Origin of the sequence: Streptomyces sp. NBC_01320 (assembly GCF_035974375.1) — a bacterium.
Classification (GTDB): domain Bacteria; phylum Actinomycetota; class Actinomycetes; order Streptomycetales; family Streptomycetaceae; genus Streptomyces; species Streptomyces yanii.
This window is the reverse complement of the sequence record NZ_CP108390.1, coordinates 11,844,960-11,901,800: the sequence shown is the minus strand read 5'-3', so window position 1 is coordinate 11,901,800 and position 56,841 is coordinate 11,844,960. Positions and strand designations below refer to the sequence as shown.

Here is a 56,841-nt window from a genome sequence, read left to right as displayed (position 1 = left end):
AGCGCAAAGGCGACGGCATCCAAGAAGAGCGCCGCCAAGGCCTCCTCCGCCAAAGCCCCGTCCGCCAAGGCCTCCTCCGCCAAAGCTTCTTCCGCGAAGGCACCCAAGACAGACACCAAGCCGACCCTCGTCAACCTGATCCGCGGCCACCTGGAGCAGCAGAGCGAGCCGCGGTCCGCCACCGAGGTCTCCGCCGCGCTCACGCAGGCCCACCCTGACCGCGGCGTCAAGACCACCGTTGTGCGTACCACCCTCGAAGGGCTGGTCGCCAAGAGCCAGGCTCAGCGCACCAAGCAGGGCTCGTCCGTCTTCTACACCGCGACGGCCGCCTCGGAGCCTGCTGCGGCCGAGCCTCAGCAGGAGGCAGTGGCCGGCTGACAACCCGAAGCAGCGCACATCTCCTGCGCTCGTCGCGGATACCGTGCACGCCCGGGACTGAAAGCCCGCAGCAGCGGTGTGCGGGCAAGAAGAGAGGGGCAGTGGCCAAGATGTGGCGAGTGCCCCTTCAAGTTGAAGAGAGTCTATTACGGTCCGCGCTGGGAAGCATTTTCCCTAGTCAAGGCTGCCCAACCTGCTGGCGCCGCGTCAACGACAGGCCGCTGGACGCAAGCCGGAAGCCGTCTCGCCGTGGACGGGCGGGTCGGGGCGCGGGACTCCGATGCGCCACCCAGGGCGCCGGGGGCTCGGCGGTGTCCGCGGCGCCCTTGAGCCAGCCCTTGAAGCCGCCGCTCTTACCACCGCTGGGGTTTCCGGTGTGGGCAGTGCCGTCGGTTCCGCCAACGCTTGCGCGAGTTCCGTCGAAGACCACACGCCGAACCACTGCTCGGCGCCGTACGCCTCGAATCGCTCCAGCTCGGTGAACCCGAGCTTCGCCGCGAGGCGCATCGAGCGGGCGTTGGCGGTCTGGGTGTAGAGCACCACCGGCTCACCGGGAAGCGCGTCGGCGAACCAGTCGAGTGCCGCTGCGCACGCCTCGGTGGCGTACCCGCGTCCCCACGCCTCCGGCAGGAACAGGTAGCCGAGTTCGGTCTCCCCGGCCTCCCGGCGGTTACCTGGACGCTCGGGGTCTTGCGGGTCGAGCTGGATTGTGCCGATCGTCGCTCCGTCGAGCTCGACCACGAAGAAGCCAGGGCGCCGCCCAGGTACCTCGGGCACCGTGCGTTCGAGCTCGGCATGCGGTCGAGGGCCACCGAGGTAAGTGCCCACCTCTGGCGAGGCGTTCAGCTCGATGACCGTCACGCGGTCCCGGGCCTCGGACTCGCGGAGTACGAGCCGCTCGGTCTTGATCGGGGCAGGTGGCCAGGCGAGGGCTCTGTGGTCGGCTCTGTGGTCGGTCATGCCAGCCAACCTAACCAGCAGGCTCAGAAGCGATCAACACTCGCCGAACACATCCGTCTCCTCCGAGCAATAGTCAAGACTTGTGGACGAGTTCTATGACTCGGATCGTTCTTGGCTGCGTGATACTAGAGGCTGGTGTGCGCCGACTCAGGCGTTGAGTGGTACGACGCAAATGGGATCAGATCCACCCAGGTAGAGCATGTACCCCGCGTACTCCATATCCAGGTCCATCCTCTCCGGCGGCACGACGTAGAGTCCTGCGGTGGGTTCGGGAGCCCAGCCGAGCTTGCGGGGAGGGCGGTACTCCTCGTAGTGCCCCACGTAGAGCCGGGTCGGCGGGATCGAAACGGTGCAGTCGTCTCCAATACGGAGGGTGGATCCAGATGGTTCCAGACGATATGGGCTCCATTCCTCACGGGAATAGGCATGAGGTAGTGCGACTTGCCCGTTCCATCGGAAATTGGAGGAATCGTCGACCGCCCTCCACGGCCATTCCAGCGTGATGTAACGATCCACTCTGGCCACCCGAGCCACTGCTGACTGGCAGGAGACGATCACTTCGTCGCCGATCCGAGGAACCATGTGTGATCACCCTTGTTCCGGTGGTGGATAGGGGAAGGATGGCCGCCCTCCCGCTTACGCAGCCCGCTCCTGCTGCTCGACCAGGATCCCATTCTCGAACCTCGCGCCAGCCCGGACCAGGGCCACCAGGTGGGCGCCGGTGATCGCGCGCCATCGGACCTGGGCGGATTCAACGAGCTTGAACACCATGGCGAGCGCTGCGGCCGGGCTGCCGGCGCCGCGGGTGACCTTGGTGCGGAGCTTGACGGTGGAGAACGTCGACTCGATCGGGTTCGTGGTGCGTAGGTGGATCCAGTGCTCGGCAGGGAAGTCGTAGAACGCCAGCAACTCCTCCCGATCGTCGGTGATCTTCGCGGCAGCCTTGGGCCACTTGGTGCCGTAGGTCTTCTCGAATGCTTTGATGGCCTTCTCGGCGTGGGTGCGGTCCTCGGCGTTGTATATCTCCTGCATGGCCTTCGTTGCGCCCGGCTGTGCGGACTTCGGCAGGGCGTTCGTGACATTTCTGGCTTTGTGAACCCAGCAGCGTTGATGGCGCGTGGCGGGGAATACCTCGGCCAGGGCCTTCCACAAGCCCATGGCACCGTCGCCGACGACCAGCTCCGGGTCGCGCATGCCGCGTCGGCGGCAGTCACGCAGTAGGTCGGCCCAGGACTCGGTGGACTCCCGCAGGCCCTCGGCCAGCGCGATCAGCTCCTTGGTGCCGTCTACGCGGACGCCAAGCAGGACCAGGACGCAGGAGTGCGCCTGCCCGAGCCGGACCTTGGGGTGCACGCCGTCGGCCCATACGTAGACGAAGTCGCGGTCGGAGAGGTCCCGATCCTGGAAGGCTGCGTGGTCCTCGCCCCACATGAAGAAGACCCGGTCGGTGCCCCGGGTGATCGTCACCGACAAGCTCCGCTCCTACGGCGCCGCCCACCGCCACGAGATGCCGTCGGTCGAACACCGCTCGCACAAGGGCCTGAACAACCGGGCCGAGAACTCCCACCAGCCGACGAGGCAACGCGAGCGCGCGATGAAAGGCTTCCGATCGGTGGGTGCCGCACAACGGTTCCTGGCCGCGTTCAGCGGCATCTCACCCCACTTCCGACCCCGCCGTCACCTCCTCACCGCCCCGAACTACCGCGCCGAGATGATCATCCGCTTCGCGATCCGGGACCAGATCACTGGCGTCGCCAGCCTGCCCGCCGTAGCCTGAGCCGCTGTCACCACCGAAGCCGAAACGCGTCGAACCGGCTCACACCCTCGAGCACTCGCTCAACCTGACAAAGCCCCCGGCGGAGCTTGGCGACCATGTCGGACAGGGCCGGCTCGGCCTTGGTGGTGTACCACGGGGCCCGCTCGCGGCGCTCGGCGACGTCGCGGGGGTGGTGGCCGTGCAGCGCGTACCAGGCCACGGTGATCGTGTAGCAGTACAGACCGAACGGGACGGTGCGCTCGACGGCCGAGCGGGTGCGGTTTTGGGCCTGACCGACGCCGAGCAGGTCGCGGGCCTCGGCGAAGGTGACCTCGATCGACCAGCGTGACGCGTAGCGGGCGATCAGGCCGGCCGCGCGGGTGGTGAGGTCGGTGGTGACCAGCGCCAGGTCGTAGCCGGTGTCGGTGGTGTCGTCGCGCAGGAGGATCACGCGGACGGTGCGGGTGTGGAAGGAGCCGTACCACAGGCAGGTGGTCTCGGCCAGGTGCACGGTGTCGGTCCGCTGATACCGCTTGACCTCGGTCCTGGTGAAGGCGGCGGTGGTGGCCAGGTCCTTGGGTGTGCCAAGGCGTTCGCCCTTGAGGGCGGGTCGGCCGCGGCGCCCGGTGGGCGGCGGGGCCAGGTCGTACAGCACCGCGCTCGCGGGCAGGCGGGTGGTGAACGTGCAGGTCGCGGGCAGGTCGCGGAGCGCCTTGCCGTGGTAGGCGGCGTCCGCGACGACGTGGATGCGCCGCCCGTGGTGGCAGGCGGCCAGCAGGCGGATCATGGACGCGGCGAGGCCGACCTTGGACTGCTCCTGCTTCGGGCGCCACAGCCGGGCCATCACCGGCAGGCACACCGGCCTTGCCAGGAACGGCAGTTGGACCACGATGCCGACCACCACGAAGCAGGTCCCGCGCCCGACCGGCTTCGGACCCCGGGCCGCGCCGTCGTGCTGCCAGGCCGCGCCGAAGACTTTCTTCCCGCGCCGCTTGAACAGCGTGTCGTCCACCGCCACTGTCAACAACCCATCTGCTGGCAGGAGTTGGCGCACAACCAGATGGGAGAGGGAGATGCCCAGCAGGTCGGGGTTCCAGCTCGCGCGGGAGAAGAAGGCGTGGGCACGGTCGTGGGACCAGGCGCGCGTCAATCCCGCGCCCGTCACCATGCCGGTCACCGTGCCCCGGCCGGTCTGCGCGATCAAGCCCGTGACCAGCGCGGCGAAGGTGGTGAAGGTCGGTGTGGTGAAACAGCCCCGCAGGAACGTCAGCACCGCCAGCAGCGAAGCGGGTACGGTCGTGTCCGGAAGCATCGGCGGGTCCCTCTCAGCAGGCGACGCAAGCACCGCCGATGCTTCTCTGCTGTCCCGCCCCGCACCGCCAGATCAGGCCCCCATCACCCACCCGAGCGACCCCAACGACGATCAACGGAAACGTCGAAAGTCGAGTGACTTGCGAACCCAAGGAAAAGCCGGTTGTGGGGTGATCACCCCGGCGTCTAACGTCTACCTTCATCGGCGTGTAGCTCAGCAGTAGAGCACCGGGCTCTGGACCCGGAGGGCGCAGGGGCGGAACCTGCCACGTCGGCTTATGAATGACAACGCTGAGCAGCAGCCTCTCACCGCGGCCCTGTCCTATCCGGAGGGCCAGCTGGCCAAGGCCTTCATGACCGCGTTGACCCATGAGGACACAGGCACCCGGCACCGCGCCGAGGTGCGCGGGCAGCGCTGGCGGCAGGTTCTGGCGGCCATGGCCTCAGGCCGGCTGTCGGTCGGTTCGCGTACGCCCGTGGTCGGGCTCCCGCCCTGGGTAACTCCTGAGGTGATGCGGGGCGGCTTCGCCACAGGGACCGCAAGCGCGGGCGGCCCGCTCCAGACGCACGAGACCGAGGCCGCGCGGAGTTTCGGGGTGCCCGCTGAGCGGCGCACGCTCTTCGCCTACTGCCTCACCGAGCCTGGACTCGCCTGGTTGTGGGACCGGTTGGACAGCGGCAGCTACGAGATCGGTGTGCCCGAGGAGGCCGCGCTGCTCACCATGGCCTGGCTGGTGCGCCATGGTGAGACCAGCGCGGCGCTCGACCTCGTGGCGGAACTGGAGCCGTTCGCCGACCGGCTGCGGTTCCTGCCGCGCCCGGCGGACGGGCCCGCGCCGGACGCCACCGCGGCTGTCCATCGGCACACTGTCTCCGAGGCCGTCGACACCTTGATACGGCGGCGTCCCAACGCGGCCGTCGAGACCCAGCGCGAGGCGCTCGCCGTGTGGCAGCCGTTCGGCGACGAGCTGCTCGTCCACTGGCTGCGGACGGCGCGGGACGGGGAGGTGCTCGCACATGTCCCGGACGCCGACTGGCTGGCGCAGGGCGAGGTTCTGCTCGGCCGCTACCGGCTGCTCGCCGCGGAACACACCCGCTGCACCAAACACCGCGACCCCAAGAAGAACCTGGGCATTCTGCGCGGCGCGCTGGAGGAGGTCGTCGCCGGACGGCCGCTGGAGGCGCGCCGGCTCGGTCTGCTGCGGCACGCGGTGCAGTCCATGGTGCGGCGGCGCGGTCTGCCCGGCTCGGTCATGCACACGGCCTTGCGCCGGCGCCAGGCCAGGCAGGCGGCGCTTCCCTCCCACCACGCCCTGGCCCAGCTGATGCTGCGTCGGCTCGCTGTACTCCCGCAGGAGACGGGCATCACCGACGTCGCCCCGCTCCTGGGCACGGTGACCGAGGAGGAGAGCCGGGAAACCGGCCTGCCCGCCGGAGCCGTTGTACCGGCCGCGATCGGCCAGGTGGTCGAGTCCGCGCTGAGCGCACCGCTCGGCACGCTCGTGGAGCGGGGCGTCGTCCCGTCCTCCGAGGTCCTGGCCGAGCTGGTGCCGCAGTTGGTCGCCGCCACCACCGCACACACGTACGGCGACGAGACGCTGCGAGCTGTGATGGCCGCCAACTACCGGGCGTTCCGCAACCGCCGCTCATTGCTCCTGCTCAATCTGGAACGGCAGGTACGCGTCGAGGAACTGCCCTGGGTACGAGCTGTGTCGGGGCAGCGATCGGCGGTACTGGGCACGTCGGACGGCGAAGGTGCCCTCGCCGTGCTGCGACAGCTGGGCGAGCTGGCCGTGCAGGCCTTCCCGGGTACGCTCCTGCCCAACCCGCTGGTCCGCGAGTTCGGTGTTCTTGAGCGCCAGTGCGACCTTGGGGCCCCGTTCGTGGAGGAGCTGGCTGCTGACATCTTCATGGGCACGTTCAGCCCGAAGTTCCTCAAGGCTGCGCGGGTCGCGGGCGAACTGCTCGCCGGCACGCTGTACGAGCGTTACTACGGCATCGACTACTCGGCCATCCGCAATCTGGCGATCACCGAGATTGGCGAGGCCCTGACCCGTTCGACCAGCGTCCGTACCTCTCCCGGTTTCGGGCGGCTGTGCGCCGAGCGAGCAGGAACGGCGGCGTCCCGGTGCTGGTCGGTCCCGGCGAACGGGACGGTGATCGAGCAGGCGCAGATCCTCACCACGCACAACCTGGCCACGCTGGTCCACCGGGTGGGCATCGCCCCACAACCCGGGTGGGCCGACCTGGCGCGCCGCTGCTTCGTGACCGTGTGCCGGCTGACCGCCCGTGTGCACCGCAACCCGCGGCCGTTGGGCACGATCAAGGACGCTGCGTACGCATGGCGCCAGATGGTATTCCACCTGTCCCTGTGCCCACCGGAGGAGCAGCGGCGGGTCATCGCAGGCCTGAGGGAGGAGACGGCCCGCCACCCGGCCCATGTCGCAACCCGGCTTGCCCCCGCCCTGGTGGGCCTGGCCCTGGTCGCCGAGGGCGGCACCTTCGGCAGTGACGGAACGGCAGACGCCGGACGTGCCCGGCGCTTTGTGGGATGGAGCACCGACGGGCACTGGATGCGGTGAGGCGCCGAACGGGCTCCGCATCTCATGATGCCCCACCGGCACAGCGTACGGGCGTGGCATGGCCGGGGCTGGCCCGTACGAGTACGCAGAGCGGTGTTCGGTGAAGGGACCACAGGGCGTGGTGCTGTCCTCGCGCCAGCGCCTTCGGGCTACCTCAGGGTGACGGGCTGGGCCGTTTCGTGGGCCCAGTTTCCCTCGAAGAGGGTTGCGAGCAGGCTGTCGTGCTCGGCGGGCAGCTGTCCGGCCCGCTTCTTCGTGCGGGCTTTGGCCAGCCACGGGCCGATCTGGACCCTCTCGCCGTCCACGGTGATCGATTCGCGGGCGGCGGGGGCGCGCCCTTCGCGGTGGAGGAAGAGTTCGAGGAGCTGGACGGTCTGTTCGAAGGTGGACAGACCCGTCCGCGGCGATGATGCGACGGTCGTGCAGGTTTGTGTCATCGGTCGCTCGCACCTCGACACTGTGGCCGTTGGGCAGCGTGGCGAGTGCGATGGCGATGATCGGCCGCTCCTTGGCGCTGGCTCTCTTCGAGATAAGGATGCGACAGATGGAAGTGGCCTCCAGGATCCATCGCAAGTTCTCGGCCTTGAAGTACGGGTCGACCAGCAGCCCCTCGCCGGCGGCTGCCAGGCGAGGGGTGAGCACGGTGTAGACGAGTGGATCGTCAGGGCTCAGTGCAACGTCGTTCACGACTGGCTCGGAAACCGTGTGGAGTTGCTCGTCGGCTCCGCTCAGGCGGAGCACGGCACGCCCCTTGTGGGTGAGCTTCAAGCCCTCGGCGTGCGGGATCTTGGTGGCTAATTCGAATTCGGTTGCTGTGACGCGGAGTTGATCGCCGTAGGAGCGGTGGTTCCAGCGGATGGGATCATGCTGGTCGTTGATCTTGTCGTGGTTCCTTGGGGATCGGAGTGTGTGTCGTGTCGATGCAACCGCAGTCCTGGCCTGAGCCGGATCCGCAGGTCGCGGCGGCGATCCGGGCGATGTATCGGGGCAGGCGCGAGGCGCCTCTGGCGGTGCAGGTTCGTGACCGGCTCGGGGAGCTGTTCCCGGACGCGGCCTTTGCTGACGCGTTCGGCCAGGTGGGCAAGCCGGGCTGGTCGCCGGGGCGTCTGGCGCTGGTCACAGTGCTGCAGAAGGCTACGAACCTGACGGATCGGCAGGCTGCTGACGAGGTTCGCGAGAACCTCGCCTGGAAGTACGCACTCGGCCTGGATCTGGAGGATCCGGGCTTCGACCACAGCGTGCTGTCAGAGTTCCGCTCCCGTGTTGTCGCCCACGGCCTGGAGGAACGTGTGCTGGACCTGTTGCTGGAGCGCCTGCAGACCCTGGATCTGGTGCAGGCGGGCGGCAGCCAGCGCACCGACTCCACACACATCGTTGCCGCGGTGCGGGATCTGAACCGGCTCGAGCTGGTCGGCGAGAGCGTCCGCGCTGCCCTGAACGCGCTGGCCGCCGCATGCCCCGAATGGGTCGATCAGGTGCTGGTGGTGGAGGACTGGAGCCACCGCTACGCGGACCGGATCGACAACTGGCGACTGCCGAGTTCCAAGACCAAGCAGTACGAACTCGCGCTCGCCTACGCCGCCGACGGCTTCACGCTGCTGCAGGCCCTCTACGCGCCCGCCTCGCCGGGGTGGCTGCGCGAGCTGCCCGCGGTGCAGACCCTACGGTGCGTGCTGGTGCAGAACTACACCCGCACCACCGACCGGGCCGGCAGGCTGCGGATCCGGCAGCGCGAGCGGACCGACGACGGCGGCGACGGCCTGCCGCCCGCCCCGATACGCCTGGCCTCTCCCTACGACACCGACACGCGTTGGTCCGCCAAGCGTGACCTGTTCTGGAACGGCTACAAGCTGCACGTCTCGGAGACCTGCCACCCGCAGGCCGACGGCGACCGGCCGACCCGCCCGAACCTGATCACCAACGTCACGACCACCCGTTCCACCCTGCCGGACAGCAAAGCCCTGGACCCGATCCACCAGGCCTTTCGCCGCCGCCACCTGCTGCCCGCCCGGCACTACCTCGACTCCGGCTACCCCAGCGCCGACCTGATCGTCTCGTCCGCCAAGGACTACGGCATCGCCTTGGTCACCCCGGTCCTGCTCGACACCTCCCGCCAGGCCAAGGCCCAACAAGGCTTCGCCGCACACGACTTCACCATCGACTGGGATCGCAAGCGAGCCGTCTGTCCGGCCGGAAAGATCAGCGCCACCTGGAACAACGTCGCCCAGGAAGGCGTGGCCAAGACCGTCGTCGCCTTCGCCGCCCTGGACTGCATCCCCTGTCCGACCAAGGAGCAGTGCACCAGCTCACGAAAGGGCCGCCGGCTCAGCCTCTACCCCCGTGAGCTCACCGAGGCCATCCGCACCGCCCGCGCCCAGCAACAGAACGGAACCTGGCAACGTGACTATGCGCTCCGCGCCGGGGTCGAGGGTGCCATCCGCCAGGCCACCCACACCACCGGCCTACGCCGAGCCCGCTACCGCGGCCTTGCCAAGACCCACCTCGACCACACCACCAGCGCCACCGCCCTCAACCTCATCCGACTCAACGCCTGGTGGAACGGCCACCCCCTCGACCGCGGCAGCCACAGCCACCTCGCCAGACTCCAACTCCGCCTCGCTGCATGACAGTTGGGATTAGCCACCAAGATCGTGCGGGTGCCGAATATTACGTCCTCGCAGGTCAACCGGCATGAGCGTACTCATGGATGACGCCGCCGAGTCGATCACGTCGATGGACTTCGAGGTGGTCGACTCGGTCCGGCTCGGTGATCGGTTCGGGGACTGGCCGAAGCGGCGCCGCACTGTGCAGGGTGCGGTGAGGCCGATGCCCGTTATAGAAAGACTCGAACTCGCGGAGCGCGTGCAGCAGGTGGGACTGGTTCCAGATCAAGGTACGGTCGAGGAGTTCGCGCCTGCAGGTCTGCACCCAACGTTCCATGACCGAGTTCATCCGGGGAATGCGGATGCCGGTAGTGACGACCTCAATGCCCTCGGCGGCGAAGACGGCGTCGAACGCGCGGGTGTACTTGCTGTCGCGGTCCCTGATCAGGTGCGTGACCGTGGCGCCGGCATCCTGAAGGTCCATCACCATATTCCTCGCGACCTGGATGACCCAGGCCGCGGTGGGGTGGGTGGTCACGCCGAGGATGCGGACACGACGGTTGGCGTGCTCGATGACGGCGAAGACGTACACGCTCGCGCCGTTCAGGGTGGTGGCAGTGAAGAAGTCGCAAGCCAGGATCGCGTGTGCCTGGCTACGCAGAAACATGGCCCAGGTCTGGCGGTCGCGTTCGGGCGCGGGCCCGATCCCGTGCGCCCGCAGAATCTCCACACGGTGGAGGGTGCGACCTTGATGCCGAGGACGGTGAGTTCGCCGTGGATGCGCCGGTAGCCCCAGCCTGCGTTCTCGTGGGCCAGGCGCAGGACGAGAGCCTGGATGGCGCGGCGGGTCGGCGGTCTGCCGGGCCGCTTGCGGCGGGAGGCGTCGGCATGGCGGCGGCGCATGAGATCGCGGTGCCACCTCAGGATCGTGTCCGGCGAGACGATCAGGTGCAGCTGCCGCAGCTTGGGTCTGGGAAGCCGGTGCAGGAGCGCGGCAAGAAAGGCACGGTCCGCTGCGTTGACGCGCGGCCTGTCGATCTGCCGCTGCAGGACGGCCAACTGGTGGCGCAGCGTCAATATCTCGATGTCCTTGTCAACATCGCTCATCGGAAGCAGCCGCATGAAGGCGAACACGCTCGACACGGCGAGGTAGGGCAGTCGCAGCAGCACGATCCAGCAGCCTGACACGCCCATGCGGCGAACGTTTGCCACTCACGAGAACACGCAGTTCAACGGCTATGGATGGGGATTTCGGCACCCGCACCACGTCGAACACCTACCCGACGGCACCGAACACCGCACCGGCATCTGGATCACCAACCAGAAAGCCCGCCGCGACCGGCTCGATACCGGCCAGCTCCGCGCGCTCGCCGAGCTGGGAATCGACTGGGCTCGGTAGCCAGCAGCCCTTCCCAGGGGCGGAGCGCCATCCCGCCTCCCGGGGCCTGCGGGTGCCCTGTAGCCTCCGTGGGTGAGCAGCGCAGGTGAGGTGCCCGAGTGGCAGGCGGTGTTGGAAAGTACCGAGTGGGCGTCACTCGAAACCCCTGCAGGACCTGCGACAGGCGGATCCCTGCCGTCCGCCCTGGCCGGTCTTGTGAACCCTGACCCAGCCGTCCGGGCTGCGGCACTCGACAGGGCGCTGCCCAGCCACCAGAACACCATCTACGAGGCCACCGTGCCCGTCGCACGGTACGTCGCGGCGATCCTGTCGCACCCCGCCACCTCGACGAACGAAGTCCACTCAGCCACTGGGCAGGCCCCACACCTGCCGATGCGCGCTGAGCTGCTGAAATGGCTCGGTTCCACCGCGTACGACGCCGACGACGAAACCGTCGCGATCGGCCAAGGCATGTGGGACGGCACGTTCCTGGCCGGGTACCCGGCCATGCGCGGGTTCCGGGACCTGCGCCCGCAGCTCTTCCGCGCCATCTGCCCGCTCCTGGACGACGAAAACGAAACGGTACGACACGCAGCCCTCGTCGCCGCCATACCCCTGGCCGAACACCCCGAGCTCGTCCCTCACCACGACCTGCTCGCCCACCACGCCCACCGCCTGCTGAACACCAGCACCCACCGGTACCAGCGTGACCGCGCCCTGGACGCCCTCCAGGCCTGGGGCCACGACACCAGCACCCTGGAAACACCAGACGACACCGCGGCACGAACCCGCTACGCCCGCCTCGCCGCCCAACGCCTCCAGCCCCTCGAATGGGGCGGATACAGCGACGAACCGCCTTTCTGACACCACCAGGAGCCAACAGCCAGCCTGATCCCAAGGTGATGCCCGCGCCTGCGTGGAGAAGGCTCTATCGGATGGTGGCGACTGCTGTCAGTCGTATGCCGATACCGGTCAGCCGAGTGCAGAAGGACTGGGATACCTGAGACCAGGGCGGCAATTCGTGCCGCCCTGGTGCTCGTGGGAAGGGGCCGCCGAGGCCGGCGCAGGCGATCCCCGGATGCCCCGCGGCCCTCTAGCGACAGCGTCCCGCCGCCGACCGCATGCGGGGGAGCGCCAGCGTCACGGCACCGCGCCCACCCGGCGATGCGGCTGAGGTGACTGCCTCACCAGGTGTGAGCGACATCGACCACCAAACGGTTGGAGAGCTGGGACACCCGGAACGGCAGCCGGGCCCGCACACCAAGGCCCACTTGCGTGACCCCTTCGAAGCTGGCCCCGAACTTCGCCTCGCGGAAGGTGCGGTAGCCGGTCAGGTCGACGCCCGGAAGCACTCGGCTGCCCCGGCCTGGGTAGGTCGCCGAGTGAGTCTCCGGGTCGTAGGCGGGGGCGGACACCCTGATCTCGATGATCGCCCCGCCGGAGATCGGAATGCGCATGCCGGAAGGGTCCTGATAGAAGGCGCCGACGTAGTGCACGGTGTACCCGATCGGCTCGATGCCCGCCGTGGGTACGTCGAAGACCATGCGGTCGTAGCAGTCGTGCTCGCCGGTCCTAATGTCGGTCAGCGATCCGACGCTGGTGTCCGCCGCAGTCTTCGGAAGGCTGCCCCAGCCGGTCGGGCACGCGACAGCCGTCGTGGTCGCGCCCGCCGTCGCGGGCGCGGCCACTCCCACGCCCACACCGGCCATCGTCAGGGCGGCCAGCATCGCCCCGTATCGTCTCGTGCGCATCGTTCCCCCTTGTGCTGCGGCTCTTGGTTTCCTGCCATATACGACATGCCGGTCACGGGATTGGTTGTACGGGTCGCCCCGAAAGTGGAGATCCACCAGCCCACCAACCTCTCCGGCGCGGACGGCGCCGCCAACGGCCGACTGCGCCGAGAGGGTTGCCCAGCGAAGGTCGTCGTCGGGGACGACAGTCAGCCGTGCAGGACTGATGACCGCGGCGGCCGCGACAGTGGCCGGGGCATCCTTCGGGTGCAGGGATACGGGTATGGAGCGTGCCCCACTGCCGTCGGTGCGGCGGACCTTGACCGACAGGACGAGATGGTCATGGAGCAGCGGCTGGCCGTCGCGGGATTCGTAGTGCCGGAACCGGGCGGCGATCACCCCGGGTTCGGCGCGCTCGGGGGTGCTGTCCCTTCCACGGCGCACGATCAGCAGTCCCGTCTCAATCTGGTCGACGACCTCGTCGATCACGCGAGTATGCGCGGCCTCAATGACCTTCCTGACCACGTCGCTGGCCAGGGCCCAGAGGATCTGAACGCTGCCGGGCGCACGGAACACCAGATCGGCCCCGGACCACTTCTGGATCAGGTAACCAAGGCGGGTGGCGCGCTCGGCTTTCGCGGGGGTGTCTCCGGCAGCACGTCTGTCCTCGATGATCTGCTCGGAGACGGGGTGCCGCCCCTTGCCAAACAGGTTCGCCGTCTGCCGGTGGGTCACCCTCGATCCCGCGGTCAAGCCGACCGCAGGCAGGGCCTTGCCCATCCACACCCGGGTGGGACCCCGGCCTCTTCCTGCGCCTGGTCCAGGTTCTTCCCCCGGGGCCGGCGACCGTCCCCCACCGCGACCTGGCGCAGGTAATACCGGTACGCGGAGCCCGTGCTCACTTGCTGGAACGTCATCATGGCCCCAGCCCAGCACCCTAAAAGCGCTGGTCAAGGGCTTGTTGAGAGGGCTCCCGCCGGGCGGGAGGAAAACGTCGACAGGATGTGACTGCGTCCCGCCTGGCGGGCGGCTAGTGTCTGCACTTCCCACCCCGGCTGCGGACCGGCAGATGGCCGGTGCGTGGCAAGTGTGGCGTCTTCGGGGGTGTCAGCCGAGGCGGCCGACGTGGATGACGGCGATGGTGACAGTGGCTTCGGTGATCTCGTACAGGACGCGATAGCGGCCGACCTGCATGCGGCGCAGGTCCGGCGATCCGTACTCGGCGGTGCCCGCCGGCCGCGGGTGCTCGGCGAGCATGTCGACCGCGTCCATCAGCTGACGCAGCCCGTCCGGGTCGTTCTTGAGGAACCGGGCAGCCGCGTCGATGGCGGCCTCGTCCCAGGTGATCGCGTACGTCAACCGCGCTCCAGCCCGAGGCGGGCGCGCACCTCGTCATGCGGAACGTCCGCCGTCTGGCCGGCTGCCTGCCGAGCGCGGTACTGCGCCAGGGCCAGGGCGTCTTCCAGGTCGGCGAGCTCCTGGGGGTTGATCAGAACAGCCGCCGGCTGACCGTGATCGGTGATCGTGATGCGCTCACGGGCGTGGGACGCACGGCGAACCAGCGCCCCGAACCGGGCGCGCGCTTCAGTGATCGGCAGAGTGTCACTCATGTACAGAACTGTACACTTCACACCTCTTCTGAAGTGGGCAGCGTTGAGATCCGCACCCGCTAGCCCGGCTCTCTTTCTTGCTCCTCATCTGCGGCAGGCAAGCCGTGGGCGCATCAGGCGGGTTCTTTGCGGTCGGCAGGCAACATCACCGGTCACCGCGACCGGCAGAGCTCCAGTTGCAAGAGGCCGGAGCCTGTACGGGGAATGATCCCGGCTGGTTGACCGTTCATCTGCCTGTGGGTACGGAGGGGACGGTGTCCCCGGGCCTCACCTATTGCCCATGGGGAAGTTCGTTCGGCTGAAGCCCCATGGAGCCCTTCGCCGAGAGGCGACCACCCTTCGTACCGCGCACGGCTGCCCCGACTGGCCTCCCCGGACCAGCCGGGGCAGTCCTGTCTGCAGCCCGCAGGCACGGAGGTGTGCGGGGTCGTGAAGTGGTGCTCCGTATCTGCTCGGGCCAGATTGCACTCCTCCGACGGAGGGGATTCGCCGCGAGTGGGCGGCGCGCCGCCGCATTCGAAAATCGAACACACGTACCATTCATGTGTGCCCACGTACGACTTTCCCGAGGACCTGCGCGACGCCCAGCTCGCGCTGCACCAGACCCGCGCCGCATACGAGCAGTACGCCGCCGGCCTGCCCTGGTCGGCCGAACCGATGCCCGGCTGGGAGAGCGAGAAGCAGCCGTACACCAGCTTCCGCTCCGGCAAGGCCGACAGCCCCGGCTACACGGACGAGCAGGCCGCGGAAGTGCGCCGGTTCCAGGCGGAGCTGCTCCGGCTGAGCACCGAAGTGGCCACGCATCCGTACTGGACAACGCTCGACAGCGGTGTGGTGGCGGCGCGGACGGCCCTCAAGCACGCACACGAAACAGCGGACGAGGCGGCGTAGCCGTGTCCGATCCCGGGTCGATATCCCGCCTCGACAAGCTCCTGGCTCTTCAGGAGTGGCTGGACTGGCAACTGCGCCAGACCCGGGGCCGGATCCGGGAGCTCGAGGCCCAGGAACGACAGGAGCAGCGGCAAGAGAAGCAGCGGGCACGGGAGCAGCGCGAGCAGGGGAAGCCGCGGGCTGAGGAGCTGCGCAGCAAGGAGCGGCGTCCGCGTACCCCGGACTGGGGCATCGACGACATCGGGATCGGCACCTCGCGGTCCGAGGTCCACCGGGGTGACTGTTTCGCCGCCGGAAAACAGTTGCGAGCCATCAGCCGGGAGCAGGCCGCCGCCGCTCTCGCCGACGGCGCACCGGCCTGCGAGGTATGCCGGCCCGACACGGTGCTCGGCGCGCTGTGACCGGTGTCTGGTCGCAGCATGAAGGCGTGGAACTCCCGATCAGCGTGGCGCTGACCCGTGCCGTGCCGGTGCTGCCGCAGGGGCCGGGGGCTGGTTCTGACGGCGGGTGGGTCTGTCAGGGAGATCGGCGGTGACCTTGCAGAGCACGGACGCGTACCAGCGGTGCCCGGCCCACGGGACCCTCACGGACTGCACGACCGCCTGGCCCCGCTCCACCAGCCGCGCCATCCGCTTCCCGGAATGATGCAGCCCACCTCTCCAACCTTCGGCAGGCGTAGCCGCCGGTTGTCCAGTGCCGCAGGAGGGCGTTCGGTGACCGTGGTTGCCCTCCACGGTGCCTGCGACGACGGCCCCGTGGTGGCTGTGCTGGAAACACGGGGCAGCGTGGTGCTCTCGGGCTCCGTCAAACACCGGAAAGACGACGGCGGCCTCTGCACCAAGCAGGCAAGGTTGCAACAAGTGACTGTGAAGCTGGCACGACCCGTAGGCGACCGCGTTGTGGTCGACGCGCACACCGGCCAACCGGTCCCCTACAAGACACCGCACGGACCCTCACCGAGCTGGAGTTGAGCAGCGCAAGTCCTTGCCCCGGTCCACGCGCACCATCTCCGGCAGCCCGCCGAACGGGCCGTACGGCTCCTCGCGCAGGACCGCCGAGCAAACATCCCTCACACTCCCCCACCCCTAGATAAAGGGTCTGCGCTCGCACGATGAGCGCATGGTCGAGCAGCTCGCATCCCGCGCGCTCACCAGCGGCAAGCGCAAGGTCCACGTCCGGCGCGACGAAGACGGCCAGATCGTCGGGTCCGCCAGCGGCGAGGGCGACGGCGAGGACCAGGACGACGACACGCAGGCCGCCGCCGAAGCGGCGCTGCTCCACTTCTCCTCTCCCCGGGACGCGGCGACCATCGCGGCCTTCCTGCGGACGCGGGTGTACCGGCCGGAGTCGCTGGTGTGGCTGGAGGGCTACCAGGCCCTGCTCCGGTGGCGAAAGGAGAACGAGATCACCGGCCTCTACGCCGTGCCCTACGACGTCGAGGTCGAGGTCGGCGTCACCAAGGACTCCCCCCTCGGGCGGTGGGTGCACCAGCAGCGCAAGGCGCTGCGGGCGGGTGAGCTGGAGGAGCGGCGCAAGACCCTGCTGGACGCCCCGGAGGCCGGGATGGTGTGGGAGCCCGGCGAGGAGGCGTGGGAGACCAAGCTGTCCGCGCTGCGGTCGTACCGGCGGGCCACCGGGCACCTCGCCCCACGTCAGGACGCGGTGTGGGGCGAGGGCGAGGCGATGGTGCCCATCGGGCAGCACATGGCCAACCTCCGCCGGAAGGGCGGCCTGGGCAAGGACCCGGAGCGGGCGGCGAAGCGCGCGCAGCAGCTGACCGCGATCGACCCGGACTGGAACTGCCCATGGCCGCTGAACTGGCAGAGGCACTACCGCGTACTCGCCGACCTCATCGACGCCGACGGTTACCTGCCCGACATCGCGCCGGGCGTCGTCTTCGAGGGCGATGACGTGGGCACGTGGCGGTGGCGCCAGCAGGAACCGAGCACCTGGGCGCAGCTGTCGCCCGAGCAGCAGGAACGGCTGACCGCGCTGGGCATCAAGGCCGCTGAAGCTCCGTCTCCAGCCCCGGCAGTCGCTCGTGCGACGAAGGGCCCGAGCAAGGCGCAGCAGGCGTTCCAGCGGGGCCTTGCGGCCCTCACGCAATGGGTGGAACGGGAAGGCGACCGGCCGGTGCCAAGGGGCCACAGCGAGCCGATCGCAGTCGACGGCGAGACGGAGCCGGTGATCGTAAAGCTGGGCGTGTGGACATCGAACACCCGCGCGAGGCGGGACAGGCTCACGGCGGAGCAGCTGGATTCGCTGCGGAAGCTCGGCATCGATTAGGTGTAAAGCCGGTCTTCGGGGCGGCTGCCAGCGGATGCCCCGAAGACACAGCTCTGCTGCAGATCAGAGGAGTTTCGCAGATCAGTAAAGCCCGATCGCGTCCACGATGATGGCGGGACCGGCGATATGGGAGTGCACGTCCTCAGTGGGGAGATCCAGGTTGAAGTGGCTGACCAGCTCTCGCACGTGATCGTCTACGTCGAGCATCATGAAGCGCCGCATCATGTGCTCCCAGTCGTGGAGGAGCCACTGTTCGGCGCTGAGGTAACCGTCACTGCCCCCTGGAATCAACCTGCTGACGCTTCCCAGGACGCGGAGTTCTCCTTCGATACGGTTCGCTGAAGCCTCGCCCAGGAAGTGGTCCGGCGGCACATTGATGTAGACCTTCTGCGGCAGGTTCGACCCGGTCAGCTCCAGGAGGGTTGGAATGGGGAGGAGCTCGTTCCGGAGGTACACCTGCTGCAACTGCTCGGCGAACGGCAAATCCTCAACCTTGAGATTGCGGAGGCTTTCCAGGTCTGCCTCTACGGTGTCCATCAGCCGACGAAGGATGAAGAACATCTTCCCTGCCAGGCTGGCCGCGGTGATCCTCGTCGTTCCCTCGATCTGGACCAGATCGTCCCTGACGAGGGGGGTTTCGCCGTCCGGGTCGACTTTGACCGAGCCGGCGTCGCTGATCAGCGCGTCGATCAGCTTGCTGAAGGTGGCCTTCTGCTTGGGGGCGAGGCTGTAGGTGGATTGGAACTCAACGTCGGTCCCCCTAGAGCCTTCCAGCGCGAACCCGCCCATGCCAGCCTTACCGCCGCCGGTCTGCCTCCGAATGGATTTCTCGACGATCTCGGCTTGTCGAGGAATCTCGATTTCGTAGTACTCCGCCTGCGACAGCAGGGTCTCAGTGTCGAGGTAGATCGGTGACCGTAGTGCCATGCACAGAAGTATCTCAGTGCCCTCTGACACTCCGGCCCGTGCGCGCTCCAGTGCGTCCAGCGGAGCTCTGCGTGCGGAGAGCCGACGGTTCGCGCGCGCCGACACTGAGGGAACGGTCTCCCGGTGAGGGCACCACCACAGCCGAGCAGGCGGCACCGGAGTGCCTGGTGAACTTGAGCATGATCGCCAGGTGGATCGAGGAGTGCTCCGTGGAGACCGTGCCCTGCTTCCTACCTGAAGACCACATCTGAGCAAGTGGCCTTGATCGTGAACAGGGCCTGGGGACGCCGGGGCGGGTGGATGCTTTGCCGGTGACAAACATTGATGAGGTACGCCGTGCCCTGAAGGAGTCCAGGTTCGATGTTCTGCTGGGGCTGGAGGAGTCGAGCTGGCTGGACGTCAAGAAGGGGATCTACCACCTGGACAATCCGGAGCACGAACAGGAACTCCTCAAGGACGTGGCCGGCTTCGCCAACACTTCCACCGGTGGACTGCTGGTGGTCGGCTTCAAGACCGAGCAGCCCCACGATGTCGAGATCGTTTCCGAGCTCAATCCCGTCCCACGGAAGCTCGTCGACCTCGACCGGCACCGCAAGCTGATCGACGGAAAACTGATACCCACGGTGCGAGGTCTAAGCGTCAACTGGATCGACTGCGGTGAAGAAAAGGGCGTACTGGTCATCGACATCCCAGCCCAGCCGCCCACTTCCCAGCCTCTCGTAGTGCCGGGACCGACCAAGGGCGCACCACCCGATTCGGTCGCCGTACCGATGCGGCGCGGAGACCGCACCACATGGCTCCCCCGAGCCCAGATCCAGGCGCTGCTCGCCACAGGGTGGGCGGTGACCGGTGCACCTGCTGAACCAGCAGCCCCGCACACGGCGGACCGTGCGAAGAGCGGCCGCGTCTTCGACGCGATTCCTCCCGATGCCCGATGGATCAAGGTACTGGCCGAAGGAGCCCCGCTGCATCGGGTGCCCACCTGGCTGGCGGACGCCGTCTACGACGCGTACGACACGCTCACCGGCGACGTCGTGGACTTCATCGACCCCGAGGCGGCTGAAGAGCACCAGGCCCTGGTAGAAGCGCTGGGTGATCTCCACGCTGAGTTCATCGGGACCTTCCCGCCTGGCGGAGTGAGCGGCTACAAGTACACGGAAGTCCCAGTCGAGTGGAAGGGCACAGACCCCACCCGCTACTACAAGGCGCTTGAGGACTTGTCGACGGCGAGGCAGAGGTTCCTGGACCTGTACAGACAGTTGAGCAACACACTGAACAGGAAAGGGCTGCTGTCCTGACCGGCCCCGGGCAGAGCGACAACCAACTGACGGCAGTGGCCATCGACCATGACCAACGCATGTGTGTGGCCTGGGAGACGGACAACGGCCCCTGGCAGGGCCCGGTCGCTTTCGGCGAAGCGTCCTTCATCGCAGGTTCGCCAGTCGGAGTGGCCAGGCAGAACCCCAACCAGCTGACAGCTCTCGCCGTTGGAGAAGACGGACGCATGCGCGTCGCATGGGAAACCAACAACGGGCCCTGGCAAGGACCGGTTGCGTTCGGAGAGGACGCCCTGGCCCCGGTGTCAGGCGTAGCGGTTAAACCACAGAACGACAACCAATTGACGGCCCTTGCAGTGGGAGCCGACGGACGCATGTACGTCGCATGGGAAACCGATAACGGCCCGTGGCAGGGGCCCGTAGGCTTCGGAGACCAGGGTCTGTTTCCTTCCTACGCGGGAATCGCTGCGGAAAAGCAGAACGACAACCAGTTCACAGCCGTGGCTATCGGACACGACGGACGCATGCATGTGGCCTGGGAGACGGGCAACGGCCCCTGGCAGGGGCCCGTCGCTTTCGGAGACGCCGCTTTTGAACCCGGCTCCGGCATAGGACTGGCCAGGCAAAACGACGGCCAACTCACCGCGATGGCCATCGGCAGCGACGGCCATCTGCACGTGGCCTGGGAGACGGACAACGGCCCCTGGCAGGGGCCAGTAGCCATCTGAGTCCGGCGCTGACCGCGTGCGGGCGGGTAGGGTCGAGTGCGGCGGCCGACGGGAGTTTCCCCGCCGACCGCCGTACGCGCTGTCTGTGCGTGCCAACATCGCAGGTGAGCGGGCACCTCTGGTCGACGCCATCCCCGAACCGGAGCTTCCCGCGCCGCGGGTGGTCGGCGTCGACGAGTACGCCACCCGCAAGGGCCGCCGCCCGTGAACCGATCCTCACGCCCGTACCGGGCCCACCGCATCCGGAACAGGGGATGACGGTCCCCGCAACCGTGCTCACGCCGGTCGCACCCCTGCTGCGCTCCTCCGCCAGGGTGAACCCGCAGGCCAAATCGTTCTTCCTGCGCCCGGCAGCCCGTATGTCTAGTAGGGCTTTGTTAGGTACCCCAAGTGATCTTCGTTGGATAGATTGTGATCTTCTTTCAGTTGTGACTCCTGAGGAGATGGAAGAGGTCCGTCCGCGTCTGGAGGCGTTCGCGGCCGAGATGCTGGGCTCGTTGGCGCGTCGGGACCAGCGGGCCAAGGGTGAGTTGTACCTGCGTGGGCTGATGCTGGACGGCAAGCGCAAGTCGATGCAGCCGATGGCCGAGCGCCTGGGCGTGGACCACCAGCAGCTCCAGCAGTTCGTGTCCTCCTCCACCTGGGACTACTCCAAGGTCCGTGAGCGGCTGGCCCGTTGGGCTGCGGCGCACATCTCGCCCGAGGCGTACGCGATTGACGATGTCGGCTTCCCCAAGGACGGCTACGACTCGCCGGGGGTGGCGCGGATGTACTGCGGCGCGCTGGGCAAGCGGGGCAACTGCCAGATCGGGGTCAGTGTGAACCTGGTCAGCGACCGCGCCTCCTCGGCCGTCGACTGGCGTCTATTCCTGCCCGAGGGCTGGGACGACACCAAACATACCAAGGACGCGCTGCTGGCTTCGGCGATCCGCCGGCGCCGCGCCAAGGCCGGCATCCCCGAGACTGCTCGCCACCGGGAGAAGTGGCGCCTGGCCCTGGACATGCTCGACGAGGTCCGCGGGGACTGGGCGTTGCCGGGCCTGCCGGTCGTCGCCGATGCCGGATACGGCGACGCCACGGGCTTTCGGGAGGGCCTGACCGAACGAGGCCTGACCTACGCGGTCGCGGTCAAGGCCACCACGACCGCGCACCCGGGCGACGCCACGCCCGAGCGTCCGCCGTACTCCGGGCAGGGCCGCCCTCCCGTGTCCGCCTACCCCCAGCCGCACAGCACCCTGCGCGTGCTGGCCCTGGCCGCCGGGCAAGCGGCCGCCCGCACCGTTACCTGGCGCCAGGGCAGCAAGGCCACCAAGCACAACCCACGGGCCGAGATGCGCTCGCAATTCCTGGCCCTACGGGTCCGCCCGGCCAACCGGCACATCCGCCGCGCCGCCGACGGCTCCCTGCCCGAATGCTGGCTGCTCGTCGAGTGGCCACCCGACTCCGCCGAGCCCACCGACTACTGGCTCTCGACACTGCGCGCCGACACCCCACTGCGCGAGCTGGTGCGAATCGCCAAGATCCGCTGGAGAGTTGAGCACGACTACCGCGAGCTCAAGGACGGCCTCGGCCTGGACCACTTCGAGGGCCGCAACTACCTCGGCTGGCACCGCCACGTCACCCTCGCCTCCCTCGCCCAGGCCTTCTGCACCCTGCTGCGGCTCGACCCAAAAGCCCCTGCGCCGGCCTGACCCTCTACGCGGTCCTCCGCGAACTCCAGGCCCTCCTGGCCACCTGGACCGGCGCATGCTCCATATGCGGCCAACCCGCACCAACCCCCGAACCCCACCAAAGGACCTAACAAAGCCCAACTAGTAGACCGTCGCAGCTAATTTTTGGGATAAAGGTGACGCAGTTTGATGCGTGCGTCGTGGGTGGTGAACTGCCAGTTCACCTGACGTTGGTCGGTGTTGGTGGCGTTCTGCCAGGCTGAGAGTTCGGTGTTGAGGTTGTCGAGGTTGCTGATCCGGCGGTCGAGGCATTGCCGGGTCAGCGCGGAGAGTTCGATCTCGGCGATGTTGAGCCATGACCCGTGTTTGGGTGTGTGGTGGATCTCGAGGCGTTGGGCCAGGGCGAAGGCCTCTTCTGGTTCGAATGCCTCGTACAGTGAGGCGATGCCGTGGGTGTTGAGGTTGTCCATCACCAGCACCACGGCCTTGGCGTCGGGGTAGTCCACGCTCAGTAACTGTTTGACCTGGCCGGCCCAGTCGATCCGGGTCCGCTGGGACAGTGCCTGGACTCGACGCCACCCGCGCAGGGGTTCGGCCCACACGAAGATTGAGCACGTGCCGCAGCGGATGTACTCGCTGTCCTGGCAGGCGTCGTGACCAGGGCGGGCCGGGAGCGGGTCGCGGGCATGGTCGAGGAGCTGGTAGGGCTTCTCGTCCATGCACACCACCGGGCGTGCCGGATCGTAGGGCCGGGCATAGACGGCCAGCACGTCTTCCATCCGGGCCGCGAACTCCGCGTTCGCTCGTGGCGGGATGGTCCAGCACTTTCTCAGGTGAGGACGCAGTTCCGTTTTTTAAGACCCGCCCGATGGTGGAGTGGTCCAGGTCGGGGATGTCCTCGACCAGCGCGACGTGCTTCTCCAGCAGCCGCAGCGACCACCGGGTATAGCCCTGGGGTGGCTGTGAGCACGCCATCGCGATCAGCCGGGCTTCGACCTCACCGGTCACCGGCGAGGGCACCGGCGGGAGGTCGCGCTTCTTCCGAGCAATCGTGGCGTGCACATCGCCACCGGTCTCGGTGAAACGCTTGGCGACCAGCCGCAACGTCTCACCGGAGACGCCGAGCCGGGCCGCGATCACCTCCTTGGTGTCCACCTCACCCACCGAGCTGTCCAGCGCAAGCAGCACCCGCGCACGCATGATCATCGAGGCCCCACGAACACCCGTCGTGGTCACCCGGACCAACTCCTCACGATCCTGCGCGGTCAACCTGACCGGCCGCTTCTTCTGCGAACCCATGACAACAGTCCTGTCTGGCAAAGGGGAAGGAATCTGCCAGACACCAACCTCCCAACCAGACATGCCATAACTAAGTAGCGACACGCTACTAGTGCCGTGATCAAAAACGTGAGGCGTGCCGCGGCGGTCGCCGCCCTGGCCCTCTCCTCGCTGGCCGTTCCCGCCTCCGCCTCCGGCAGCACCGGCACGGTACGGGCCGGTATCGACTGCCCGTCCGGCTACGTGTGCATCTACCCCGAGATCAACTTCGGCGGGCAGCCATGGGTACGGCGCGCCGTGGACGGCGGCGTGAAGGACCTGCCGTCCGCGATCCGTGACCGCGGCAGCTCGATCCGCAACAACTCCGACCGCACCGCCCGCGTCTACGAGAAGCGGAACTACAGCGGCCGCTGGGTCTGCGTGACCCGCAGCGGCGGCTCCATCCATGACCTGCGCGGCTACAACCTCAACGACCAGACCCGCTCCTTGCGAATCAACCGAAACGACTGCGGTTGAACACGGCCTCGGGACTGGTGAGCTCGCATGTTCAGGTGTCGCGTATTCGCGGCCGAGCCCAGATGAGGCTCGCGCTGAGTGATCTGCGCGAGCTCGGCGGCACCCCGCAGTCTGCTGTTGGCGATTGGCATGATGGGCGGCGGCAAGTTCTCAGGTGTTTCTAGAGGAGCGACTGTGGCGTTCGAAACCGAAGCCGATTTCGGAGTCGCCGAACGGGATGAGTGGTCTTATTCGGCGGCAGTCGGCGTCGGACCGCTCCGGTTCGGTATGACCGTCGACGAAGTGGTCGAGGCGGCTGAGGTACTCGGCCAGACGAAGGTCAGCGGTGAATTTCAAGTCCAGTGAGACATTTGTGTGGCTATGAGATCTGTGGTGTGGTTTCCCTGCGCTTGGCGGGGTCGTTGATCCACGCTTGCTGGGGTATCTCGGGCGGTGTGGGGCGGCGACCGAAGCGTTCGGGGTGGCGGGCGAACGCTTCGGCGAGCGTGACGGCTCTCTGGTCGCGGACCTCCTCGGCGGTGCCGAAGTGGACGCTGGCGGGCGTGTGCCATCCAATGCCCGAGTGCCGGTGCTCGTGGTTGTAGTACGCGATGAACGCGTCGAACCAATCACGGGCGTGGGCCAGGGAATCGAACCGCTCGGGGTAGTCGGACATGTACTTGGTGGTCTTGAAATGGGCCTCGCTGTAGGGGTTGTCATTGGAGACTTTCGGCCGGGAATGGCTGCGGGTGACGCCGAGGTCGATCAGCAGCTGAGAGACCTTCTTGGAGGTCATTGAGGTGCCCCGGTCGGCGTGGACGGTCTCGGGCACGATGCCGTTGCGCTCGATGGTGTCCCGGATCAACTCCTCGGCACGCTCTGCTGATTCGGCGCGTTCAACGGTGTGGCCGACGATGTAGCGGCTGAAGATGTCGATGACGACGTAGGCGTGGTACCAGGTGCCCTTGGCCGGTCCGGCGAGCTTGGTGATGTCCCAGGTGAAGACCTGGGATGGGGCGGTGGCGACCAGTTCGGGCACGGTCTTGGCCGGGTGGGTGGCCTGACGGCGACGCTCGCCGGACTGGCCCTTGTCACGCAGGATCCGGTACATCGTGGAGACCGAGCAGTGATAGCGGCCCGCGTCCAGCTCACGGGCCCAGATCTGCGCGGGCGGCAGCTCCACGTACTCGGCGCTGTTCATCAACTCCAGTACTGCCGCACGCTCTTGATCCGTCAGCGCCGAGGGCTGGGCCTGGACGTGGGAGCGGGGCGTGCGGTCGGTCGGGGGCTTGAGCCTGCGGTAGTGGGTGGCCCGGGAGCGGCCTGTCAGCCGGCACGCGGCCGTGATGCCCAGCTGGCCCTGAACGCCGGTGAACGCGGTGTCCACCACGGGGTCGGTGGCGTGTTTCAGTCCGCGCTCTCGGAGATCATTTCCAAGAGCGCGGAGGCTTTTCCCATCACCTCGAGTGCGGCCTTGTTCCGGGCCAGGTCCTTCTGCAGCCGCTCCACCTGCTGTCGCAGCTTCTCGTTCTCCACCTCCGCGGCGGACTTCTTCGTGCGGGCGGGGCTGGTCCGGCGGTCGACCAGGTTTTCCAGGGCCCCGGCATCCCGGGCGGCCCGCCACTCCTTGACATGCGAGTGGTAGAGGCGTTCCCGGCGCAGGACCGCGCCCTTCTCGTTCCTGGGCGCGGCGTCGTACTCGGCGACGATCCGCAGTTTGTACTCCGAGGTGAAGGTACGGCGCTTCGGCCTCGGCGCCGGGTCGGACCCGACGGGCTCAGTGCTGGGCATAAGGGGCGGTTCTCCTGTCGTGCCCTCTCAGGCTAACCCCGCAGAACGGGACGTCTCACCCGAGGCTGACAGAGAGGGTGGGGACGCGGAAGCCTGCGAGCCAGGCGGTCAGTCGCTCTGTCTCTGTGGGCAACCGACGGAATTCGTTGACCAGTCGTAACGTCGCTTCCGCCGGGTTGGATTCCCGCGCAGGAGTGCCCTCGTTTCCGCCCCTGAGCGTCGGCGCCGACGCGAACGCACGCATCACCGTTGGGGCCAGCCGAACCGACTGTGTTTCGTCACCTGGGGCGGCCCTTTTCGTCGGTAACCCCAGGTTGCGGGCCTCCCACAATCCGATGTGTCACACCTCAGTGGCAGACTGCGGCACAACGAAGCTTCGGAAGGGCAGGGCGTTGCGGCAGGGGTCACCCGTCGAGCGCCACTGCTCAGGGGTGGCTGGTGCCACGGGGGGAGATACGCGGCTGTGATCTTCGACAGTCTTGATGTGTCGTACGGCAACATGTGGGGTTCCCAGCAGGGAATGACCCATCCGGAACCGATGTCGCGCGCGGTCGCCGCACGCAGACATGCTGCCGGGATGGAGTACGCCGTTCTGCTGTCCGCGCGGGAGCGACCGCTGGCACTGGTCGAACGCTGGCCGCGCCGGATGTGGCGCGTGTATCTGTTCGACGACAGGTCCTGGCGCATGCAGATGATCGACCTCAAGCCGCACGGCACGGGGATGTTGTTGGCTCGCTGGAACACTCGATGGCAGTTTGCCAACGAGCAGGAGCACTCGTTCGGGAAGTGGGATGTTCAGGAGACCACGACCGTCTCGGCCGACGGGCAGGTCGAGGTGAAGTCCGAGTCCGCCAGGTCGAGGGGAGCGTCGACGGAGCCACTGCACGCTCGAACATCCGGCCCGTCGAGCGCCCCCGTGCGGCAGTTCCAGGCGCCCGTCGAAAGCTTCCTCTGCCCCGAACCGGAATTCGGCGACTGGCAGGTGTTCGCGCCGTTCCTCGCCCAGCAGGGCCACGAGCCCGCCACGACCGTACTCCTGAGCGACGCGTCGGTGGACGAAGGATCGGGACCGCTGCACGCCACCGGAATCGAGCAACTATTCAGTCCGGGTGCGTGCGACACTCCGGATGGGCCGGCCGTCGTCGAGCTCGTCGACGCCGGCCTGCTGCGGATCACGTCAGGGCAGCTGGCGGTCTCGGACCCCGGCTGGGCCGGGGAGACCTCGCGGACCGTCGCTGTGCCACCGGGCGAGTTCCCGGTCACGCTGTCGCTTTTGCGCACGACACGCGGGGCCGGTGTCGCCGCGGCCAGGGTGCGGTTCCTGGACATCTCGCCCCGTGAGTGGGAAATGGCCCTTCGGCCCGACGAGGACCTGGGGCTGCTCAGCGAGGGCCAGTTCTACGGGGTTGGCGTGGATACCGGCACAGCGGCTTTCATGGACGCGACTCGGACAGTGATCGAAGACCAGCTGGACGAGGACCTGTTCATACCCCTCGACAGCCATTTCACCGTCGAACTGCCCAGCACGGAGCCCGAGCCGAACCTCATCGCCTTCCGTGCCGGCCGGGGCGACGGGACCTACCCCGTCTGGATCGGCCGCACCGATGACGGACAGGTTGGTTGCGTCGTCGTCGACTTCCAGCTCCATTCCGCCGACGGGGAAGAGTAAGGAGCCGCCGACCATCGGCGCGAGGCCGCACTGCCCGAGACTGGGACCACGGCGAACCTCCAGAGTGCACACGGCGATTGAGAAGCTCGACAACTCGATCACCGACTTCGGCCTGGTGGACGCCTTCCCGGAGGACGTCAGGGCTCGCCAGCGGTACTACGCGACGTAGCCGTGCCCTACAACGGCTGAACATCCCTGGTTGCCTTGCGGCCCGCATCTGGACCTGGCCCACACCTCACCCCGGCACGGCAGCCCCTTCCCCCTGAAGAGTGCGCGGGCCCGGTACGGCGCGGGTGACCAGGTCCAGATCCAGGCAGCGGTTCATATCCAGCTCGAACCGGCCGTAGATCTCCTTATCTGGACACCTTCGAGTGACGCCTGAACCGGCGCCGTGGCGATCGAGGGGCGGGCTTCGTTGGGTCATCCGAGTGCAGGCTCGGGGAGGCCGGTGTGCGGGTGGTCAAGGAACGCGATGGCGGTGTCGTTCGGCGAGTGCGGTTGGTCGACGGCGACGGTGAGTTGGTCGCGGCGGCCTGCCGGTTCCTGGATCATCTGGTCGACCGGGGTTTCTCGCCGCACACGATCTGTGCGTACGCGTACGACCTGCGGCGCCTGTTCACCTTCCTCGCTGCTGAGGGCATGGACTGGCGCGAGTTCCGGAGCCCGGATGCCTTGCGGCTGCTGGCGTCCCTGCGGCGGGCACCGTCGCGGCGGCCGGCCCAGCGACTGGGCCTGACGGTGGTGGTCGGCGGCCCGGAAGCGCCGGGCAGTCTGCTCGCGCCGGCGACGGTGAACCGGATCTTGGCGGCGGTCTCCAGTTTCTACGACTGGGCGGTGGTCGCCGAGGAGTACGACGGCGACTCCCCGATGCAAAAGCGCCTTGACCCGGCACTTGCCCGGGTGCCGGACCGGCATCAGCCGTTCATGGGCCGCGCGAGCCGTCAGCAGCCGATGCGCCGCACGGTGACGGTCAAGCAGCCGCGGCGACTGCCGCGTCCGGTGGACGAGGCGGTGCTGGAGCAGTTCATCGGCAGTCTGAAGCGGCTGCGGGATCTGGCGGTGTTCCTGCTGATGCTGGACGGCGGGCTGCGGCCGGGCGAAGTGCTGTCGCTGCACCTGGACGACATCTCCTACGGCCGCCGCCGGGTGACGGTCCGCAAGCGCGACGACCACCCGCGCGGGGTCCGCGGCAAGTCCCGCACCGAACGGGTCGTGGACCTGCACGAGCCTCGCACCCTGGACGCGGTCAGCCGCTACGTGATGCACGAGCGCCCGCTCGACGCGACCAGCCCGTTCGTGTTCCTGGTCGGAGGGAAGGGCACCCGCCGCCTGGAGCCGCTGGGCTACGACGCGGTGGTGCGACTGTTCGCGCGGCGGCTGGACAAGCTCGGCCTGCGCACGCCGGAGACCACGCCGCACGCGCTGCGGCACACTCACGCCACGGCGATGTGGGAAGGCGGGATGCGGGAGCTGTCGCTGCAAAAGCGATTGGGACACGCGTCGCCAGAGTCAACCAAGGTTTACACCCGGGTCTCCGACGAGGCCGTGCTGGCCGACTACACCCGCGCGCTGGAGAGCAACCGGTGACCGCGCTCGCCCTGGCGCCCGTTCTGGAACCGGACCGCCGCCGGTGCCACGCACCAAGGGAGGAGTATTTCGGCTGGGTCCGGGCAACGTTCGCCGATGCTCCGGCGTCGATCAAGTCCCGTCGCTACTTCTACAACCGTTTCCTCAAGCACTGGCCGGACTTGGAGGACTGGTTCGCCGAGCCGTTGCTGGTCCGCCTGGACCTGCACGGACGCGATCCGCACGAGCCCGGCAAACGCATCGGGCCGTCCCATGAGGCAGGCCCATATCTCGCCTACCTCTCGCTGGTGCACGGCCTCCGGCTGGACGCCGACTACGTCCTCAGCCGGAACTTCGACAGCCTGTTCGTCCCCAAGGTCGCCGCTGGCCTCGGGCTGGACCTGGATCTGCTCGATTCGCTCTCGGCCCGCATGCTTCAGCTCGGCTATGCGCCTGTCAGTGGCCGGTCCGTCCTCACCTGGGCCTTCACCCGCCTTCTGCTGATGCGCGGTGATCCCGATCTGCGCGGGATCCGGCTCGACGACCTCATTGCGCTCGCCGAAGAGATCAAGCGCTACTGCGCCCGGCCGGAGGCCGGGTTCGTGCGGGCCAGCCATGTCTCCAACGCACGCCGCCGCATGCCCATGGACCAGCTCGCCGAGATCTACCAGAAGGCGTGTCTGACCAGGCTTCACGGGGTCCATGTGCTGCTGTTCAACATCAGGCAGGTGCCCGAGCCGCCGTTCCACGGCCTGAAGACCGCCGAACTGTGGCGGACAGAGCTCACCCCTCCCGAGACACCACCAGCGCTCGCCGCTCCGGTGTCGCGCTGGTTGTCGGGACGGTTGCAGACCAGCGACCGCGCGGAGTCGGTCAGTTCGCAGGCCTGGGAGTCGAACAACTGACGGCCCTGGGCAGCTACCTCGGCACACACCTCACCGCCACCGAAGGGAGTCGTCAGTGACCATCTGGCTCACCCGCCTCGTCCCCGACGCTCCCGCGAGGCCCGCCGCGACCTGGGCGGCGCGGTCGGCATACACCGACGCCTCATGTCCCTGTTCCCCTCGGACGCCGGTCCCGACCCCCGCGCCCGGTTCGGGGTCCTCTTCCGCGTAGAGGACACCCCCGCCGGACCGCACGTACTCATCCAGTCCCTGCACGAGCCCGACCTCACCCAACTTCCTGAGGGTTACGGCACCAGCGTCGCCCGGCCCCTCGACGCACTCCTGGACGCGATCCGCCCCGGACTGACCGTGCGCTACCGGTGCGTGGCCAGCGCCGTCCGTAAACCCGGCGCCACCACCCGTGCCCTGTACAACCCCCCCAGCGTAGTCCCCCTCAGCGGCACCCCCGCCAACGAATGGTGGTTCCGCCAAGCCGACGCCGCAGGTCTCAAGTCACTCACTCTCAACTCCCACCCCCTGGACGCCGCCCAAGGACAACGTCGGGGCAGCAACGCCGCCGAAGCACCGCAGCGCATCCGCCACGCCCGCACACAGTTCGACGGCACCGCGGCAATCGTTGATCCCGACCTGCTCCGCACAAAAATCACCGAGGGCATCGGACGAGGCAAGGCCTACGGCTGCGGACTGCTCAGCATCGCCCCCGCCAGGCATCCCCGATGAAGCCCCCCACAACGCCGAAACGCCCACGCATCCCCGCCCCTGCCCGGCGCAAGCTCGCTGCACCGCAGATCAGCAAGTCCTCTCCGCGCGAGCGGAGGTGAGCCGCGGCTCAAGGCCCGCATCGTCACCGTCGACCCGTCCTCTCTGCGCGAGCGGAGGTGAGTCGAACTGGCTGACCAGGGAAGGATTGCGGCCAAAATCCTCTCCGCGAGAGCGGAGTGAGCCGATCGAGCGGCCGCAGGAGGTGGAGCGTTTCTAGCGCTCTCCGCGCGCGAGCGGAGGTGAGCCGGTTCGTAGCACACAGCAGCAGCTCGGCGCACAGTCCTCTCCGCGCGAGCGGAGGTGAGCCGCACTTGAGGAGAGTGGCCTGACGCGGGTAGAGGTCTTCTCCGCGCGAGCAGAGGTGAGCCGTGGTTGTGGATTCGGTGGCGGCCCTTGTTGTGGTCCTCTCCGCGCGAGCGGAGAGGAGCCGCGGGAATTGGGGAGTCGGCCCCTCAGACCCCCGTCCTCTCCGCGCGAGCGGAAGTGAGCCGTTCACCCTGGCCGGGGAGAACGGACTGAGGTGTCCTCTCCGCGCGAGCGGAGGTGAGCCGCAGATCGGGTTTCCGTTCGAGTGGATCGCGCTGTCTTCTCCGCGCGAGCGGAGGTGAGCCGGACGGCGACGACTTCGACCTCCTGCCCTACCAGTCCTCTCCGCGCGAGCGGAGGTGAGCCGTACCTCCCGTACGCGCGCATTGGTCAGTCCTTGTCTTCTCCGCGCGAGCGGAGGTGACCCTCCCACCGACCCAAACCTAGGCCTGGCCGTCACCGACTACCTCCAGATGCGTCACAGCCGTTCGTCGGCACGAGAGCGATGCATATTATTGACATGCATTTTGAAGTAATGCATTCTTGTGGATCGTGTGCGGTGGTCGTCGAGGCAAGGGCGGGTGCCTTCTTGTCGCATCCCTGCCTGCCGCGACCACCGCTGCCGACTGGTACCGAAACCAAGTGGGAGCCCGCATGTCGCCTCGCCCTTCTGAAGACGTACGTACGCAGCTGAAGGAGGAGGTGGCGGCGGCCATGAAGAAGCGCGCCAACCAATCAGCGGAGGCTGAGCGCCTCAAGGAGGCGGCCGAGGCGGAGTTCTGGAGGTCCATCGACGGACTGCGGCAGCGCTACTACGGGGCCCAGACCGACATTGCGGAGGCTACGAAGTACACCCGCGATCACATTCTCAAGCAGGTCAAGCGGTACACCTCGGACGCCGAGGGTGGAGGGACGCAGTGATCAGCGCCAAGGGATACCAGGACGGGCTGGCTGAACTTCGCGAGGTGCGGGACGCGATGAAGCCGCTGGAGCGGCAGCTTGCGAAGATTCAAACCGAGCTCGGCAAGCTGCGCGCTCAGCGGGACGAGAAGGTCCGCGTGCTGGGTACGTATGAGAAGGCGAAGGCGGACCGGTTGGCGACGTCCGCCGGGGTTTCCGTGATCGACGTGGTTGCCCTTGCGCCGTCTCTGGGCCCCCAGGAGACTGCCAGAGGGCCTGAAGAGCCGTCACCGACCGATGATTCCATCACCAAAAGTCGCGCGGAGGCGCACGCTCCTGCTCAGGCGATCAAGGAGCGGGAGGGTGCGGTGACGCCCAACCTCCGCACTTCGATGCAGCCGGAGACCGCTGCCGACCTGGCCGAGCCGTCGCAGCCGCTAGCCGAGGACGAGTACCAGGAGCAGCGGGTCGGCGAGAACCTCCCCGCTGACCTAGCGGTCCCGTCCCCCAACTCTGCCGCGGCGCCCGTCGCACAGCCGGCGCAAGGCGAGGTACAGGAAAGGACGCTGCCGTCGATTCCCGAGGGGGCGGTGGGCGATCGCTGGTTCCGGGCCGAGCCGAACTTGGCGTCGACCCGGCCCAACTTCAAGCAGGCCACGCGGCAGATGGCGTTCTTGGATACCGCGACCGGCACGTTGGTCTGGCAGGGCGGGACGGTCACCGTGGACCTGGGTCGCGCGAGCGTCGCGGAGATCCTCACCGCGGTGTACGCCATAGTCCCGGCGGATGTGGAGCGCATCTACGTCACGGCCGGCGACCCGTGGCACCGGGACGCCGCGCGTCATCAGTTCCTGAAGGACGCGGTCGCCGACTGGCTGAACGGGCCGCTGCCGGGGGGCTGGCAGGTCGAGTCCTCGCGTGGCAAGGACCGGCAGGCCGGCCACCTGGTCCACCCGCGCAACCCGGTGGGCCGCTGGCAGCGCGGCACGGACCAGCACACCGAAATCCGGTCCGTAGGCGAGTGGTTCGACGCGGCCGGTGCCGACCCGGCAACCGTCCGCGAGGCCTTTGTGCTGCTGTGGAAGGCGCTGCGCCGGCACTGGGACGATGTCGTGCTGATGGGCTCCCCGTCGCAGACGGGCCGGGACCTGTGGTCACGGACCATCCCCACGAAGGCTGGCGCCCGCTGGGCAGACGGTTTCCCTGTCATGAGTCAGGAGATCCGTGGTCTGCTGCACGCCACCGCAGGTCAGGGCCGCACCGAGCTGATCGCTCCGCCGCGCGTACCGGAGCGGGTGCCTGCCTGGTACGAGGTCGACCGCACCTTCGCCTACGCCAAGCACACCTGGTCCTCTGGTGTCGGGGTGCCGCAGCGCGTCACAGCGTCCGCATTCGCGGCCATGAGCGAGAAGGAGCAGGCGGACGCATTGTTCGCCCCCTCGCACTGGCAGGTGCGGGTGACCATCCCGAAGGCCTGGAACCACGTGGGCCTGCTGCCCGCACCCGCGCCGGGCGAGCGGGCCTGGCACTACCCGTACGAGGGCGGCCGAACTTTCGTCACCTGGGCGGGCGGCGCCGAGGTCAACCTGGCGCTCCGTAATCCGCTGCAGCCGTGGCGGATTGAGATTCTGGACGGCCTGGTCTGGGAGAAGGGTGACCCGCTCAAGGGCTGGTCGAACAAGCTGAAGGACGCGTGGGCAGGCGCTGCGGGCGCAGGCTGAACTTCACGGTGATGAGCGGCAGCGCCAGGCCGCGCGGCTGGCCTCGCGCGCCGTGCGTTCGATCCTGCTGTACGGCATCGGTACGTTTGCGCAGCGGCCGCGCATCACCACGGGGTCGGAGAAGCTCGGCACCGGCGGTGAGGTCCCGGAGATTCCGGACGGCGCGCGGCTGACCGGCATCTCGGACACGCATGTCACCTGGGAGCGCAACGCGGGCTTCGCTCGGGACCCGTACGCGCATCCGGAGTGGGCGGCCGGCGTGTGGTCGGCGGCCCGGGCCGCGCTGCTGTCGACCAGCACCGGCACCAAAGACCCGGAGACGGGCAAGCCGGTCAAGGCCGGTGCGCTGCACCTGCCCGCCGGGTCCACCCTCGCCTTCCGTACGGACGCCATTTACAGCACCGTCTGCCCCGAGTGGCCGTACCAGGGCCAACCCGGCGACTACTTACTGAAGGGCGCAATGGCCTGGGAGCAGATGACCCCCACCGCCGATGAGGAGTTCTACGTCCTGCAGGATCTGGGCCGCCAAGCGTTGAAGGCTGAAGACCAGTGAGCGCAGAAGTGGCATGGGGCGGAACGTGGGGGCACGCGGCATGCGGCGCGTCCGGGGATGCCCTGTGGGACGACGAGGACACTGCCTCGTCTGATCACGACTGTGTTGGCGAGGGTGCGGTCACCTGGAGTGCCGAGTGGCACTGCCAGGGCTGCGGCGCGCCTCGGGCAACGACCAGTTCGACGACGACACCACGGCGTACTCCGATCACGAGTGCGCCAGTGACAAGGACCAGGAGATGGCCGCATGACGCCGCGCAAGAGGCAAGCGACTGGCGGCCGCCGCGCCCAGCGCAACGAGGCTGCGAGGCTCACCGACGAGCTGCTGGTCGCCGGGTTCAACAAGAAGCAGGTCGGCGAGATTATCGGCCGCAACCCTTCCCTGGTCAGCCAGTTCGCCGCGAAGAACAAGGGCGCCAGCTTCGTTGAGGCGCTGCGAGCCGTGGTGCAGGAAGTGCAGGCCGGCGGGCCACGCGATATCGCCAGCCTCAAAGCCCTGGCCGCCGGCTACATCCAGCCGCGCTTGAACCGAGAGGGCAACAGAGCGCGGGTGCGACGCAAGGACAAAGGGCGTGCCGAAAAGGTTGTGAAGGACCAGCGCGGCAAGCCGGTGATCGGGAAGGACGGCAAGCCGGTCAAGGCCTGGTCGTCATCGCTAGCCAAAGCAGGCAAGCAGCACATCGCGTCCGGCGCCTCCCGACTGCGGCCGATCGTCGACGAGGCCGCTGCGAACCGAGGGAAGATCGCGTTCACCGTACGGGCCAGGAAGGGTGCGTTCACCCATGACGCCGGCAGGATGGCCGACTCCCCCGGCGTGCGGCGCAACATCGTCCAGCGCCGCGACGGCACCGAGGAACGCGCCTACGCCGACAACACCGGCGGCCCCGGCTCCGGCGAGCAGGGCTTCGACGCCGTCCAGTTCAAGGCCATGGTCGATGCTGCGAGCGGCGACGTCGCCGCCGCGGTCCGCAACTGGCTTGTCATGACCGGCCGCCTCGCCCCCGACGCACCCATCGTCGGCCTGGAGATCCGAGCCTGGCAACCACAAGACTGATATTCGGCGGCAAGCAGCGCGGCGCCCTTGTGCGGCCGTGCGCCGTGAGTACAACGGGCGCGGGCTGGACGAGTGTCGTGTTTTCTGGTTCTTTGACGGGGGCAGGGCGAGGTCTAGGTACTTGTTGAGGGCCGTGCTGTCGAGCTTTCCGTCGAGCGACAGCGCGAGCGCGGTGCGCAGGGTGTACGCAGCGACGAGGCGGGGGCTGTTAAGGCGTTTCTCGGCCTCGCGGAGGATGTCGCTGATGGTCTGCCGCACGTAGATCGGGGCGGCATCGGATCACGGGCTGGAGAAACGAGATGGACTAGACCCCGATTCTTTTACGGGCGATGCTGTGTTCAGTAGGGGCTGCCCATGTGTCTTGACTGGCCTCGCTGCTGGTGTCCTCACGGCTGTCGCAGTGCCAGCCGTCGTCTCGTCCACGGCCCGAGGTGGCGGGGCAGGTGGTCCGTGAAGGTTGGCGCATACCTCCCCGGCTTCAGGCCGTCAGCGAAGTCATGCGGTGGCACGGTAAGGGCGCTTAGTAGGGTCGGGGACTGGCGCGGTGGCCTGTGAGGCTCCGTTTCCAGCCCCCGCCCGTCAAACCGTGCATGCGCTTCTCGCGCACACGGCTTACCGACATCGTTCACCGGCTGGCATGCACCGCCACCCTGCGCACGTTTCCAGACAGGCGAAAGGCTCCGAGCCTGGCGAACCACGCGCCGTCGTGGCGCTTGCCCCACTTTCTGCCCGGGATGCCGCGCTTGCGATTGTCGAAGATCGCGAGACGCTCGTGGACGTAGCTGTCGATCGTGGAGAACTTCCCTGCGGAATTGCCGTTGCGGAAGTACGCCGCCCAGCCTCGCAGGACCGGGTTCAAGTCGGCGACCACGGCCGACAGCGACCGTCCCACGTGACGACGGTCGGTCGCCGCCCGGATCTTGTCCCGCAGCACCCCCATCGCCCGCTGAGACGGCCATCGTTGCAGGTAGAACCTGCCACGGCGGCGCCACGATTCCACCTTCCGGTGATGGAAGCCGAGGAAATCGAAACCCTGCCCACCCCTGGCGAGATGGACGATGCCGGTCTTCTCCGGATGCAGCTGCAACCCGAGGCCGACCAGTACCGCCCCGGCCAGTTCCCGCGCCTGCACGGCACGTTCCCTGGTCGGGCACAGAATCACGAAGTCGTCGCAATACCTCACCAACACCCCGTACCGGTGCCCGCCTCGCTGCCATGCCACGTCCAGAACGTGCAGAGCAATATTGGCGAGCAACGGTGAGATCGGTGAGCCCTGTGGGGTCCCTGCTCCTGGTGAGCCGGTCGCCCCGTCCTCCAGAACCCCCGCCCGGAGCCACATCCGGATCAGCTTCAGCATCGGGCCGTCCACGACGCGCCGGGCCACCTGGGCCACGAGGGCGTCATGCCGAATCGATCCGAAACAGTCACGGATGTCGGCCTCAAGCACCCACTCCCGGCCCCGGTTCGCCTCCACGCGCACGCTCTCGCACGCGTCGATCGCGGACCGCTTGGGCCGGAACCCATAGCTGACCGGCAGGAAGTCCGCTTCGAAGACCGGTTCGAGAACCAGTTTCGCGGCGGTCATCACCACCCGGTCAGCCACAGTGGGGATCGAAAGCGGCCGGAACTCTCCCGGCCGCCCCGGCTTGGGGATCAGGACCCGCCGCAGCGGTGACGGGCGATACGTATACGCCCGCAGTTGCTGCGACAAGTCGCGGAGGAACTCCTCCACCCCGGCGGCGGCCACGGCATCGACGGTCAACCCGTCCACGCCGGGAGCGCCCCGGTTCGCACACACGCCGGACCAGGCCCGCCACAAGACGTCCCTGCGGGAGACATGGCCGTACAAGGCATGGAACCGACGTTCAGGATCTTGCTTGGCACAGCGGTAGAGCGTCCACTGCAAGGCACGGACCTTGTCCAAAGGCCGGCCATCCAGTCGTGCGACGCCTTCCTCCCGGCGGGCGGAACTAGCCAATCCGGCACTCACCCGAGCCTCCTCCTCACACGCGACACGCATCGATGAAGCAGGGGCCCTTCGCTCCTGACGGGTTATGTTGTCCCGCCGATCGGCACTACTACGACCCCCTCCGACTGCCTCTCGGCAGCCCGCCACTTCCCGGCTCCACCGGTTATAGGCAGGCCCTGCTTCCCGGGCCGCAGACCCGGGGCCGAGTAGGCCCTCTCCAGTTCCCAGGACAACCTTCCGACCGTTCCACGCCCCTTACGCCGGGAGGTTCTTCGACGCCCGCTCCAGATTCCCAGGCGTCTTCCCTGGCCTTCGCCCTCTAAGGCACGGGCTCGGCTCCTCCTTGGCCCCGCTCACGCGGGTCGGTGCTGACGACGCTGCAGGCTTCACTTGATGTTGCGGACCGGCCAGTTGCGCACCCCCAAGGGGTGATCGTCGCTCCACTTCGACGCCAGCCTCTCGACCGACGCCGGGAGCCCCGCTACCGAGGACTCTGGCGTCTCCTCGGACCGGACTTGCACCGGCTGGCTGCCCTGAACTTGTCGCCCGAATTACATCGAACCTCCTTCGCGTCCGACGTTTCGGACTGCTGGACGTACGCCTGAATCCACCGCCTTGGATTGAAAAGGATCTTCTAACGGTTTTCTGAGCTGGTGCCGGGTCGGTGCTCGGTTTGGGGCAGGTGGTATCTGCTGGTCTGCCCAGCTTTTCCACGGGTTCGGTTCCGGTCGGGCCTTGAGGGCGGGGTGGACAGGGGTGTCAGATCAGTCCCGGTGGGCCCTGCGTGATGGCGAACATATGCGTCCAGGCTTGCTGCCAGGGCCAGTTGTGGGGCAGGTGCAGGGTGATGCGCCGTGCTGAGCGGGCGATCCGGGCCGGGACGTGGACCAGGTGGGCCCGGAGTGTGGCGGTGGTCGCCTTGGCGTGGAAGGCCGAGGTGTGTGCTCCGACGGCCCGCAGCAGGTTGTAGGCCATCGCCCACAAGATGAGCCAGGCCGAGTTGGCGTGGAAGTGCCCGGAGGGCAGGTGGGCCAGAGCTCCGGCTTTGCTGTCCGCGATGACCTGTTCCACCACCGCGTGGTGGCGGTGTTCTCGTTCGGCCTGGAGTGTCCCGGCGGGGTTGTCGGTGAAGAAGGGGTGGTAGCGCCAGACGGGAAACAGCTCGCCCTGTTCTCCCACGACGGCGGGTTTGGCCAGGTCACGGACCCGGCGCACGATCAGCCGGGCCGTGACGCGCTCACTCTTGTTGCGGCTGGCGAACGCGGTGTATGCGGGTATCTCGGCGACCTCGGCGTCCGAGATGAGATCACCGGTGTCTGGATCTTCCACCGCGTTCGGGTAACTGATCTTCTGCCATGCCTGGTTGGGGATGCTGAGGACGGCCCGTTTGATGGACGGGTTCATGCCGGTGGTGATGGAGAAGCGGGCTCCGGCCCGGCGGCAGGCTGCGATCACACCGGCGTTGTAGAACTGTGAGTCCGCCCGCAGGATCCGCATGCCGGTGCAGCCCGCCTCGGCGGCGGTGGCCAGGGCCTCGCTCACGAATTTCGGGGCGCCTCGGGAGTCTGCTGCCTTGCCGCGTCGCATCCGGACCGCGGCGATCACCGGCCGGGAGTGCGGGGTGCAGATCGTGGCGAGCAACGGGTGCAGAGTGCGGATGCCCTTGAACCGGCCGTACTCCGCGCCCTGCTTGGCCCGCCCGTAAACCCGTTTATGAGTGGAGTCGACGTCGATGAACGCCGTCACACCGGCGCCCGGCAGCAGTGGCGTGTGTGCGGCCAGCGCGCCGAGGAACCTGCGGTGCACGGCGTGGAGTTGGAGAGCATGACCGTGGGTGAACGCGCGCAGGAACGTGCCCAGCGTGGACGGGGCCCGGATACCGTCGAACACGGCCGGCATCGCACCGTGCCGCAGCAGGTGAAGGTCGTCGATGCTGTCCGCGCCCGCGGCCATACCGCCCACGATGCTGGTGACCTTGGCGTCCGCCGCCGCACCCGCGCCGTTGCCCGCCCCGGGCAGCTTCACCTTCTCGGCCACCAGGCGCGAAAGACCGCACCGCTCGGCCAGCCGCATCACCGGGACCAGCCCCGCATACGCGATCAGATTCCGGTCATCGAACGCAGCGGAGACCGCCGCCGGGGTGTGAGAAACTTTCATCTACGAGGTGCCTTGCTGATAGCGCGTGATGGTGGTGTGGTAACTCCCATCTTCGCAGGTCAGCAGGCACCTCTCTTCATTTCTCTATCCACAGGACCCGGGACAGCCGGTGGATCCAGGCTTAGGGGATGTCCGGTCGATCATGGCCTTCGTATCTGGGGCCCGCTCGGACGAGCCGTAGGGGAGCGGCGCAGGGCCGGGCGGTTCTGCTCGGCGGTCAGGCGGGAACGTCGGCCCGGTCTAGGACAGCGGCGATCTCGTCCTCGGGGAGCGCCGGGTTGGAACCCGCGCTGGAGGCCAGTTCAGGGACATGAAGCGCCTCGCGGAGCCGGTGGAGCGGGAGGCGCGGGTCGCCGACCGCCGCCTGGCGTGTCCAGACCGCAGGGTCATGGCTGAGCCGTTCGATCAGCGTGGGTGTGGCGGCCGGGTCCCGGACGGCCAGCCGACGGTAGTTGCCGTCCGGGTGGTCCGCGTAGCGCGCGGCGAGACCCTCGCGGGGAAAGCGGGGGTGCGTCTCCGCCATCCAGGCGGAGAACGTGCCACCGAGCCGCGCGTACACACGCATCAGGGCCTCCTCCGGGGTGTCGGGGTGGTACATGCCCAAGAGGTCTTCCACCAGCGGGTCCTCGGTGCGTGCGAGCAGGCGCATGAGGTCGGGCGGCAGGTGGGGGCTCTGGGCGGCGGTGCGCCGGAGCAGCGGGTGGGCGGAGGACGCGGCCCTGCGCAGCACCTCGGGGTCGGCGAGCCCGTCCCGTACCCACTCCACGTCCCCCCTGTCGAAGGCCTCCACTGTGAAGTCGATCGACATGCGTCGTGTCTCGTCCAGTTCCGGTCTCAGGGAGACCGCGAGCCGTACGGCCTCGTCGGGGTCGACGGCGAGCCGCTCCACGAGGTCGGTGGGCAGCGACGGGTTCTCGGCGAGGGCGGCCAGGTGCGTCCGCTCGGCGACGCACCGTTCGGCGTCGGCGCGGTGGAGGAGCCCACGGCGCATCACCTCGGCGGCGGACTTCGGATCGTGGAGGAGTTCGGCGGTGATGCGTGCGTCCCGTCGGCACTCCCTCAGCGCGGCGGTCCGTCGCACCTCGGGGGCGGGGTCGGCAAGCAGCGCCGACCGCTCGCCCGGCGGCAGCTTCTCCCATGCGCGCGCCGCGCTCCGGCGCGCTGCCGGTTCGCGGTGCGTGGCCAGCGAGGCCACGAACGACGGCACCAGATGGGGCGAGTCCAGCAGGGCCATCCGTACGGAAAGGTCGGGGTCGTCGAGCAGGCGGGCGCACACGTCGTCCGGCAGCGGCGCGACCGTCGTACGCGGGTCGCGCCACTCGGGTCCGTACGCGAGAGCGGCCCGCACCTTGGGAGAAGGGTCGTCCGCGAGCCGGGCCCGCTGCGCGGGCTCGGCCCTGGTGCTCATCGCGAAGTCGATCCGAGCGCCAGGGTTCGGGTGAGCCAGGATCACCGCGATGGCTGGCTCGGGAAGTCCAGCCCGCTGGAGGGCGTGACGGGGCGGGCCGTCACCGCCGCCGTCGAAGGCGAGCAAGCGCAGCAGCAACGGTGTCGGCAGCGCCGGGTTGCGGGCGACTCCGTCCAGCGCGGACGCGTGGAACGCGACCATGATTCCCCTACCCCTGTGTCTCCGTCGGCTGGTCCGCGACCATGATCCCCCTACGCCCGTCAGGCCGTCTGGCGGTCGGGCCGTCCTGTCGGCTGGCTGAACTCCGCTGAACGGCCTCTTTGTAGGCTCCTCAGCTCAGGAGGTGCTGTGGAGATGGTGGACCGCGCTGGGGAAGGGTTTGAGTACGCCCTGACCAGCGACGAGGATGAGAGCGACTTCTGGGGCTTCGCGCAGGAGGCCAGCGGTTTGTTCAACGGGAGTGAGGACGGTCTTCGTCAGGTCGAACTTCTGGGATGCTCGCCGCGAGGAGCGCTGCTGACCTCCCTGGTTCATCTCGGCGGGCGCCGCGCATATGCAGGGAGCGCGCATCTGGCCCTTCTCGACGCCGAAGGCAGTGAGATGGGTTCCTACTTCGTAGGCAACGTCACCGCAACCGCCGCCAAGCCTTCCCTTCGTGAGGAGGGCCTTTTCGACATCACTGTGCGTCTGTGGTGTGACCAGCTCCTCCCCGGCTCGGCATGGGTGTGGGAATTGCTTCGAACGGGACAACTGAATCGGAAGGGCATGTGGCACTCCCTCCCTCCGGAAGACCGGAAAGCCTGGTTGTCCGTAGCGCTGTGGTCGCGGCAGTACCAGCGCCGCGACCAACCCGAGGACACCGCGCCAGGGGAGGTGTTCATCTTGGACGGCCAGCAGGTCGTTGATGCCGATAGCTTCTACTGCGCGCTGGGTGAGGCCATCAACGGTCCCGGTGGCTACTTCGGGTGGAACCTCTCCGCCGTGGACGACTGTCTCGGCGGACGCTTTGGTGCCGCGCCTCCGTTCACCCTGGAGTGGCAGAGCTCAGACATCGCGCCGGTGATCTCCTCCAGATTCGGCGCGATCGCGTCCAGCGCACGGACGAGCCGATCATCGTTGAGCAGCCCAGGCTCTACGCCGAAGACTTCCTCCACGGCCCACTTCCGTGCCCAGTCCTCCACCCGGACCATCGACGTGGGCGAGGACAGACGGTTGGCGACCAGCACCTCGATGACCTGCCCGTGGGTCAGATGCGCCACGTCCCGCACCGGGCACAGTTCGTCGATGATCCCGGCCACGTCCAGCCGGCGCAGAAACTCGGCAGAGGCAGGCAGAGCGCCCAGACGCCTCTCCACCACAGAGGTCAACTCCACCGCCATGCGGGGACGCTGGACCCGGGAACGACGTGTACGAGATATCGGCACATCCCACTCAACGAACCACACCCGTCCAGGTACCGGCCACATGACCGGATCATCCGATCCGGTCATGTGCGGAGGATGGGGCTAGTGTCCGCAGCATCCCCTCCGTGCACGCGTCCTGGTTCTCCCACGACACGTACCGGAAGCCGCCGACGAGGTAACGGTCCAGGACCCCCAGCTGGGCCAACGCCTCGGCCGTCGCGACCACCACCACCTCGATGCGGTGACCGGACCGCCGGTACGCGGCCGACACCGCACGGAGCTCGTCCTCGTCGGCGAGGGCGGACTCGACCACTGCGTCGAACCCATGCGCCCGGACGTGCTCCTCGACCGCGGCCTGCCAACGGCTCGTGTCCGGACGGACCTTCGCACCGGCGGTGCGGACGTCGGCGTCCAGAAGCGCGGCGTACTGGCGGTGCGCGGGCTTGTAGAGATCGCGGCCGATGCGTACGGCGCCTCCCCGGTGGTCCAGGGCGGCCTGGACCAAGTTTGCGACCCCGGTCTTCCCGGCTCCGGGCGGGCCGCCGACGATGACGACGAGCGGCCGGTCCTGGCTCACGGCACCCTGCGACGGGGCGCTGCGGCGCGCACGGCGTCGATGCGACATCGTCGAGACCGCCCGTAAGGGCGCAGAGGAGCGATCATGAGTGGGTTCGTTGCGGTGAGCGAGTGGGATGCACACTATGCAGCCGGCCGTAATTTCCGTCCCGTGATGAGCGAGGAGCAGGCGGTATTTGAACGCCATGTCGGTTCGGGGGACGGACTCTCCGCTCTGGACGTCGGCTGCGGCAGCGGTTGTTTCGGCAAAGACCGTGTCCCGCGCAGGTCGTGTCGCTTTACGCGGAGGCTGAGCCTCGGCGTTGTGTCGCGTTGCGACGAGCCATCGTGTTCCTTTCCGGAGACCCCGTTGTGACGGAGATCACGGGACGCAATCTGCTCGAACCTGACTATACGTGGGTCGCTCTGCCGCCAGGGGCGTTTCAAAGTCCCGATGATCAGGTGAGTCTGCAGGTCATGGTGCTGCAGGGTGTCGAGGGCGACCCGTCACGGAAGCAACGAAACTCCGGTTGAACGGGGTGACCTTCCCAAGTCGCCCTGCTTCGCCGGAGTTTCGATGTGTCGTCAGTCTGCCACCGTCTGTCTGGTCAAGCCGCCCACCCTGGCGGGTGTCGCAGTGCTTCCGCTGGTGGAGCGGTTGCGGTTGCTGCCTGATCCCCGGCGCCGGCGCGGTGTGCGTCACCCGTTCGTGGCGGTGCTGCTGGTCGCTGCCTCGGCGGTGGTGGCAGGCGCCCGGTCGTACGCGGCGATCGGGCAGTGGTCCACCAGCGCCCCGCAGCACACGCTGGCCCGGTTGGGCGCCCGGACCGTAGGCGCGCTGGGCGTGCGCGTTCCGCCGAGCGCTGCCACGATCCGACGGGTCCTCGGCCGTGTCTGCCCGGGCGGCCTGGCCGACCTGACCGGCGCCGATCCCGCAGGCGCACAGTCGGTGGCCGTGGACGGCAAGGCCGCCCGCGGGTCGCGTCACGACCAGAGCCCGGCCGCCCATCTCCTGGCCGCGATGACCGACCAGGGGCGGACCGTCACCCAGCTGCGGGTGCCCGACAAGACCAACGAGATCACCTGCTTCGCCGCCCTGCTGGAGCCCTACGACCTGACCGGGGTCACCGTCACGGCCGATGCTCTGCACACCCAGCGCGCCCACGCGCGCTTCCTGGTCGAGGAGAAGAACGCGCACTACCTGCTGGTGGTCAAGGCCAACCAGCCCGGTCTGCACCGACAGGTGCGGTCACTGCCGTGGAAGGACGTCACCGCACGCCGCTACGACCGCGAGAGGGGCCACGGACGCAAGGAGACCCGCGTCACCAGGGTCCTCACGGTCACCGACCTCGGACTCGACTTCCCCCACGCCGTCCAGGCCGTGCGGATCCTGCGCCACCGCACCGACCTCAAGACCGGCGCGTGCACCCGCCAGACCGTCTACGCGATCACCGACCTGACCTCGCATCAAGCCTCGCCCCAACGCCTGGGCCAACTCGCCAGGTCGCAGTGGACCATCGAGAACCGGCTGCACTTCGTCCGCGACACCACCTTCCGCGAGGACGCCTCGAAGGTTCGGACCGGCCACGGGCCCGACAACATGGCGAGCCTGCGGAACTTGGCGATCAACACGCTCCGCGACGCCGGGCACAGCAACATCGCCGCCGGTCTCCGCCACGCTTCCTACGAACCGTTCACCCGCCCACTCGACCTCTTGGGCATCGCCTGACCGGCGCACTCACAAGATCAAGAGACTTTGCAGCGCCCCTGGCTCTGCCGCCGAGACGGGCTTGGCGGTCCCGCTCAGCTGGTTCGGTGCATGGTTGTGGCACCGCCTCCGTCGCCTGTCTGCACCGCGGGCCTCTTGACGTCGTCGAGCGCCCCCACCTTGCGCACGAACTCCGTAGTGGTACCCCGCAGGTCTGCGGGCTCGTGGCTGTCGACGGCGTCGGCAAGGCCCGCCTCAGCGCGGATCATCTTGACTGTGGTGTTTTGGAATACTCGGCGAACTCTGGAGTGATCTCGGGTAGCAGATCCCATGAGGTTCGGATTCGTGCGCGGCGTCCGATTCGGTGTTCGGGTCGTTGCTTGGCAGTCACCACGGCGGCTGCGGCCTGAAGCGGCGCTAAGTAGGGTCGGGGACGGGCGGGGTGGCTGCCGCTCCGTTTCCAGGCCCCGAACTTACTGAGGTGTCTCTTGCAGATGAGGCCGCCGGTGAGAGGGACGTGGGTGTCGTGCAGGTCGAGGCATCCTTCTCAGCCGACGGTCAGGCGGTTGAAGTGGTGCAGAAGCGAGCCCACGCTCAGGATGAGTTGAGGCGCCGTTTCAGCGCCCAGGCCCGTGCTGTCAGGTGAACCGACATCGCGTTGGCCGCGAGGTCCGCATCGCCGGTGCGGATCGCGGCCAGAATAGCGCGGTGCTCAAGGTGTGTCTGTCGGAGGCTGGTCGGTATCGCCCCGCCCAGGAAGATCACGTAGGCCGACGTTGCGGTCTGCTCCGCGTCGATAAGCCGGGCCAGTCGACGATTGCCCGCCTTCTCGGCCAGGAATGTGTGGAACTGAGCGTTGAGGGACAGGAATGCGTTCTCCTCCGGGGGAGGCGCCTCCATCTGATCCTGGAGTTTCTCAAGTCGCGCCAAGTCGTCGCTGCCCAGGCCCGGCGTGGCGAGCCGGACGGCGAGTGACTCCAGAGCAGCCCGGATGCTGTACACCTCTACCAGGTCCTCAACGGACGGCGCGAAAACACGGACCCCGCGCCGCCCGTCCCAGTGGATGAGGCCCAGGTGTTCGAGGAGGTAGAACGCCTCGCGGACGGACGTGCCGCTGACCCCGAGCCGTGTGGCGATCTCGCCTTGGACGAGTCGGGTCCCGGCCGGTAGGCGCCCCTGCCGAATCTCGGCCTTCAGCTGTGCGGCGACTTGCTCCACCACTGAGGCTTGGAGGGAATCGGCAGCCTTCTCAGCTTCGGGTTTCGGGGGAGTCACCATAGGCCTCATTCTCCCACTCTCTGCGCGCCGGCGATCGGTCACACTGGGGAGGGAGTCCAAAGCCGCCGATCCGGGTCATTCAGGGCGTATGGTATGTACTCCTCGAAATTTCCGCCGGTGCCCCACAGGTCGCTCTCCTCCGGCGTCGTCTCGAAGCACCGGGGGACCCAGTTCTCCTCGTCCTTGATGACCTCGAGGTCGGTCGTGTATTCGCACACGTTACCGTTGGGGTCGCTGAAGTAGGAGAAGGTGTTGTTGCCAGGGCCATGCCGCCCGGGGCCCCACAGCGGGGCCAGACCGTGGCGCATCATGCGTCCGGTTCCACGCATGTACTCATCGAGCCCTCGCATTTCGAAGGAGACGTGGTTCAGGGAGACGTGGGGGCCCTGGGTGATGGCGATGATGTGGTGCGCGGGGCCGACTCGCATGAAGCACATGAAGCTGCTGAGCCAGTCGGTCAGTTTGAATCCGAGACTGTCCTCGTAGAACTTCTTGGTGGCTAGGATGTTGTCGGTGTTGATCACTACATGGCTGAGCTTGACCGGGATGGACTCTCCAGATTCCAACTGCCGAGCCGTCCGTTCCTCCACCCCGGCCGAGATCTCGACGAGGCGTCCGTCGCAGTCGAAGAACCGGAATCCGTAGCCACCGCCGGGCGTCTGGAGGGAGTGAGGCTGGGAGTCGAGGCGGATTCCCTTGCGCAGGAGGCTGTCGGCGAGGGTATCCACGTCCGCCTCCGTGCGAACGCCGAAGGCAAGGATTTCGAAGTGCTTCTCGGCGCCCTGGCGAAGACGGAGAACGTAGGGCTCGGTGCTACCTTCCGCGGCGTAGAACGCCACCCCGCTGTCACGAGCGACCTCGGTCAGCCCCCAGATGCCTCCGTAAAAGTCACAGGCCTGCTTGAAGTTCGATACTTCTTGTGCCGCATAGCGGACGTGCGTGATCAGCGACATCGATAATCACTCGTCTCCCTATCGGGGGCTGGAGGTGAGGGTAACGGTCTGGATGTTGGTGAACTCCCGGACGCCGAACTGCGACAGCTCACGGCCGAGGCCGCTGCGCTTGATCCCCCCAAAGGGGAGGCGCGCGTCGGATGCGACGATGGCGTTGACGAACACCATGCCGGCCTCGATCTCGGCGCTCAGGAGTCTGGCGCGGTCCAGGTCGGCGGTCCAGAGGCTGGCGCCGAGCCCGAGGTCGATGTCGTTGGCCGCGGCCACCGCCGCCGCTTCGTCGGGAACCACCATTACGCCGGTCAGGGGGCCGAAGGTCTCCTCGCTGAAGACCGGCATCGTCGCGGTGACATCGGTGAGGACGGTGGGCTGGTACCACCAGCCGGGGCGGTCCATGGGCCGGCCGCCCACCAGGACGCGCGCACCCTGCTCGATCGACTCGTTCTGCTGGCGGATGAGTTGGTCACGCAGATCACGCCGGGCGAGTGGGCCGATGTCGGTGGCGGGATCCGTAGGGTCGCCGACGCGCAACGCGGCCACTGCCGCGCGGAACCGCTCCAGGAACTGTGCCGCCACCGACTCGACGACGATGATGCGCTTTCCGGCGATGCAGGACTGCCCGTTGTTCTGCATCCGGGCGCGGCAGGCGGCCTGGGCGGCAGCCTCGATGTCGGCGTCCTGCAGCACGATGAACGGATCGGAGCCGCCCAACTCGAGGACCACCTTCTTGACGTGTGCGCCCGCGGTGGCACCGACCGCGCGGCCTGCTCCGACGCTGCCGGTCAGTGTCACAGCGGAGATGCGCGGATCGGTGATGGCTCGCTCGGCGAGTTCCGTATCCATCAGCACGGCGCTGACAACGCCTGGAGCGAAGTCCGCGGCGAGGAACAGTTCTTCGATGACGAGCGCGCACTTGCTGACGTTGGGAGCGTGCTTCAGGAGCACGCAGTTGCCAGCCAGGAGTGCCGGGATCCCGGCTCTGAAGAATTGCCAGAGCGGGTAGTTCCACGGCATGATCGCCAGCACGGTGCCCAACGGACGGAAAGCGACGAAGGCATCGTCGTAGGGAGAAACCATCGGCTGGGGCATCAGCATCGAGGGGGCGTTGTCGGCCAGCCAGTTGGTCGACCACACGCACTTGTCCACCTCCGCCAGCGCCTCGGTGATGGGCTTGCCCATCTCCTCGGTGAGAAGGGCGGCGAGCTCCTTCCGACGCGTGCGGACCTGGTCGGCTACCCCGCGCACCAGCGCGGCGCGATGCTCGACGGACGTCCTGCGCCACCTCGTGAATGCTGTGGCTGCCTGATCCAGCATTTCCTCGACGGCGGGCCAGTCGGCCGTGTCGTGAGCAGCGATGAGTTTGCCGGTCGCCGGATTCCGGGAGACGAAGGCCCGGGCGTTGGTGAGGACGGCGGCATCCTTAGCAGTGGTCATGAAGCCATCACCGCCACCTGGTGGTAGTCCGCGAGGAAGGCGAGGGATTCCGACCGGCCTTCCAGGGCGCGATACACGAACGCTGCGAGGGCGAGATCCTGCAGCGGCGACCCGACCGACTTGTACAAGGTGCGTTCGCTGTCAGCGCGAGCGCGGCCCACGCCGGCTACGACGTCGCCGAGTAGGGCGATGCGCTCTCGGTCGAGAAAGCCCGCTTTGTCGGCGGCGATCGCATCCCCGGACTCGTGCAGTAGCAGGGCTGTGTCGATGACGATGCGGTCGACTGCGGACCAGGTGTGCTCGTCGATCTCCCGCTGCGACGGCAATGTCGACCCGATGGAGTTGACGTGCACCCCCGGCCGCGTCAGCCAGTTGCCGGCGAACGCAGGGCCGCGCGTGCCGGTGTTCGTGGCGACCGCGATGATGTCGGCATCGGCCACCGCGGCTGTGGGTTCGTCGGCAGTCCTGGCTTCAATCCCTTCGGCCCGTAGTTCAGAGGCCAGGCTTTCGCGTCGCTCGACGCGAGGACTGAAGATGACCACGGACTCGATGGGGCGTACGGCGCGGATCGCCTCGATCTGGGTGCGCGCCTCCGAGCCGGAACCGATCACTCCCAGCTTCCGGGCGTCCTTGCGGGCCAGAACATCGGCGGCCAGGCCGCCGCATGCGCCGGTGCGCAGGGCAGTCAGGTGGTTTGCGTCGATCATGGCCAGGTTCTCGCCGGACTCCTGGTCGATCAGGTGGTAGGTGTAGCGCACCTGACCGTTGCACCGGTGGAACTCCTTGTACCCGGCGAGGCCACAGGACGGCCAGGACGCGGCCATGAGCCGGAGGAAGCCGGTGGGCAGGGGAATGTTGACCCGGGCGGCCTCCACGATGTCGCCCTGGGCGAAGCTCAGGTAGGCGCTTCGTAGCTGTTCGATCGCCGTCGACATGTCGATGGTTTGCCGGACGGTGGCGTCGTCGATGATCACAGTCATGGTCAGTCCTTCGGGTTCCGGCCGATGAAGAACTCGGCGTCGTCTCCGGGGGCGGGCTCGATGCCCGAGGCGAGCAGCGCCGAACGGGCCTGGCGCATCTGGGCATCGCTGATCCGCGGGGCGGGAGGGCGGACCGGTCCTCCGTTGAATCCGGTGAGCCAGCCCTGGTACTTCCAGACGAGCCGGTTGATCAGGTTCGATCCGGCCATGTACTCCGCGGTGAGCGAGATGTTCGCTTGACGGGCCGGGTGGATCTGCCAGTAGATCTCCATGCCCTCGTCGACCTTGCCGGTACGCAGGAGTTCGAAGTACTCGGCGACCTTGGGACCGGCGTACTCGTAATTGGCGGTGCCGAGGAACTGCATCCCGAATGCCGACGTCCAGGCCGGCGCGTTCTGCTCGAACGGATCGCTGACAACGACCTCGTCACGGAATCGTGTGAAGACCTCACCGATGCCGCCGACGCCGGGCAGGCCGATCTCGTTCTTGATCGCGACGACGTTCGGCACCTCGTCCACCAGCCGTCGCATCAGCCGCGGCGAGAATCCGCTCGGGTGCAGGCGGGCGAAGTTCCAGTGGTGGATGGTGAACAGCATGATCCCGAGGTTGGTCGCGTCCGCGATCGCCTTGGTGAACGCGAACACCTCGTCCTCCGTCTGAGGGTAGAACGTGGCGGGATAGGACGGCATGATCATGTCGACGCCGGCCTTCTCGGCGTAACGGACCATGTCGGTGATCGCGTCCAGGGTCGGGAAGGACGTGTGCAGCATGGTCCGCAGGCCGACGTTGCGTCCCTCATCGACTGCGATGTCGATGACCCGTCGGAACTCCTCCAGGGTCGTCCCTGTCTCAGGGACAAGCAGCGTGCCCCAGTAGCCGTACTCCTTTGACAGCCGCACGTCGTGGCGGATCGCCGCCTCGTTGATGTCGGCCAGACTGCTGGTCATTGTCGGCAGCAGACACCCGCAGATGCCCACCATGTCCTGCCGGGCCCAGGCCCGGGCGTCGCCTCGTTCATACGTTGCCACGACTCTCCTCGATTATGCATCGAACCATTTCGGGGGTGCACTCAGTCGAGCAGTGAACTTCTGGGGAAGTCAAGGGTGGCGGAAGCGTTAAATCCGAACAAAGCAGTGTGACCTGCACCACCCTGGCGGAAGCATGGTCGATTATGCATACTGGCCGGAGGGCCTGACTGTGCGGTCGAGGTGCCGCCAAGCCGCGTTCGCACCACATACCGCAACGAGCCGCCTTACGGGCGGTGCTGCCGACCGCGACGGCACCGCCCGGCCGCCGAGCCCCTGAGACAGGCTCCACCCGATATTTGCTCGATCCGAGCAATGCAAGGAGACCGACCTCCCATGCCCGATCTCGAGTACGAAGTCACCGATCAGGTGGCCACCATCCGTCTCAACCGACCGGCACAACGCAACGCGTTCACCTTGCCCATGGTCGACGAGTGGGCCGAACGGCTCGCTGAAGCCCAGAGGGACCACAGGGTCCACGTCATCGTGGTCACAGGCACCGGCGAGGGCTTCTGCTCGGGAATCGACCTGTCCTGGCTCGACGACACCGAGCAGAGCCCACTGGAGCGCAAGCAGACCCTCACCGACCACATCCATCGGGTTCCGCTCGCCCTCGAAACCATCGACAAGCCCGTCATCGCTGCCGTCAATGGGGCTGCCGTCGGCGCCGGGCTCGACATGGCGCTCATGTGTGACCTGCGCCTGGCGTCCACGACCGCACGGATGGCGATGTCCTACGTCAAGGTCGGCCTGGTCCCGGGAGACGGCGGATGCTGGCTGCTCCCTCGCCTGATCGGGCTGCCGCGCGCGCTGGAGCTGCTGTGGACCGGCGACACGATCACCGCCGAACACGCCGAGCGGCTGGGCATGGTCAACAGTGTTCACCCCCCGGAAAACTTGCTCGACGCAACCTATGAACTGGCCGCCCGACTGGCTGCAGGGCCACAGATCGCCCTGCGCATGATCAAGCGCACCACCTACCAGTCGCAGCGCATCGACTTCCGTACGAGCCTGGACCTCGTTTCGTCGCACATGGGAATCGTGCGCAGCACCGCCGATTCAGTGGAGGCGTATCGCAGCTTCGTCGAGAAGCGCTCACCGAAGTTCACGGGCCGATGACCGCGTTCTCCGGACTGCGAATCGCAGACTTCTCACGAATCCTGGCAGGCCCTTTCGCGACGATGCTGCTCGCCGACTTCGGCACCGAGGTCATCAAAATCGAGCGGCCAGGCGGAGGCGACGACACCCGATCGTGGGGACCGCCCTACGCGTCCGACGGCTCGGCCACCTACTTCCTCTCCGTCAACCGCAACAAGCACAGCGTGGTCCTCGACCTGGCCTCAGCCCAGGGGCGACGGCAGGCCCAGGACCTGGCAGTCGAGGCCGGCATCGTGGTGGAGAACTTCCGCCCGGGAGTGATGGACCGCCTTGGCCTGGGTTACGAAGACCTCGTTGCGCTCCGTCCCGACCTGATCTACTGCTCCATCAGCGCCTTCGGATCGGGAGCCGGAGCCCGGCTGCCCGGCTACGACTTGATCGTTCAGGCGGCAGGCGGCCTGATGAGCATCACCGGGCCCCGGGACGGCGAGCCGCAGAAGGTCGGTGTTGCGGTCGTCGACGTCATCACCGGCCTTTTCGCTGCTCTCGGTATCGCAGCCGCAGTACGGCACCGGGAGCAGACGGGCGAGGGGCAGAGGATCGAGGTCGACCTGCTCAGCTGTGCCCTGTCCGCTCTCACCAATCAGGCGGCCGGCTACACCGCCGGTGGTGTGGTGCCCACACGGCTCGGCAACGAGCATCCGTCGATCGCACCGTACGAGACGCTGCCCACCGGCGACGGTGAGTTGGCTGTCGCGGTGGGCAACGACAAGCAGTTCCGCTCCATGTGCGAGGTTCTGCAGTCGCCGGGAATGGCCGACGACCCCCGCTTCGCCACGAACCCCGCCCGCGTAGCACATCGGGCAGCACTGCGCGAGGAACTGGCCGCTCGCCTGTCGCTCGGCCCGACGGCCGAATGGGTCGACCGGCTCAGTCGCGCGGGGGTACCGGCCGGGCCGGTCAACGACCTCGCCGCGGCGTTCGACTTCGCGCGGTCGCTGGGGCTTGAACCGACCGTCGACATCGGGGGCACCACACTGCCCCGCAACCCCCTTCGGATGGAGAAGACGCCTGCGAGTTATCGCCTGCCCCCGCCGCGCCTTGCCGGAAGCGACGATCCGTGTCCCCCATCGACGACGGAAGCGGACGGCCAGCACAGGGCAACGGGGAAAAACCCATGACCAGGACAGCAGACACCATCCAGAGGGTGGGGATCGTCGGCGCCGGCTTGATGGGCGCGGGCATCGCGGAGGTCTGTGCCCGCGCCGGCCTGGACGTGCGCGTCCACGAGAGCGACAGGTCAACCGCCCGCGCAGGCCGTGACCGTATCGCTCGGTCCCTCGCCCGTGCTGAGAAGGCAGGGAAGCTCAGTGCCGAGGAACGCGAGCAGGCGTACGCGCGAATCGGTGTCGACACCGACATCGACCAACTCGGCCCGTGCGACCTCGTAGTGGAAGCGGTCAGTGAGAACGCGGACGCGAAGGTGAGGGTCTTCCGCCAGCTCGATGAGGTGGTCACCCGGCCGGACGCGTTGCTGGCGAGCAACACCTCCTCCATACCGATCACGAAGATCGCCATGGCGACACGCCGAGCCGACCGCGTGATCGGGCTGCACTTCTTCAATCCCGTGCCGGTGCTCCGTCTGGTCGAGGTCGTGCCCTCCCTGCTCACGTCGCAGGACACGATTGCCAGAGGGCGAGCCTTCGTGACCGACACGCTCGGCAAGACCGTCATCACGTCGCAGGACCGAGCGGGCTTCGTCGTCAACTCGCTGCTGGTTCCGTACATCCTCGCAGCCATCAGGATGCTCGACTCGGGGGTTGCGAGCGCGGAAGACATCGACAGCGGGATGATGCTCGGCTGCGCGCATCCCATGGGGCCTCTCCGCCTCGCAGACCTCATCGGCCTCGACACGGTGAAGGCCATAGCCGAGGCCATGCATGCGGAGTTTGCAGAGCCGCTCTACTCCCCGGCACCCCTGCTCCTACGGATGGTCGAGGCAGGCCTAGTCGGCAAGAAGGCCGACCGGGGCTTCTACGACTACCGGCCCTAAGTGCCCCCGTGGCGCAGCCCATTGCATCAGCGTCACGCGATCGAACCCTGAAGCAGACCGACGAAAGGGATAAATCATGGAAAAGGCGCGTCAACTGGACGTAATCGCGGCACGGGCAGTGACGCCCGGCCGGGTCACCGCGAGCCCTTTCGGCCCGGCCGACGAGATCGGGATGCTCAACCTCATGACCGACGAGTCGCGGGCAGCGGCGTGGACAGCCGCCGACCCGACGTCGATCTACGATCTCTCCGTCGACTACCACGTGGGTATGCCCTCCTGGGCCGGTCTCGGGGATCCGACCTACCAGATCTGGATGTCCCACACCCCGGTCGGCAGCGTCAATGAGGACGTCCTCAACCTGGGGGAGGAACAGAACCGCCACGTCACCTACTCCGGTGACTGCATCGCGATGTACACGCACACCGGCACCCACCTCGACGCGCTCAACCACTTCGGACTGGACGGCGAGGTCTGGAACAACGTCCGAGCCGACCGTGATCTCGGCAGCCGCCATTGGCTGAAGAACGGAGCCGACCGGCACCCGCCGGTGATCGCCCGTGGCGTCCTGCTGGACGTCGCGGCGGCCGCGGGCGTGGACGTGCTGCCCGACTCCCACCGCATTACCGCTGAGGAACTCCAGGAGGTCATGGATCGGCAGGGCTCGCATATCCAGGTCGGGGACGTTGTCCTCATCCGGACGGGGCGTATGCATCTGTGGCACGACGGTTCCCGTTACCTGCACAATGAGGCCGGCCTCGACCGCGGCGCGGCCGAACTTCTTGCCGAGGCAGGGGCGATGATCATCGGTGCGGACAACGTGGCGCTGGAAGTGATGCCCAGTGTCGATCCGACGAACTGGCATCCGGTGCACACCTACCTGCTTGGTGAGTGCGGCATCCCCATCATGGAGAATGTGTATTTGGAAGACATCGCTGCGGCACAGCTCTGGGAGTTCGTCCTCGTGGGGGCGGGCCTCCGGCTGCGTGGTGCGACCGCATCGCCCATGCGTCCTCTGGCCTTTCCCCTCCTGCGTGACGCGACCATCGCTGGAAACGAGTAGCCATATGTCCGCCAACGCTGGACACCCGCCCCTGAAAGGTGAAACGTGACCGACGCAGCCCGCACACGGCCGACCGTCGCCGAGCAGGTTGCCAAGATCCTGCGGGACGAGATACAGCATGGTCAGCTCGCTCCAGGGTCACCACTGCGACAGAACGAGATCGCTGCCCGACTAAGAGTAAGCAGCACTCCCGTGCGCGAGGCCTTCCAGATCCTTGAGCGCTCCGGCCTCGTCGTCCGGGAAGGACGGCGGGGCGTGCAAGTCTTCCGCCCCTCCGTGTCCGATCTGGTCAACGGCTACGAAGTGCGCATCGCATTGGAGTCAATGGCCGCAGGGCTCGCGGCCGAGCGCTTGACCAATGCCGCCCATGAGCACCTTGCTGCGACGGTCGCGCGCATGCACCAGGAACCTGTACCTCCAGATGAGTACCTGCGTCTCAACGCCGATTTCCATGCACAAATCGCTCGGGGATCGGGAAATCCGCGTCTGGAGGAACTCGTCATCACCGAGCAGGCAGCCGTGGCGACCTACATCTCATTCCTGGGCGTTGACCCATCCAGTGCGCATGAAGCCCAAGAGGAGCACGAAGCTGTTCTGTATGCCATCGCCCGTGGAGACTCCGCTGGTGCCGTTGAGGCCATGCGCCTGCACCTCCAGAAACGGGTGAATGCTCTCCGTATTCGCCTCAGCGGCGCCGCCGAAAATGACCAGGAAGTTGTTACGCCGGCGGCCCGTTGACCGGAGGTAGGGCCGAATTCCGCGCTCACAGGCGCAGGTACTTTGCGGTGGCGTTTTCACCGACAGCTACGGTCCTGGGCTGGCCGCCGGGCCGCCTGTTTGGTGCGCGATGGGCAGACCGCAGCTGACGTCTCGGTGTCCTGGACGCCGGTGCGCGGGGAATGGCGAGTCCCCGCCCCCGCCTGGAGTGCATGGACCTCGCCGCCGACCCGTACTCGTTCCACGAGTACGGCTACCGACGCTTCGTACAGAAGATCAAGGACGCCGTCGATCCGAACGGCATCCTCGCTCACGGGCGGCATGGCATCTGGCCGGCCCAGTACCGCGGTGGCCGCATGACCTTCCACCGCACTTTCTCCACGGCTGCTGAACCCGAGCGATCCGCTCTCCAGGTGGCACCGCCGGTGCCCCGATCACGAATCATCACCTCACGCAAAGAAGGATGGTGCCGCCGATGGCCGATCCAGTCCATGACACAGCCCTGCGCGTCGACGCGCTGGGAGTGAGTTTCCGGGGGGTGCAAGCCCTCCGCGATGTCTCCTTCTCGATCCCGGCCGGCGGTGTCTCGGCGGTGATCGGCCCCAACGGGGCGGGAAAGACCACGCTGTTCAACTGCGTCAGTGGTGTCGTCCGGCACACCGGCACCGTCGAACTCGAAGGACGCGACCTGAGCCGGCTGCACGCCGACCGCCGCGCCGCGCTGGGCATCGCGCGCACCTTCCAGACACCGCTGCTCGTGCCCGACCTCTCCGCGCTCGACAATGTCCTCCTCGGTGCCCACTCCAGGATGAAGGGCGGGCTGACGCAAGCGATCCTGCGGCTGCCCTCGATTGTACGGGCCGAGCGGACGATGCGCGGACGGGCGTCCGAACTGCTGGAGCGCCTCGGACTGCCCGCCGCAGGCATCAGGCCCGCAGGTAGCCTCCCGCACGGTGACCGCCGCAGGGTCGAGGTGGCGAGGGCGCTGATCGGCGAACCCCGGCTGCTGCTCCTCGACGAACCGGCAGCCGGTCTCGGTGCGGACGAGGCCGCCGACCTGCTGAGCGACGTCGAAGCGTTCGCGGCGGAAATCGGGATGACCTGCGTGCTCGTCGAGCACGACGTGGGGCTCGTGATGCGGGTCTCACGCCACGTCGTTGTCCTCGACGCGGGGCAGCTCCTGGTTGCCGGATCCCCGTCCGACGTTGCCGCCGACGAGCAGGTGATCGCCGCCTACCTCGGCGACGACTGGTCGGAGGTGACGGTATGACAGCCGTACTGCTCGAAACCCGTGGCCTCGTTGCGAGGTACGGCTCCGTGGAGGTGCTGCACGGGATCGACATCACCGTGTCGCAAGGGGAGACCGTGGTACTCCTCGGCCCGAACGGGGCCGGCAAGACGACCATGCTCCGAGCGATCTCCCGAACGGTGCCGACCCACGGCGCCATCGAGTTCGGCGCCGCGGACATCACCGGCCTGAGCGCCGCGCGCACCGCCCGCGCGGGCATCGGGCACGTGCCCGACGGGCGGGGCACGTTCGTCGACCTCACCGTGGAGGAGAACCTCCGCCTCGGCGCGCTGGCCCGCCCGCGCGACCGACGAGCGCTCACCCGACAGGACCTCGACCTGGTCTATGACACCTTCCCCGTTCTCGCCGAAATGCGGCCTCGCGCCGCCGGCCTGCTCTCCGGCGGACAACAGCAGATGCTCGCGATCGGCCGCGCGCTGATGGCCAGGCCCCGGCTGCTGCTCATCGACGAGCCGTCGCTGGGCCTCGCCCCCCTGCTCACCCGCCAGCTGTTCGACGTACTGACCCGGATCAAGGAGGAGTGGATGACGTCGCTGCTGATCGCCGAACAGAACGCCCGGCTCTCCCTGGAGATCGCCGAACGCGTGATCGTCCTGACCGGAGGGCGGGTTGCCGCCGCCGGGCGGGCCGAGGAGTTCCGCGACGGCG

The 56,841-nt window shown here is 67.7% G+C and carries 49 protein-coding genes, 1 tRNA gene and 10 pseudogenes (2 of these 60 running past the window's edge); 34 read left to right on the top strand and 26 right to left on the bottom strand.

Annotated elements, in window-relative coordinates; genetic code table 11:
• Window positions 1-378, top strand: partial view of a hypothetical protein gene (locus OG395_RS55200; protein ID WP_327241077.1) — the 3' portion only. 291 nt of this gene lie to the left of the window's left edge; the window shows 378 of its 669 coding nt (coding positions 292-669); its start codon lies beyond the left edge, outside the window; it ends in the stop codon at window positions 376-378.
• A 423-nt stretch (window positions 379-801) separates the two neighbouring features.
• Here the strand turns inward: OG395_RS55200 and OG395_RS55195 are convergent.
• Together OG395_RS55195 and OG395_RS55190 are read right to left on the bottom strand one after the other, a co-directional pair.
• A pseudogene (locus tag OG395_RS55195) lies at window positions 802-1,338 on the bottom strand (GNAT family N-acetyltransferase); the annotation flags it as partial.
• A gap of 636 nt (window positions 1,339-1,974) precedes the next feature.
• A pseudogene (locus tag OG395_RS55190) lies at window positions 1,975-2,808 on the bottom strand (IS256 family transposase); the annotation flags it as partial.
• Between OG395_RS55190 and OG395_RS55185 the strand changes: the two are divergent.
• Window positions 2,789-3,115, top strand: a pseudogene (locus OG395_RS55185) (DDE-type integrase/transposase/recombinase); the annotation flags it as partial. The pseudogenes OG395_RS55190 and OG395_RS55185 sit on opposite strands and share 20 nt — an antisense overlap.
• A gap of 7 nt (window positions 3,116-3,122) precedes the next feature.
• On the opposite strand, the gene OG395_RS55180 reads toward OG395_RS55185, so the two are convergent.
• Window positions 3,123-4,406, bottom strand: coding sequence for an IS701 family transposase (locus tag OG395_RS55180; protein ID WP_327241078.1), 1,284 nt, complete (start codon window positions 4,404-4,406; stop codon window positions 3,123-3,125).
• Window positions 4,407-4,608: 202 nt separating this feature from the next.
• Here OG395_RS55180 and OG395_RS55175 point away from each other — a divergent pair.
• Window positions 4,609-4,680: transfer RNA gene (locus OG395_RS55175), tRNA-Gln, on the top strand.
• Between the two features lie 3 nt (window positions 4,681-4,683).
• Window positions 4,684-6,987: a hypothetical protein gene (locus OG395_RS55170; RefSeq protein ID WP_327241079.1), complete on the top strand. Its 2,304-nt coding sequence runs from the start codon at window positions 4,684-4,686 to the stop codon at window positions 6,985-6,987.
• A gap of 149 nt (window positions 6,988-7,136) precedes the next feature.
• Here OG395_RS55170 and OG395_RS55165 read toward each other — a convergent pair whose 3' ends face one another.
• A complete protein-coding gene (locus tag OG395_RS55165) occupies window positions 7,137-7,424 on the bottom strand; it encodes a hypothetical protein (protein ID WP_327241080.1) in 288 nt (95 codons plus the stop codon).
• Between the two features lie 483 nt (window positions 7,425-7,907).
• On the opposite strand from OG395_RS55165, the gene OG395_RS55160 reads away from it, so the two are divergent.
• Window positions 7,908-9,614: an IS1182 family transposase gene (locus tag OG395_RS55160; RefSeq protein WP_327249211.1), complete on the top strand. Its 1,707-nt coding sequence runs from the start codon at window positions 7,908-7,910 to the stop codon at window positions 9,612-9,614.
• A 55-nt stretch (window positions 9,615-9,669) separates the two neighbouring features.
• Here the strand turns inward: OG395_RS55160 and OG395_RS55155 are convergent.
• Window positions 9,670-10,760: pseudogene (locus OG395_RS55155) on the bottom strand (integrase core domain-containing protein).
• 22 nt (window positions 10,761-10,782) lie between these two features.
• On the opposite strand from OG395_RS55155, the gene OG395_RS55150 reads away from it, so the two are divergent.
• Window positions 10,783-10,989 (top strand): hypothetical protein, encoded by a 207-nt coding sequence (locus OG395_RS55150; protein WP_327241081.1) that lies wholly within the window; start codon window positions 10,783-10,785, stop codon window positions 10,987-10,989.
• Window positions 10,990-11,061: 72 nt separating this feature from the next.
• Window positions 11,062-11,832, top strand: a complete 771-nt coding sequence (locus OG395_RS55145; protein WP_327241082.1) for a hypothetical protein — start codon at window positions 11,062-11,064, stop codon at window positions 11,830-11,832.
• Window positions 11,833-12,152: 320 nt separating this feature from the next.
• Here OG395_RS55145 and OG395_RS55140 read toward each other — a convergent pair whose 3' ends face one another.
• The 4 genes and pseudogenes from OG395_RS55140 to OG395_RS55125 form a co-directional block, all read right to left on the bottom strand.
• A complete protein-coding gene (locus OG395_RS55140; RefSeq protein WP_442818721.1) occupies window positions 12,153-12,719 on the bottom strand; it encodes an AMIN-like domain-containing (lipo)protein in 567 nt (188 codons plus the stop codon).
• A 159-nt stretch (window positions 12,720-12,878) separates the two neighbouring features.
• A pseudogene (mobF, locus tag OG395_RS55135) lies at window positions 12,879-13,634 on the bottom strand (MobF family relaxase); the annotation flags it as partial.
• A gap of 171 nt (window positions 13,635-13,805) precedes the next feature.
• Window positions 13,806-14,057 carry a type II toxin-antitoxin system RelE family toxin gene (locus OG395_RS55130; RefSeq protein ID WP_327241083.1) on the bottom strand — a complete coding sequence of 84 codons (252 nt, stop codon included), beginning with the start codon at window positions 14,055-14,057 and terminating at the stop codon, window positions 13,806-13,808.
• Window positions 14,054-14,308 carry a type II toxin-antitoxin system Phd/YefM family antitoxin gene (locus OG395_RS55125; protein ID WP_327241084.1) on the bottom strand — a complete coding sequence of 85 codons (255 nt, stop codon included), beginning with the start codon at window positions 14,306-14,308 and terminating at the stop codon, window positions 14,054-14,056. The genes OG395_RS55130 and OG395_RS55125 overlap by 4 nt, the downstream gene beginning before the upstream one ends.
• 546 nt (window positions 14,309-14,854) lie before the next feature.
• Between OG395_RS55125 and OG395_RS55120 the strand changes: the two genes are divergently transcribed.
• The 3 genes and pseudogenes from OG395_RS55120 to OG395_RS55105 all read left to right on the top strand — a co-directional run.
• Window positions 14,855-15,199: a hypothetical protein gene (locus OG395_RS55120; RefSeq protein WP_327241085.1), complete on the top strand. Its 345-nt coding sequence runs from the start codon at window positions 14,855-14,857 to the stop codon at window positions 15,197-15,199.
• 2 nt (window positions 15,200-15,201) lie between these two features.
• A complete protein-coding gene (locus OG395_RS55115; RefSeq protein ID WP_327241086.1) occupies window positions 15,202-15,600 on the top strand; it encodes a DUF6233 domain-containing protein in 399 nt (132 codons plus the stop codon).
• 688 nt (window positions 15,601-16,288) lie between these two features.
• Window positions 16,289-17,485: pseudogene (locus OG395_RS55105) on the top strand (helicase associated domain-containing protein); the annotation flags it as partial.
• A gap of 81 nt (window positions 17,486-17,566) precedes the next feature.
• On the opposite strand, the gene OG395_RS55100 reads toward OG395_RS55105, so the two are convergent.
• Entirely contained in the window at window positions 17,567-18,412 is an 846-nt protein-coding gene (locus OG395_RS55100; protein ID WP_327241087.1) for a DUF6414 family protein, read from the bottom strand.
• Window positions 18,413-18,723: 311 nt separating this feature from the next.
• On the opposite strand from OG395_RS55100, the gene OG395_RS55095 reads away from it, so the two are divergent.
• The 4 genes from OG395_RS55095 (at window position 18,724) to OG395_RS55080 (ending at window position 22,108) form a co-directional block, all read left to right on the top strand.
• Complete coding sequence (locus OG395_RS55095) at window positions 18,724-19,710, top strand: AlbA family DNA-binding domain-containing protein (RefSeq protein ID WP_327241088.1); 987 nt, start codon at window positions 18,724-18,726, stop codon at window positions 19,708-19,710.
• A 35-nt stretch (window positions 19,711-19,745) separates the two neighbouring features.
• Window positions 19,746-20,417 (top strand): hypothetical protein, encoded by a 672-nt coding sequence (locus OG395_RS55090; RefSeq protein WP_327241089.1) that lies wholly within the window; start codon window positions 19,746-19,748, stop codon window positions 20,415-20,417.
• Between the two features lie 85 nt (window positions 20,418-20,502).
• Window positions 20,503-20,625, top strand: a complete 123-nt coding sequence (locus OG395_RS55085) for a hypothetical protein (RefSeq protein WP_327241090.1) — start codon at window positions 20,503-20,505, stop codon at window positions 20,623-20,625.
• Window positions 20,626-20,845: 220 nt separating this feature from the next.
• Window positions 20,846-22,108 (top strand): IS701 family transposase, encoded by a 1,263-nt coding sequence (locus OG395_RS55080; protein WP_442818486.1) that lies wholly within the window; start codon window positions 20,846-20,848, stop codon window positions 22,106-22,108.
• 271 nt (window positions 22,109-22,379) lie between these two features.
• Here OG395_RS55080 and OG395_RS55075 read toward each other — a convergent pair.
• Window positions 22,380-22,902, bottom strand: a pseudogene (locus OG395_RS55075) (IS630 family transposase); the annotation flags it as partial.
• Window positions 22,903-23,002: 100 nt separating this feature from the next.
• Window positions 23,003-23,287 (bottom strand): annotated as a pseudogene (locus tag OG395_RS58950) (helix-turn-helix domain-containing protein); the annotation flags it as partial.
• Window positions 23,288-23,482: 195 nt separating this feature from the next.
• Between OG395_RS58950 and OG395_RS55070 the strand changes: the two are divergent.
• Window positions 23,483-23,881 (top strand): peptidase inhibitor family I36 protein, encoded by a 399-nt coding sequence (locus tag OG395_RS55070; protein ID WP_327241094.1) that lies wholly within the window; start codon window positions 23,483-23,485, stop codon window positions 23,879-23,881.
• A 174-nt stretch (window positions 23,882-24,055) separates the two neighbouring features.
• The gene (locus OG395_RS55065) at window positions 24,056-24,226 is read left to right on the top strand and encodes a hypothetical protein (protein WP_327241095.1); all 171 of its coding nucleotides are present in this window, start codon (window positions 24,056-24,058) and stop codon (window positions 24,224-24,226) included.
• Window positions 24,227-24,239: 13 nt separating this feature from the next.
• On the opposite strand, the gene OG395_RS55060 is transcribed toward OG395_RS55065, so the two are convergent.
• Window positions 24,240-25,247 (bottom strand): IS3 family transposase, encoded by a 1,008-nt coding sequence (locus OG395_RS55060; RefSeq protein WP_327241096.1) that lies wholly within the window; start codon window positions 25,245-25,247, stop codon window positions 24,240-24,242.
• Between the two features lie 20 nt (window positions 25,248-25,267).
• Window positions 25,268-25,651: a hypothetical protein gene (locus tag OG395_RS55055; RefSeq protein WP_327241097.1), complete on the bottom strand. Its 384-nt coding sequence runs from the start codon at window positions 25,649-25,651 to the stop codon at window positions 25,268-25,270.
• A gap of 463 nt (window positions 25,652-26,114) precedes the next feature.
• Here OG395_RS55055 and OG395_RS55050 point away from each other — a divergent pair, with 463 nt between their 5' ends.
• The 8 genes and pseudogenes from OG395_RS55050 to OG395_RS55015 all read left to right on the top strand — a co-directional run bounded on the left by OG395_RS55050 (window position 26,115) and on the right by OG395_RS55015 (window position 35,086).
• The gene (locus tag OG395_RS55050) at window positions 26,115-27,320 is read left to right on the top strand and encodes a DUF4241 domain-containing protein (RefSeq protein WP_327241098.1); all 1,206 of its coding nucleotides are present in this window, start codon (window positions 26,115-26,117) and stop codon (window positions 27,318-27,320) included.
• 450 nt (window positions 27,321-27,770) lie between these two features.
• The gene (locus OG395_RS55045; protein ID WP_327241099.1) at window positions 27,771-28,907 is read left to right on the top strand and encodes a tyrosine-type recombinase/integrase; all 1,137 of its coding nucleotides are present in this window, start codon (window positions 27,771-27,773) and stop codon (window positions 28,905-28,907) included.
• Window positions 28,904-29,791: a hypothetical protein gene (locus tag OG395_RS55040; RefSeq protein ID WP_327241100.1), complete on the top strand. Its 888-nt coding sequence runs from the start codon at window positions 28,904-28,906 to the stop codon at window positions 29,789-29,791. The genes OG395_RS55045 and OG395_RS55040 overlap by 4 nt, the downstream gene beginning before the upstream one ends.
• 55 nt (window positions 29,792-29,846) lie before the next feature.
• A pseudogene (gene cas6e, locus OG395_RS55035) lies at window positions 29,847-30,511 on the top strand (type I-E CRISPR-associated protein Cas6/Cse3/CasE).
• 1,002 nt (window positions 30,512-31,513) lie between these two features.
• The gene (locus tag OG395_RS55030; RefSeq protein WP_327241101.1) at window positions 31,514-31,780 is read left to right on the top strand and encodes a hypothetical protein; all 267 of its coding nucleotides are present in this window, start codon (window positions 31,514-31,516) and stop codon (window positions 31,778-31,780) included.
• Complete coding sequence (locus OG395_RS55025) at window positions 31,777-33,480, top strand: Mucin-19 (RefSeq protein ID WP_327241102.1); 1,704 nt, start codon at window positions 31,777-31,779, stop codon at window positions 33,478-33,480. Before OG395_RS55030 ends, OG395_RS55025 begins: the two co-directional genes overlap by 4 nt.
• A gap of 52 nt (window positions 33,481-33,532) precedes the next feature.
• Window positions 33,533-34,033: a hypothetical protein gene (locus tag OG395_RS55020; protein ID WP_327241103.1), complete on the top strand. Its 501-nt coding sequence runs from the start codon at window positions 33,533-33,535 to the stop codon at window positions 34,031-34,033.
• Between the two features lie 246 nt (window positions 34,034-34,279).
• A complete protein-coding gene (locus OG395_RS55015; RefSeq protein ID WP_327241104.1) occupies window positions 34,280-35,086 on the top strand; it encodes a hypothetical protein in 807 nt (268 codons plus the stop codon).
• 625 nt (window positions 35,087-35,711) lie between these two features.
• On the opposite strand, the gene ltrA is transcribed toward OG395_RS55015, so the two are convergent.
• The 3 genes from ltrA to OG395_RS55000 form a co-directional block, all read right to left on the bottom strand.
• Entirely contained in the window at window positions 35,712-37,106 is a 1,395-nt protein-coding gene (gene ltrA, locus OG395_RS55010) for a group II intron reverse transcriptase/maturase (RefSeq protein ID WP_327241105.1), read from the bottom strand.
• A 708-nt stretch (window positions 37,107-37,814) separates the two neighbouring features.
• Complete coding sequence (locus OG395_RS55005) at window positions 37,815-39,212, bottom strand: IS1380 family transposase (protein ID WP_327241106.1); 1,398 nt, start codon at window positions 39,210-39,212, stop codon at window positions 37,815-37,817.
• 217 nt (window positions 39,213-39,429) lie between these two features.
• The gene (locus tag OG395_RS55000) at window positions 39,430-40,821 is read right to left on the bottom strand and encodes a Mucin-2 (RefSeq protein ID WP_327241107.1); all 1,392 of its coding nucleotides are present in this window, start codon (window positions 40,819-40,821) and stop codon (window positions 39,430-39,432) included.
• 153 nt (window positions 40,822-40,974) lie between these two features.
• On the opposite strand from OG395_RS55000, the pseudogene OG395_RS54995 reads away from it, so the two are divergent.
• A pseudogene (locus tag OG395_RS54995) lies at window positions 40,975-41,610 on the top strand (barstar family protein); the annotation flags it as partial.
• Here OG395_RS54995 and OG395_RS54990 read toward each other — a convergent pair.
• Both OG395_RS54990 and OG395_RS54985 read right to left on the bottom strand, forming a co-directional pair.
• A complete protein-coding gene (locus OG395_RS54990; RefSeq protein WP_327241108.1) occupies window positions 41,577-41,999 on the bottom strand; it encodes a DUF4277 domain-containing protein in 423 nt (140 codons plus the stop codon). The pseudogene OG395_RS54995 and the gene OG395_RS54990 overlap by 34 nt on opposite strands.
• Before the next feature lie 94 nt (window positions 42,000-42,093).
• Window positions 42,094-42,600, bottom strand: coding sequence for a zeta toxin family protein (locus OG395_RS54985; RefSeq protein ID WP_327241109.1), 507 nt, complete (start codon window positions 42,598-42,600; stop codon window positions 42,094-42,096).
• A gap of 555 nt (window positions 42,601-43,155) precedes the next feature.
• Here OG395_RS54985 and OG395_RS54980 point away from each other — a divergent pair.
• Window positions 43,156-44,307: an ISAs1 family transposase gene (locus tag OG395_RS54980; RefSeq protein ID WP_327241110.1), complete on the top strand. Its 1,152-nt coding sequence runs from the start codon at window positions 43,156-43,158 to the stop codon at window positions 44,305-44,307.
• Between the two features lie 74 nt (window positions 44,308-44,381).
• Here OG395_RS54980 and OG395_RS54975 read toward each other — a convergent pair whose 3' ends face one another.
• The 7 genes from OG395_RS54975 to OG395_RS54950 all read right to left on the bottom strand — a co-directional run bounded on the left by OG395_RS54975 (window position 44,382) and on the right by OG395_RS54950 (window position 49,959).
• Window positions 44,382-44,555 carry a hypothetical protein gene (locus OG395_RS54975; RefSeq protein WP_326793509.1) on the bottom strand — a complete coding sequence of 58 codons (174 nt, stop codon included), beginning with the start codon at window positions 44,553-44,555 and terminating at the stop codon, window positions 44,382-44,384.
• Window positions 44,552-44,782, bottom strand: a complete 231-nt coding sequence (locus tag OG395_RS58945; RefSeq protein WP_442818813.1) for an SAV_6107 family HEPN domain-containing protein — start codon at window positions 44,780-44,782, stop codon at window positions 44,552-44,554. The genes OG395_RS54975 and OG395_RS58945 overlap by 4 nt, the downstream gene beginning before the upstream one ends.
• A gap of 98 nt (window positions 44,783-44,880) precedes the next feature.
• A complete protein-coding gene (locus tag OG395_RS54970) occupies window positions 44,881-45,606 on the bottom strand; it encodes a GntR family transcriptional regulator (RefSeq protein ID WP_327241111.1) in 726 nt (241 codons plus the stop codon).
• On the bottom strand, window positions 45,603-46,517 hold the full coding sequence (locus tag OG395_RS54965) for a VOC family protein (protein WP_326793511.1): 915 nt from the start codon (window positions 46,515-46,517) through the stop codon (window positions 45,603-45,605). Before OG395_RS54965 ends, OG395_RS54970 begins: the two co-directional genes overlap by 4 nt.
• Before the next feature lie 18 nt (window positions 46,518-46,535).
• A complete protein-coding gene (locus OG395_RS54960) occupies window positions 46,536-47,951 on the bottom strand; it encodes an NAD-dependent succinate-semialdehyde dehydrogenase (RefSeq protein ID WP_327241112.1) in 1,416 nt (471 codons plus the stop codon).
• Window positions 47,948-48,931, bottom strand: a complete 984-nt coding sequence (locus tag OG395_RS54955; protein ID WP_327241113.1) for an ornithine cyclodeaminase family protein — start codon at window positions 48,929-48,931, stop codon at window positions 47,948-47,950. Before OG395_RS54955 ends, OG395_RS54960 begins: the two co-directional genes overlap by 4 nt.
• A 2-nt stretch (window positions 48,932-48,933) precedes the next feature.
• Window positions 48,934-49,959: a dihydrodipicolinate synthase family protein gene (locus OG395_RS54950; protein ID WP_326793514.1), complete on the bottom strand. Its 1,026-nt coding sequence runs from the start codon at window positions 49,957-49,959 to the stop codon at window positions 48,934-48,936.
• A gap of 333 nt (window positions 49,960-50,292) precedes the next feature.
• Here OG395_RS54950 and OG395_RS54945 point away from each other — a divergent pair, with 333 nt between their 5' ends.
• From OG395_RS54945 to OG395_RS54910, 8 genes are all read left to right on the top strand, one after another.
• Window positions 50,293-51,075 (top strand): enoyl-CoA hydratase/isomerase family protein, encoded by a 783-nt coding sequence (locus OG395_RS54945; protein ID WP_326793515.1) that lies wholly within the window; start codon window positions 50,293-50,295, stop codon window positions 51,073-51,075.
• On the top strand, window positions 51,072-52,235 hold the full coding sequence (locus tag OG395_RS54940; RefSeq protein WP_326793516.1) for a CaiB/BaiF CoA transferase family protein: 1,164 nt from the start codon (window positions 51,072-51,074) through the stop codon (window positions 52,233-52,235). The genes OG395_RS54945 and OG395_RS54940 overlap by 4 nt, the downstream gene beginning before the upstream one ends.
• Complete coding sequence (locus OG395_RS54935; RefSeq protein ID WP_326793517.1) at window positions 52,232-53,107, top strand: 3-hydroxybutyryl-CoA dehydrogenase; 876 nt, start codon at window positions 52,232-52,234, stop codon at window positions 53,105-53,107. The genes OG395_RS54940 and OG395_RS54935 overlap by 4 nt, the downstream gene beginning before the upstream one ends.
• Before the next feature lie 76 nt (window positions 53,108-53,183).
• Window positions 53,184-54,167, top strand: a complete 984-nt coding sequence (locus OG395_RS54930) for a cyclase family protein (RefSeq protein WP_326793518.1) — start codon at window positions 53,184-53,186, stop codon at window positions 54,165-54,167.
• 45 nt (window positions 54,168-54,212) lie between these two features.
• The gene (locus OG395_RS54925) at window positions 54,213-54,905 is read left to right on the top strand and encodes a GntR family transcriptional regulator (protein ID WP_326793519.1); all 693 of its coding nucleotides are present in this window, start codon (window positions 54,213-54,215) and stop codon (window positions 54,903-54,905) included.
• 161 nt (window positions 54,906-55,066) lie between these two features.
• A complete protein-coding gene (locus OG395_RS54920; RefSeq protein ID WP_326793520.1) occupies window positions 55,067-55,411 on the top strand; it encodes a hypothetical protein in 345 nt (114 codons plus the stop codon).
• The gene (locus OG395_RS54915; protein ID WP_326793521.1) at window positions 55,360-56,154 is read left to right on the top strand and encodes an ABC transporter ATP-binding protein; all 795 of its coding nucleotides are present in this window, start codon (window positions 55,360-55,362) and stop codon (window positions 56,152-56,154) included. Before OG395_RS54920 ends, OG395_RS54915 begins: the two co-directional genes overlap by 52 nt.
• A protein-coding gene (locus OG395_RS54910; RefSeq protein WP_326793522.1) for an ABC transporter ATP-binding protein crosses the window boundary here: on the top strand, window positions 56,151-56,841 show its 5' portion. Its footprint extends 71 nt past the window's final position; the window shows 691 of its 762 coding nt (coding positions 1-691); it begins with the start codon at window positions 56,151-56,153; its stop codon lies beyond the right edge, outside the window. The genes OG395_RS54915 and OG395_RS54910 overlap by 4 nt, the downstream gene beginning before the upstream one ends.

Coding starts and splice junctions, on each gene's coding strand:
- OG395_RS55180 (WP_327241078.1), bottom strand. CDS start 4,406: ATGCTTCCGGACACGACCGTACCCGCTTCGCTGCTGGCGGTGCTGACG.
- OG395_RS55170 (WP_327241079.1), top strand. CDS start 4,684: ATGAATGACAACGCTGAGCAGCAGCCTCTCACCGCGGCCCTGTCCTAT.
- OG395_RS55165 (WP_327241080.1), bottom strand. CDS start 7,424: ATGACACAAACCTGCACGACCGTCGCATCATCGCCGCGGACGGGTCTG.
- OG395_RS55160 (WP_327249211.1), top strand. CDS start 7,908: ATGCAACCGCAGTCCTGGCCTGAGCCGGATCCGCAGGTCGCGGCGGCG.
- OG395_RS55150 (WP_327241081.1), top strand. CDS start 10,783: ATGCGGCGAACGTTTGCCACTCACGAGAACACGCAGTTCAACGGCTAT.
- OG395_RS55140 (WP_442818721.1), bottom strand. CDS start 12,719: ATGCGCACGAGACGATACGGGGCGATGCTGGCCGCCCTGACGATGGCC.
- OG395_RS55125 (WP_327241084.1), bottom strand. CDS start 14,308: ATGAGTGACACTCTGCCGATCACTGAAGCGCGCGCCCGGTTCGGGGCG.
- OG395_RS55100 (WP_327241087.1), bottom strand. CDS start 18,412: ATGGCACTACGGTCACCGATCTACCTCGACACTGAGACCCTGCTGTCG.
- OG395_RS55055 (WP_327241097.1), bottom strand. CDS start 25,651: ATGCCCAGCACTGAGCCCGTCGGGTCCGACCCGGCGCCGAGGCCGAAG.
- OG395_RS55030 (WP_327241101.1), top strand. CDS start 31,514: ATGTCGCCTCGCCCTTCTGAAGACGTACGTACGCAGCTGAAGGAGGAG.
- OG395_RS55015 (WP_327241104.1), top strand. CDS start 34,280: ATGACGCCGCGCAAGAGGCAAGCGACTGGCGGCCGCCGCGCCCAGCGC.
- ltrA (WP_327241105.1), bottom strand. CDS start 37,106: ATGCGTGTCGCGTGTGAGGAGGAGGCTCGGGTGAGTGCCGGATTGGCT.
- OG395_RS55005 (WP_327241106.1), bottom strand. CDS start 39,212: ATGAAAGTTTCTCACACCCCGGCGGCGGTCTCCGCTGCGTTCGATGAC.
- OG395_RS55000 (WP_327241107.1), bottom strand. CDS start 40,821: ATGGTCGCGTTCCACGCGTCCGCGCTGGACGGAGTCGCCCGCAACCCG.
- OG395_RS54990 (WP_327241108.1), bottom strand. CDS start 41,999: ATGGCGGTGGAGTTGACCTCTGTGGTGGAGAGGCGTCTGGGCGCTCTG.
- OG395_RS54980 (WP_327241110.1), top strand. CDS start 43,156: ATGTGTCGTCAGTCTGCCACCGTCTGTCTGGTCAAGCCGCCCACCCTG.
- OG395_RS54975 (WP_326793509.1), bottom strand. CDS start 44,555: ATGATCCGCGCTGAGGCGGGCCTTGCCGACGCCGTCGACAGCCACGAG.
- OG395_RS54965 (WP_326793511.1), bottom strand. CDS start 46,517: ATGTCGCTGATCACGCACGTCCGCTATGCGGCACAAGAAGTATCGAAC.
- OG395_RS54960 (WP_327241112.1), bottom strand. CDS start 47,951: ATGACCACTGCTAAGGATGCCGCCGTCCTCACCAACGCCCGGGCCTTC.
- OG395_RS54955 (WP_327241113.1), bottom strand. CDS start 48,931: ATGACTGTGATCATCGACGACGCCACCGTCCGGCAAACCATCGACATG.
- OG395_RS54945 (WP_326793515.1), top strand. CDS start 50,293: ATGCCCGATCTCGAGTACGAAGTCACCGATCAGGTGGCCACCATCCGT.
- OG395_RS54940 (WP_326793516.1), top strand. CDS start 51,072: ATGACCGCGTTCTCCGGACTGCGAATCGCAGACTTCTCACGAATCCTG.
- OG395_RS54935 (WP_326793517.1), top strand. CDS start 52,232: ATGACCAGGACAGCAGACACCATCCAGAGGGTGGGGATCGTCGGCGCC.
- OG395_RS54930 (WP_326793518.1), top strand. CDS start 53,184: ATGGAAAAGGCGCGTCAACTGGACGTAATCGCGGCACGGGCAGTGACG.
- OG395_RS54920 (WP_326793520.1), top strand. CDS start 55,067: ATGGCGAGTCCCCGCCCCCGCCTGGAGTGCATGGACCTCGCCGCCGAC.
- OG395_RS54915 (WP_326793521.1), top strand. CDS start 55,360: ATGGCCGATCCAGTCCATGACACAGCCCTGCGCGTCGACGCGCTGGGA.